Below are 54,730 nucleotides of genomic sequence, written 5' to 3' on the forward strand. Positions count from 1 at the left end.
TTCGGCGCGACACCGGCAATGACGGCCTTGGTCGCGAAATGGGTTTCGCCGGATGCCAGCCGCACGCCGTTTGCCTTGCCGCCGGAAACTATGATCTCGGCGACATCCGCGCCGGTCGTGATCTGGCCGCCGGCCGCCTTCACCATGCCGGCCAGGGCGCGGATGATGGTGTCGGCGCCGCCCTTGCCCAGCACCATGCCAAAACTCTGGTTGGCCATCGATTCCAGGTAGGGGAACACAGCACCGCCAGCGATGTCGGGCGAGAAGTCGAGATGCATGCCCCAGGCCGCGAGTGTGGTGCGCACATGGGGCGTCTCGAAATTTTCCTCCAGCCACGCGCGGGGCGAGGAGAGCAGCAGCCGTCCAGTGTCGAGCGCGCCGGCGATGCCCTTCTTGCGCCAGAGGTTCCAGCCCGTGCCGGCCAGCGCCTTTGCGCTCATCGGCGACCCCAGCAGGCGAAACAAATGTTCGGCCTCACCCGGAAAGGCGCCGACTAGGCGCCGCCAAGCGGCTGCGTCCGCGGTCGAGAAGGCGGCCAGCCGCGATGTGGTCTTTTCGAGGTCGTTGCTGACGCCGAACCATTTGCCGTCCGGGAAGGCGCTCGCGAAACAGTCTGCCACCGGCGCGAATTCCAGCCCGTGGCTTTTCAATTCATTTGCATATTTCCGGTGGAAGGCGGAGCCGGCGAAAAGACTCAAATTCATCGCGCCGAAATCGTGCCGGAAGCCGGGAAGCGTGTATTCGGCGGTCCGCACCGCACCGCCGATCGTCTCGCTGCGCTCGAAAACCGCTATTTTCCAGCCTTTGAGCGCCAAATGCACGGCGCATGCCAGACTGTTGTGGCCTGCTCCGACAAAGATGGCGTCGAACTCGCTCACGCCCCGCCCCAAAATGCTTTATGCTTAAAGATAATTGCAGATGCATATGTTTTCGTCTAGTAGGTATATTAAGGGCCGCAACGAGCCTTGATGATCACGGATAAGAGGGAACGAAAGACCATGGATACGCAGAAACTCCTTGGCGAGGTCGCCAGCCAGCTGCTTTCGGGAGGAATCAAGGTGGTCGACCTGACGGCGCCGCTCGGGCCGGACACGCCGCTGATCAAGCTGCCGCCGGAACTCGCCGTCGACACGCCGAAGGTCGAGATCCACGCGATCTCCAAATACGACAAGAACGGTCCGTGGTGGGCCTGGAACTGGCTGAAGCTCGGCGAGCATTCGGGCACGCATTTCGATGCGCCGCAGCACTGGATCACCGGCAAGGACTATCCGGACGGCGCCACCGACACCATTCCGGCGCAGAATTTCATCGGCCCGGTCAATGTCATCGACTGCTCGAAAGAAGCGGCCGCGGACCACGACTTCCTGCTCACCGTCGACCATATCAAGGCCTGGGAAGCCAAGCATGGCGCCATCAATCCCGGCGAGTGGGTGGTGATGCGCACCGACTGGTACAAGCGCAACGGCTCGGAAGCCGAGTTCCTCAACGCCAACGAGACCGGCCCGCACACGCCCGGCCCGACCGCCGAGGCCATCCAGTTCCTGATAGCCAAGGACATCAAGGGCTGGGGCTCGGAGACGATCGGCACCGATGCCGGCAAGGCCGGCGGCATGGAGCCGCCGTTCCCGGCGCACACGCTGATGCACAAGGCCAATCGCTACGGGCTGGCCAGCCTGTGCAATCTCGACCAACTGCCGCCGAAAGGCGCGATCCTGATCGCCGCCCCGCTCAAGATCGAGCGCGGCACCGGCAGTCCGATCCGCGCATTGGCGCTGGTGCCGGGCAAGTAAGACGAGGCGGCGGTCTTCGGGAGAAGATCATGCTCGAGGGCAATGGAGTGATGACGAGGTCGAGGCGACCGTCCTGGAGCGTCAGCGCTCTACGGCGCCCCCCTCTGTCCTGCCGGACATCTCCCCCTCAAGGGGGGAGATTGGCAGTTGAGGCGCCCCGCTCATTCTTGCGACTTTGGCGACTGGCGAAAGCCGTCGCGACATCCGATCTCCCCCCAAGAGGGGGAGATGTCCGGCAGGACAGAGGGGGGCGCCGTGGAGCGCCCACCTATGCGATTGAAGGTCACTTCGCGACGGCTGGGAGCACGCCCCAATGACCGCCCCCGATCACATCATCGTCGGCAGCGGCATCAACGCCCTGGTCTGCGCGGCGATGCTTGGCGCCAAGGGCGCCAAGGTGCTGGTGCTCGAGCGCAACGACCGCATCGGCGGCTGCATGCGCACCGAAGAGATCACCGCGCCGGGCTTCGTCCATGACGTGATGGCCACGACCTTCGTGCTGTTCATCACCTCGCCCGCCTTTGCCGCGCTCGGCAAGGACCTTGCGCGGCATGGGCTGGAGTTCTGCCACACCGCCACCCCGACTGGCGTGCTCACGCCCGACGGCAACCATGCCGTTATCACCACCGACCGCATCGCCAACATTGCGGCGCTGAACCGGATCGCGCCCAGTGACGGCGACCGCCATGGCGGCGATGTCGGCGACATCGAGCGCAATGCCGGGCTGCTCTTCGGCCTGCTCGGCGGCGCGCTCTGGTCCTATCCGACGACCAAGCTCATCGCCGGCGAGGCCTGGCGGCGCGGCCCGCGCAACCTGGCGGCTTTCATGGGCGAGGCGCTGGTGCCCGCGCGCGGCTGGCTGGAAACGACTTACACCTCCGATGTCGTCCGCGCGCTCTGGGCGCCGTGGGTGCTGCATGCCGGGCTGGGACCGGAAGACGCTTTTTCAGGCCAGATCGCCAAGGTCATCGCCTTCGCGCTTGAAGCCGCCGGCGCGCCGATCGTCAAGGGCGGCGCCAGGAACCTGCTCGCCGCCTTCGAGGCGCTGATCAAGGAACGTGGCGGCGAGATCCGCATCAACGCCGACGTCGCTTCGATCGTCCAGAGCGGCGGTCGCGCTTCCGGCGTGCAACTCGCTTCCGGCGAGACGTTGAACGCCACGAAAAGCGTCATCTGCTCGGTCACGCCGACGCAGCTCTATGGCCGCCTGCTCGGCGACGCGGCTCCAAAGCGCGACGTCGAAGCGACGCGCGTTTATCGCTACGGCAAGGGCAACTTCCAGATCCACTATGCGCTGAGCAAGCCGCCGGCCTGGCGCGGCGAAGGCCTCGACAAGGTGGCGCTGCTGCATCTGACGCCCGGCCTCGACGGCGTGTCGAAAGCCTGCAATGAGGCGGTGCGCGGCCTGCTGCCGGCAGTGCCGACCATCTGCGTCGGCCAGCCGCATGCGCTCGACCCGTCGCGCTGCCCGGACGGCAAGGCGATCCTCTGGCTGCAACTGCCCGAGGCGCCGCGCCACATCAAGGGCGATGCCGCCGGCAAGCTCGAAGCGCCGGCCGACGGCCGCTGGACCGGGGCGCTGCGCGAGGCCTATGCCGACCGGGTCGAGGCGATCCTCGCCAGCCACGTTGACGGCTTCCACGAGAGCGTGATCGCGCGCCGCGCCTACTCGCCGGCCGATCTCGAAGCGATGAACATCAACCTGGTCGGCGGCGATCCCTATGGCGGCTCATCGACCATCGACCAGTCCTTCCTGTGGCGGCCGTTCAAGGCCAGCCGCAACCACGAGACCGGCATCAAGGGCCTTTACCATATCGGCGCCTCGACCCATCCAGGCGCCGGCCTCGGCGGCGGTTCCGGCTTCCTGTTGGCGGGGAGGCTGTGATGGAACAGAAGCTCGCGGAAAGGCGACAGCGCATCTCGACCCTCGGCCAGATCGGCCTGCAGCAATTCGCGCCCTATCTGATGAACCGCATCATGGGCCGCTACAACGCCACTTTGCGCGACGACTTCCGCAAGCAGGGCCTGACCATACCGCAGGTGCGCACGCTGGCGGTGCTCTCGGTCACCGACGGCGTCACCGTCAACGACCTCTCGGTCTATACGGTGATCGAGCAGTCGACCTTGAGCCGCACGCTCGACACGCTGGAAGGGCAGGGCCTAGTGCGGCGCGAGCAGGGCGTCACCGACAGCCGCTTCCGCCATGTGTTCCTGACCGATGACGGCCGGGCGCTGTTCACCCGCGCCTGGCCGGCAATGCATGACGCTTTCGAGGCGATGTTCGACGGTGTCGACGATGCCGAATATGCCGCACTGATCGCGATCCTGCAGAAGATGCTGAACAACATCCGCAAGCACGACATCTGAGTTGACGTACGCGCCGCCTGATTGCGGCAACGGAAGGAGGCAGAGATGGCCGAACGGTCTTTTGCCAAGGAAGTCGAGAAGCTGAGGCTGGGGGCCGGCGAGGAATTCGCCGGCGAGGGCATCCTCGCCATCACCAAGGCGCTACTGCAATGCGGCGTCGGCTATGTCGGCGGCTACCAGGGCGCGCCGATCAGCCATCTGATGGACGTGCTGGCCGACGCGCAGGACATTCTGGGCGAGCTCGGCGTGCATTTCGAGGCGAGCGCTTCCGAAGCCACCGCCACCGCCATGCTGGCCGCCTCAGTGCATTATCCGATCCGCGGCGCGGCCACCTTCAAGTCGACCGTCGGCACCAATGTCGCTTCCGATGCTTTGGCCAATCTGGCGTCCGGCGGCGTCACCGGCGGCGCGTTGATCATCGTCGGCGAGGACTATGGCGAGGGCTCCTCCATCATGCAGGAGCGCAGCCACGCCTTTGCCATGAAGAGCCAGGTCTGGCTGCTCGATCCGCGCCCGAACCTGCCTTCGATCGTCAAGGCGGTCGAGGACGGCTTCGAACTGTCGGAGGTCTCCAACACGCCGGTCATGCTGCAGGTGCGCATCCGCTGCTGCCACGTGCACGGCCATTTCACCGCCAAGGACAACAAGCGCCCGCCAATGTCAGTGGCCGATGCGCTTGCCGCGCCGCGCCGCGACACCGGCCGCATCGTTTTGCCGCCAGCCTCGTTCCTGCATGAGAAGGAGAAGGTCGCCAAGCGCTGGCCGGCGGCGATCGATTTCATCAAGAGCCGCAAGATCAATGAGATCTTCGGGCCGGATCATGGCTCGGTCGGCATCGTCATGCAGGGCGGCATGTATAATTCCGTCATCCGCGCGCTGCAGCGGCTCGGCCTTGCCGACACCTATGGCGACACCGACGTGCCGCTTTATGTGCTGAACGCCGTCTACCCGCTGGTCGATGACGAGTTCCTGTCCTTCTGCGAAGGCAAGCAGGCGGTGCTGGTCGTCGAGGAAGGTCAGCCCAATTATATCGAGCAGGCCTTTGCCGCCATGCTGCACAAGGCAGGGCGCGGCACGAAGCTGGTCGGCAAGGAACATCTGCCGATGGCCGGCGAATATACTGGACAGGTCATGCTCGACGGCATCGGCTCCTTCCTGCGCGCCAACGCTCCGCATTTGCTGCCGGGCGAGGTGCGCGCTCCGAACAAGCTGGGCGAGGGCGTCGATACGGCCGACCTCATCAACGTCGTGCCTGGACGTCCGCCGGGCTTCTGCGTCGGCTGCCCGGAGCGGCCGATCTTCGCCGCGACGAAGCTGGTCGAGCAGGAGCTCGGCAAGCATCACATCGCCTCCGACATCGGCTGCCACCTGTTCTCGATCATGCCGCCCTTCGAGCTCGGTGCCACCACCATGGGCTATGGGCTCGGGCCGGCCTCCGCCTCCGCCTTCAACTCGCCCGAAGCAAAACGCCGCTCGATCTCCTTCGTCGGCGATGGCGGCTTCTGGCACAACGGCCTGACCTCCTCGATCGGCAACGCTGTCTTCAACAAGAATGACGGCGTCATCGTCATCGTCGACAATTTCTATTCCGCCGCCACCGGTGGGCAGGACATCCTGTCCTCGCGCGCCTCGAACCGCACCAAGTCGACCAAGCATCCGATCGACGAAGCGGTGAAGGGTATGGGCGTCAAATGGCTGCGCCACATCGACCGCACCTATGATGTCGGCAAGATGCGCGACACGCTGCGCGACGCGCTGACCACCGAGGAGAAGGGGCCGAAGGTCATTGTCGCCTCGTCGGAATGCATGCTTAACCGCCAGCGCCGCGAGAAGCCGCTGCTCGACAAGGCGATCAAGGGCGGCGAGCGCATCGTGAAGCCGAAATTCGGCGTCGACGAGGATATCTGCACCGGCGACCATGCCTGCATGCGGCTCTCCGGCTGCCCGTCGCTGTCGGTGAAGTCGCTCGACGATCCGCTGCGCGACGATCCGGTCGCCTCGATCGACCAGAACTGCGTCGGCTGCGGCAATTGCGGCGAGGTGGCGGATGCCGCCGTGCTCTGCCCGTCCTTCTACCGCGCCGATGTCGTCCACAATCCCAGTAGCTGGGACCGTTTCCTGGAGCGCGCGCGCCGCGCCGTGATCGGCCTGCTGCAGCGGCGCCGCGAGAGCCGCCGTTTGATGTTCGCCGATGCTTGACCATAGCGGACCGCTGCGCCCGAAGGCGGGCGCTTTAGATGACGAGCGGGTGATAAAACTCGCTGTGCTCGCCGTCGGCGGCCAGGGCGGCGGCGTGCTCGCCGACTGGATCACCGACGTCGCCGAGCGCAATGGTTACATCGCCCAGTCGACTTCGGTCGCCGGCGTCGCCCAGCGCACGGGCGCCACGATCTATTACATCGAGATGGCCCGCGACACCGGCCGGCTGCCGGTCTTCGCGCTGTCGCCCTCGCAGGGCGACGTCGATATCCTGATCGCCGCCGAGCTGATGGAAGCCGGCCGCGCCATCATCCGCGGTTTCGTCACGCCCGAGCGCACGACGCTGATCACGTCCTCGCATCGTATCGCCGCCGTTTCGGAAAAGATCCAGCCGGGCGACGGCCGCGCCTCATCGGAAAAGGTTCATGCGACCGCGCAGGCTGCGGCCAAGCGCTTCATTGCCTTCGACATGGAAAAGATCGCCGCCGACAACGGCACCATGATCTCGGCCAGCCTGCTCGGCGCGCTGGCCGGCTCGGATGCGCTGCCCTTCACCCGCGAAAGCTACGAGCAGGCGATCGGTGCCGGTGGCCGCGGCGTCAAGCCAAGCCTCGCCGCCTTCGGCGCCGCTTACGATCGCGCGCGCGGCATCGCAGCCGCGCCGGCCGGCGAGAGGGCGGCGGAACCTGCCGTTGCCGAGCCCAGGCCGACGGCGAAGGTCAGCGGCCCCGAAACGTTGTTGAAAGGCTGGCAGGAGCTTGCCGCCCGCGTCGCGGTGCTGCCGGAGCCGCTGCGCGACATGGCCGGACGCGGCCTGAAGAAGGTCGTCGACTACCAGGACATCGCCTATGGCGGCGAATATCTCGACCGGCTGGACAGGGCGGTCGAGCTCGACAACGTGGAGCATGGCTACGCGCTGTCGATCGCCGCGGCAAAGCATCTCGCCAACGCCATGTGCTATGACGACATGATCAGAGTCGCCGACCTGAAGACGCGCTCGACGCGAGACAGCCGCGTGCGCAAGGAGGTCGGCGTCAAGGAAGGCTCGGTCCTGCAGGTCACCGAATATTTCCATCCGCGCATCGAGGAATTTTGCGGCACGCTGCCGGCGGGCCTTGGCAGCTACATCGAGAGCCGGCCCAAGCTCGCGGCCTTCCTCGATCGCCGCATCAATCGCGGCCGCCACATCCGCACCGACAGTTTCACCGGCTTCGCCATGCTCTGGTTCATCGGCGGCCTGCGCCGCTGGCGCCGCCGCCTGCTGCGCCACAAGGTAGAACTCGAGCATCTGGAGCACTGGTACCAGCTGGCGCTCAGCCATGTGCCGCAGAACTACACGCTTGCCACGGAAATCCTCAACTGCCGCCGGCTGATCAAGGGCTACAGCGACACCCATGCCCGCGCCCAATCGAAATTCGACCGCGTGCTCTCGGCGTTGCCGGCGCTCGAGGGCCGCGACGACGCCGCAGACTGGATCCGCCGCCTGCGCGAGGCAGCGCTGAAGGACGAGAAAGGTGACATGCTGGACGGCGCGCTGAAGACGGTGGCGACGCTTGGCGATAGCCCGGCTCGATAACCGTCCGAGGTCGACTGCCCGCTAACGGTAGTGCTTAGCGTGCCGGGACGAGATGCATGCACCGAACGGTCGAACGCCTATTCAGCGGCTTCCCGTCCCGAGACCTGCTCGACAAGGATCCGGAAAAAGACATGCGGCAGGTCGTCCGACACGGGAGGCGTGACAGGCTTGAGCGCGCCGGGTTCCCACCAGTCCGTGTGCTTGCTCAACACCGCCCATGCATGATCGCGCTGGACCTTGTGGCCGAGCCGGTCCGGCAGTTCCTCATAGCGGCCCTCGACGATCACGCTTCGCCATCCGCGTCCCTGCGTGTGTTCCTGCACCTGGGCGCACACCAGGGGATTCTCCCGCATCCAGTCGATCTTCTTGCCCAGCAGGGAGAAGGCGTAGAGGTGGCTGTCGGCATAGGCGTAGTTGAAGCACACGACGTAAGGTTGTCCGTCCTTCGCGCATGCCAGATGTCCAGTCCGGTTGGCCGCCAGCATTTTCGTGCATTCCAGCGTAGAGAGCGTGCGGATCATCATCTGTGTGATCTCCTGTTTTCAGCCGGCTTCGGCCCTGAGAATCTCCGTCGATCGATTGTTCCAACGCTAGCGCAGGACAGGTCTCGGGTGATTGATATGGATCAATTTGCCGCGACGCGAAGGCAAGGCCTGCCCTATACGCCGCTGGTCGAAACGTCGGCCGGCCTGGCCAGATTGGTGCTAACGAAGATGTGATCCGCGCCGCTCCGACGGAATTCGGTCCTGTCCTCCGTTTCACGCAGGTAGGGACAAATTACGGAGACAACGCATGTTCGCAAAATACTTTCTACCCATCGCCTTGGCCGCCGGCACGTTGATGCTGTCCGTCGCCGGCTCGCAGGCCATGCCGCTTGTTAAGCCGAGTGCCGCGCCGGTGCCTATCGAGAGCGTCGGCTGGCGCTGCGGTCCCGGCTGGCACATGAACCGCTGGGGCAGATGCGTGCCGAACGGCCGGGTGATCATCCGCCCGATGCACGTGCGCCATTGGCACCCCGGCTTCTGGTATCACGGCCGCTGGCATCCCGGTTTTTGGAGCTGATGATCCATCGAGGGGATCGACGCCCGCGCCATTGCCGGCGCGGGCGTCTTTGTTGAGTTCCGGCGTGAGGATCCCGATAGGCCACAGAGATAGGTCGGCGGGACAGCGCCCCCCTCTGTCCTGCCGGACATCTCCCCCACAAGGGGGGAGATCAGGTGTCACGCCGGCTTTTGCCAATCGCCAGCGCCATACCATTCAACATCACAGAAGTTAGCGCGGCGCCGAAGCTGCCAATCTCCCCCCAAGTGGGGGAGATGTCCGGCAGGACAGAGGGGGGCGCGAAGGATCGCGGCCGATCTCACCTTGCGCTGCTGCGTTCCTTGCCGACGGGCGTCTGTGGCCGGTAGGCAATCCCAGGACTCACGCCACCAAACCCCGCATCGGCTTCACCGCCGCCGACTCCGGAAACACCTTGTCGCCAAGCACGGCCGCCGACAGCCCGAACTGGTCCGCCAGCAGTCCCTTCAGCACCGCGCGCACGTCGCTGGTGGGCGCGAGGTCGCGCTGTTCGTAGAGCTGCGCCGGCTTCAGTCCTGGCCAGTCGGCAATGACGCGGCCGCCCTTGATCGCCCCGCCGGCCAAAAGCACCACGGTGCCGGTGCCGTGGTCGGTGCCGACGGTGCCGTTTATGCGCGCCGTGCGGCCGAATTCGGTGATCGCGACGACCGCCGTGTCCTTCCAGCGCTCGCCGAGCCCCTTCTCGAATTCCTCGAAGGCGCCGTCGAGGCCGCCGAGCAGGTTGGCGAGACGTCCCGTCGCGCCGCCTTCGTTGACATGCGTGTCCCAGCCGTCGAAGGCCAAAGCCGCGATGCGCGGCCCGTCATCGGCCGCCATCAGCCTTGCCGCGCCCTGCGCCGACTGCCGCATGCCGGCGGCATTGTCGAGGCCGCCTTTCGGCTTCATCGTCTTGCCGTCGAGCGCGTCGCCCAGCGCCATGCGGTCGGCGTCGAGCCCTTTCTGCAGCGCTGCCGCCAATACCGGGTCGCGATGGTTGTAGAGATCGAGCACCCGCTCCGCCAAGGCGTCCCCCGGCGTCGGCAGCGCCTGCGGCGCCCAGCCCAGTACTGGTGCTGCGCCACGGATCACCAGCGGCGTCGAAGGTCCGACCGCCAGCCCGCCGAGCTTCGCCACGCGCTCGCCCGCCGGCAGGCTGGCCAAAGCCCGGTTGAGCCAGCCGGTCGTGGCGTTGCCGGGACCGGGCAGGCCGCTTTCCAGCACGTCCTGGCCGTCGAAATGCGAGCGGTCGCGGTAGCCTGTCGCCGCCGCATGCACGACCGCCGCCTGGCCCGCCTTGAACAGGCGCGCAAACACCGGCATTGCCGGGTTGACGGCGAAGAAACCGTCAAGCGGCAATGCCGGGTTGGCGCCTGAGAGCGAAAGCGCGATGTCGCCATGCAGGCCGGCATAGTCCGGATCGCCGACCGGCCCGACGGTCGACAGCCCGTCCAGCGCGCCGCGCAGCACGATGACGATCAGGCGCGGGTCGCGCTGGTCGGCGGCGCGGGCAAAGCGCGGCAGATAGGCCCAGGCAAACAGGGCGCCGCCGGTCATCAAGACGGCGCGGCGGGAGAGGTTTGGGGTTTCGCAAAGAAGGCTCATGGCCGTATCTCCGCACTGGATCACCGTCGCTGGAATTCAGGCGCCATCAAGAGCAGCGCCAGGCCCTGCTGCTTGGACTCCGCGCGCGAGATCGCCTGCCTCGTCTCGGCCGACACGGACGTGCCGACCAGCGACGCCAGCGCCTCGTCGGGATCGCCGATGTCGTCCGCCTGCTTCGCGGCCTGCCAGGCGATGTCGAGGCGCGTCTTGAGACCTTCGGCGGAGGCCCATGCATCCGTCCGGTCGGAAAAGCCGTTCGGCCCCGGCGGCTGCCATAGCGGCTCGCCGAGCACGCTCAGCCAGCGAAGCGACCGTTGCGGTTCGTTGCCGGCGGTGGCGCCGACAGCCCGCCGCAGCGCCACGACATAGTCCAATGGCGAGCGCAGCTTCGTGAGCGGCGTCGACCAGGCTTCGGGCATGTCGACCAGCGTCAATGCGATCGAGCGCAGGTCGCCGTCGGTCTTGGTGAAGGCCGTGGCCAGGCGGGCGACCGCCGCCGGCGGCGGATCGTCCGCGATGAAATGGCGGGCAAGCTTGGCGGCGATGTGCTGCGCCGTGGCCGGATGGCGGGCAATGTCGTTGAGCGCGGCTTCCGCCTGGCCCATGCCGCCGTCGGGATAGGTCTTGCCGAGCAGCACCGCCTTGCCCGGCTGGTGCGCATTGGCGTTGAAGACGAAGCTTCCCGGCTCGCCCAGTCGCCCCTCGCGGCCCGCCATGGTCCAGCCGGTCAGCATGCCGGCGAAACTCGTCACGTCCGCCTGACTGTAGCCGCTGCCGACGCCCAGCGTGTGCAATTCCAGGATCTCGCGGGCGAGATTCTCGTTGAGGCCGCGTCCGCGCCGCTTGCCGGCGCGGGAATCGGGGCCGATGGACTGCTGGTTGTCGAGATAGAACAGCATGGCCGGGTGATGCTCGACGGCCAAAAGCATATCGGCGAAGCGGCCGAGCACGAATGGGCGGATCGCCTCGCGTTCGAAGGCGCCGGCGCAGGCCCGCACGACTGGCGCCTTTGCGACGGAAACGCAGAAATGGTTCGACCAGAAGCCGACAAGGCGCTCCGCGAAGCCGGGTGCCGCGGCGAGCGCCTTGTCGAAGCGGGCCTGCGCCTCGTCGCGATAGATGTCGGCCTCGACACGTGGCACCGCGGGTTTGGCTTTTGTCGCGGCCGGGCCGGCCGGGTCCTCGGCGGCCATCGGCTGCATGGCAGCCGCCGCCTTCTCATCCCGCGCCGTCTTGCGCTCCATGGCTGCCGCCATGCTGGCCTGGATTGCCGCGGTGCTGTCCAGCAGCCCGGCATTCCGCGGGTCGTCGGTGGAAATAAGCGTGATGTCCTGCTGCTTGAGCTCGGCCTTGAGGTAGCCACGCGGATCGGCGGCGATCTTTCCGAAATCGTCGCCGAGCTTTGCGCCGAGGCCGAAGCGGTGCAGCGCCACCAGCGCCGGATCAGGCAGCACGGACTTTGAAACCGGTGTGGCCAACGAAGCCTCCGTCCGAGGCCGACGCAGATCGCGCCGGCCGACATGTTCCATGATCGCAAGAGCGTTCACGGCGCCGGCCGCAGCACCGGCGCCATGAGCGGGTCACCAGCGGCGCCAGTGGTGCCAGCGGTGGTAGGGATGCCAGACCGGGCCGATATAGACGCGCGGTCCGCCCCAGTAATAATAGCCGGGATAGACCACGCGGCGATTGGGCACGCAGCGGCCCCAATAGTTGGGATGCCAGCCCGGACCGCAGCCCCAGGCGACGTGCTCTATCATTGCCGGCGCCGGCGCGACCGGTGCGATCGGCATCGCCGATGCAGCGCTCGCGGCTGCCGTTCCGCCGATGGCGAGCGCGGCCGCGAGCGAATATCTTGTCAGACTGTTCATGGGTTACTCCCGAGAGTTTCGAGGTTGAAGAGAACCTACCCGCCGCCGAAGGCGGTCACAGGCCTGTCCCTCTTTCCCTTGAACGGGGCGCGCTTGCCCTTTCCGTCGCTGCCTATGGCGATTTTTTTGCCGGCGGCTGCCTGCCGGCCCGCCGCAGCAGGGCCTCGGCCAGCAGTTGGCGATCCTCGGGTGAGCTCGACGCGGCGAACTCGATGATGCGTTGCTCGAGCCGGGTGCGCACAGTGACATCGGCGTTGCGCGCCCGCTCGAGCGCCGCAGCAAGCGCGTTGCTGTCGAGGGTCGGTTGCTGCAGCAGGTTCGCCGCCTCGCGCCGCGCGGCCTGCCCGTCGAGAATCACGTCGCGGGACTCGCGACGCACCTCGCGCAGCGCCTGGCGGAAAATCTTGCGGTCGGCGGCGGGCAGCCGACCGCCTGCCGATTCCAGCGAAAAGCCCGGATTGGACTTGCCGATCAGCCAGCCCGCCCCGCCGGCGAGCGCGCCGATCAGAAAGACGTTGAGCACCAGGGATGCCGCGACGAGACGGGGGTTCATAGATCCTCCTCGGTTTGGTCGGCATCGGGGTCGGCATCGCCGAAAGACGTCGCATTGGCGTCCATCACATAATGATCGGGTTGGATATCCGGGTGGACGATGGTCACCAGCGCCAGCCCTGCCACGGCGCCGGCCAGCCCGACGCCCGCAAGCCCGAAGCCCAGCCACCAGAACCGCCGGCGGCGCTCCTGCCTGACCTCGGTCGCGGCGCGGGCAACGATCGCGCGATGAAGCGCCGGGCTGGGTGCTTCGACCCGATGCCGGTCGAGAATGGCGTCGAGCCTGCCGGCGCGCCCCAGGATGGCGCGGCCTTGCTCGGTCTGGGCAAACAGCATGGCAGCGGCCTGTTCGGCCGGCGGCCAGCGGTGCAAGGCACTGCCATAGGCATTCGCCAGCGCGGTAAAGCGCCCGACATCCATCGGTCCTTCCAGAGGTTTCTCAGCCATTTCTTTCCCCCTTCCACCATTTTGACGTGGCCCCCCACGCCGCTGTCCTCGGAATTCGCAGTCCCTTCCCACTCTCAGTCATCGCCATCCCCTATGAGCATGGCTTGCAACGAGCGACGACCCCGCGCGAGCAGGCTTTCCAGCGCGTCGACGCTGACCTGCATGGCGCCGGCGGCCTCGATGTTGGACAGCTCCTGATAATAGACCAGCACGATGGCCTCGCGCTGGCGCGGCGCGATGCGCTGCAGCGCCCGGTTGACCCTGCGCTCCTCGTCGCCCGGGATCGCATCGGGAAGCGGCGCCTCGTCCGCCACCTCCGGCAGCTCGTCCGTCGTCCATTCGCGCCGCCGCCGCAGCCGGTCGTAGCAGAGGTTGAGCGCCACCCGATGGATCCAGGTGTCGAAGCGTGCGTGCCCCTGGCGCCAGCCCGAGGCATGGCGCCAGATGCGCACGAAGGTCTCCTGGGCGACGTCCTCGGCCTCCGCCGCGTCGCCGAGCATCCTTGTGGCCAGGGCCAGGATGCGCGGCAGCTTGCGAGCCACCATCGCCTGCACGGCGGCGGGGTCGCCGGCGCCGATGCGGCGTACCAGTTCCTCGTCCGGATCGGCGCCCATCAATCGGGGCGCTCGCGACTGTCATTGTGCGGCATAACCTCTTGGTCATTGCTCCTGCTTGGGAGCGGATTTGTGGCCCGGCCTCTCGTCGGCGCTAAGCACGCCGTCGCTATTCTTGTCGAGCCTGGCGAAGCGCTTGGCGAGGAAGGCGTCGAGCTCGCCCTTGTCGACGAAGCCGTCCTTGTTGGTGTCCATGCGCGCGAAGGATTTGGCCGGATCGCCCTTGGCCTTGCGCGCGGTCTGGAAAGCGGTCCATTCGGCGAGGCTGACCTTGCCGTCATTGTCGGTGTCGGCCCGCATGAACGCCTTTTCCCGGCGCGCCTCGAACTGCTCCAGCGTGATGCCGGACTTGGCGGCGGGGGCCGAGGTGCTCGGCGCCGTCTGGGCCTGCGCGGGGGCGGGGGTCGGTGTCGTTGTCTGGGCGACCGCGACCGCGGTCTGCAAGCCAAGGGCAACGACGAATATCGTTTGGCGGATCATGCTCTCGTCTCCGGTGGGGCGCGGCCATTGGCGGCCGCGCTTCAGCCGTTGAACGCGGCGACGAGCAAAATCCGTCGGTCCTTTTTCGGTCGGACAAAACCCCCGGGGCCCGGCACTGCCGAACCGGAGGATTTCCGGGGACGGAAAGCGACGACTAATTCGGCTGTTCGACCGCCACCAGCTGGTCCGGCTTGAAGCCGGCATGCTGCGGCGTCCAGACGTCGCCCTCGCGGTTGAACCAATGGCACAGATACATACCCGAGGCGGCACCGTCGCTGATGGTCATTTCCGGGCCTCCGGATTTCAGCCTGACGACGTCTCCGGTCTTGAAACTATTGGGCATTTCGACCTCCCATGCTGACAAAGGGAGTTTCCCACCAACATCGATTCTCGACAATGGCCGAGATGCGCATGTGAAGTGGTGCAGGGCGGGAAGGCGTGGAAAACTCGTGCTGCTTGCACTATACGCCGGATAGCATTGAGTGCGCGGCCGGATCATGCCGAGGCTTCGGAGTCGAAGCGAGCGGCTCGGTCGCTCCTCGGGTTCAATCGGTGTCGTGTTGTAGAGCCGGCGGTTGCGCCGATTGGCTGTCTTCTCCGGCCGGGCGGACAGTCATGGACCTTTCATCGGGCCACAATGCTTGTGCCTTCGTCACCGCTGCCAAGAGATTGTCGGCTTCAACGCTTCCGATTTCAGTTAGAAGCGGGCTGTTGCCTCCTGCCTCGAAATCGACGTGATAAACCGTCCAACTCCTCATTGCATATCCGACAATTTGCGTCTCGGCATGGGGCACGCGGGTGGAAGCCCGGCTCGCTTTTGTGGTTAGGATTTTGAGATCCGCAAGCCGGGCATGCGCCGACCGATGGGCGGGGGGCTTGGGGTTATCAGCCGGCGCGATCGCGAGACTGGCTGATTTGCCCGCTCACCCACAATCGACCGAGGTCCGTCCTGCCGGACGCATTGGTCTGAAGGGACCAAAGATATAGCCCCTTATTCCGTTGGGGCAGATTGCGCCGCCGATGATCTTCTATCACCTGCCCCATTGCCCATGGTTCACGGAAAGGCCGCTCAACGCTCGGCCTCTGCTAATAGTTTGGTTCTCGTGGGGAATTTTTGGTGCCGCTTGCGGGCATCGAACTGTGCGTCTAAACAACTTGTTTTACTATATTATTTAAGTATGATTGACGACAAAAGCCCCCGAAAATACCCCCAACATTCTGACGAGCACGAAGCCGCGCGAATTGAGTGGACATTGGCAAGATATGAGGGTCAGTTTCCACCAGGCTTCTGACAAAGATCGTATCGCGCGCATGCCGAGTTTGCTCTAAGTTTTTCGGGGGAATCATGATGAGAAGGCCCGCAGCCAATCCAAGGCGCGACGATGAAGCTCGCGCCAAAGCGCTGCAGATATTCGAAGACAAGCAGCGCCAAGGTCTCAACGCAAAACAGGCGAGCGTGGAAGCTGGGGCTCCCTTGGCTTCCCTCTACCGCTGGAAGCGAAATCCCGACCTGTGGGATCAGCCGGCACCTGACCCAGAGGCGTCCATGGCTAGGATCGACACTGCGATCATGACGCTAATCGGAAGCGAGGCGAACACAGCTAGCAGGCTACACGCAGTTCTTGAAATCGGTGCTTGGTTAGTCTGGCCAGGAGAAATCCTGGGGCTGCCCATGGCCTCTATGAGCCTTCTGTTTATCTATTACGCTCGAAGTCGACGCGCTACAAAACTGGGCGACCTGTCAAGTCGTGATATTCAAGAGTTACTGCCGCTCATTTCACTGTCTGAGTTTGAGTTCATGTTCAAGCCAGATGCGAATTTCTTTCCCCATTTTCAGGAATTTGAAATTTACGAGCAGCCGTTTACGGAAAGGGACGTTGCTGCCAGCGTTGGAAGGTATTTTATTGAGGCTGACGGCTCAACGTTTGCATCAAGACCAAGCATCGAAAAGGCCCATAGGGCCGTGAACAACGGCGGCTTTCGCCACTTTTGGCCGATCACGATCAAGCCATTTCGCTCGTTCTTTCGCATCAGGGCTCCGACCATGCCAATCCTATACGTAGAGCAATTTCAATCCGATCTCCATTGGCACTTTGACCCTGAGGAGCCAACGTTTGTCGAAGACGTTGAAGCTATCCTGAACCAACCTGAAAAAATCGCTGAGTTCTTGGCGAAGGCGAAATGGGCTACCCTTCAAATGCAGGCAAAACTCGATAGACGAGCTCTAGCCCATATTCGGTTTCCGCGATTTCCGAGATGGCTGCGTGAGGAACCCTGCGAACTCCGTCCCCTTGAACCGGAGCTTCTGGACGCAGTCAGCGAACCCGCTGCTGACTGGGATTTCTAATCGACCCACAAGATTCTCATTTCGTATTGGATCGCCTGATACGCTGGCAAACCAAATAAGACAAACGAATCATGTATCTACAGGGTCGGCGACCTATGTGAGAGTCTGGTGACCGCTCCGGCTTATTCTCATTTTCTCGAGGCCGATTACATTTCCGTTGTCGCAAACGTTCAGCGGCGCAACGGAAAGGAATTCATCAATGGCTACGCCATATCGCGAACAGCCACCGGGCATCCCACCCGACAACTCGCTTCTTCGTATTAAGTCCATTGTCGCTCCTGGTGGGCCGATTCCTGTCAGCCGATCGACTTGGTGGGCAGGCGTTCGATCGGGCCGCTTTCCCAAGCCAGTCAAGCTCGGGCCAAGAACCACGGTTTGGCGTTCAGCCGATATCCGTGAGCTGATCGAAAGCCTTCCGCCGTCCCACCCCGACTGAGCAACGCCGCCAAGCCGGCGGACGCTACCCGCCTTCATTAACCCCATCGCTGCGACGTCCGACCTCGAGCCCGTAAAGGCTTGGGCGGATCCCCTGCGCCTTTTTGCTGCCGACGTCGCTGCTGAACCCAACGACCGGCGACCCGCAACCTCTCAACCAAGGAGCACGAACGATGACAATCTCCAGACCCCTGACCGTGGGAGGCGGAAAAATCATTTCCGGATTTCCCCGAGGTCCTAACGGGCTAGTCAGCCCTATGCAGCAGGAGCCTACCCCGGCTTATTCCGTCAGAACCGAAATAGCGGCTGCATCCACCTCTAACCTCGGCGCCGCTGAGGCTAGCACATCGAAGGTTCCGTTCGTCGCTTCATTGGAATTGGCGAAAGCGATCGACGAATGTCGTCATCAGCGCGACGAACAGCAGTTGCTTCCCTCGTGGAAATCGCGCCTGGCGTTCTTTGCCGCACCGTTCAGACTGTTTCTGGCGATGGAGGCAGGCGGCCGAGAAGCAGTCGAGCATGTGCTTAAGTTCCCGCCTTTCACATCGCGGAAACGAAAGCCGAGCCTGGAAAAGACCGCGCTGATTGCGATCACGTTTTTTGCGCTGCCGGAGGCCCCAGGCGAGAATTCACTTTGCTCGGATTATGCCTGCGTGATTGAAGCCGCGCATGACAAGGGGGTCACGCCTGAGCAGATCGAAACTTGGCTGGCGAGCACCACGCTCGCCGACTGTAAGAAAATGGTCAGGGCAAAGCGGGCAGCCAAGTCAGCAAAGCCGTCGACCGCCGCCGATGCCGACAATGCATCGGCGCGAACCTCGCTCGCCGCTGAGCGCGGAGCAACAGCATGGATCAGCCCAGAACGGTACGGCTACAGACTGCGAACCGTTATTACGGCGACCGGAAAGGGGACGGAACTTGCCCTCGACCTGGAGGGCCCTGAGAGCCGCCTTCGCTTGACAGTTCTTGATTTTGGAGGGGAGCCTTTGCCGGCTTTGCTCCACCGTTTGGCCGACGAATACCAAGCTTCGTCCGGCGACAGCGGGGAGGGCAACGATGCCTAAGCGGCCCGAGAAGTTCGATCGCCGCGCTCTTCGCGATGCTAAAGCGCTACGGCGGCTAGGAGTGCAGCGCGTCCAGTCAGAGGAGGAGCTGTCCACTGCCCATGATGCTCGTCTCGCACGGTTTGCACGAGCTGGCATCGACGAAAAGCAATGGAAGCACCTTCGCCGTTGTCGTGGGGCAGAGTGCCCCCATCCTACGTGCTCGGCCGCCTGCGTGTTCGGTGAGCGCAAGGAACTCAACCGCGTCGTGCGCCAGACAAGGAGGCTGTTGAAGGCCGAGCCAGGGACCTTGCACTTCGTCACCATCATCGATCCGAACTATTTCTTGGAACCCGGGCACATCAACGAACTGTCCATCAACGGATTGTTTCAGAGCGTGCGCCGGCGGCTGCGCGATGCGCCAGAGAATTGGAAGTCGGCTCGCATCGTCGGTGCGGTCGATATCGCCTATGATCGCAATGAAGATGGCCGGGAATGGTGGGCACCGCATCTGCATCTGGCGGTAGCCGTCGATGCCGATGCTAAAGAGGTCCGCCGGGTCTTGATGCCAAGGCGGCCACCGCCGCCGGATCTCGTGGGGCGGAAGTTCCGCCCCGTGAAGGTCAAGCCGGTTACCGAACTCGCCAACGCGATCGGCTACATCGTCAAGCCCACCGCCGATGGACGGGAAGAGACCTCAGATAAACGGGGCAACAAGAACCGTCGACCGTTCAAGCTGCCCGAAGCGGCGCAGCTAGAACATGACCTCTGGCTGCTGCAGTTGAAGCCAAGGGAGCGTGCGTTCTTAGGTGGAATGATGAAATCGCGCGGTGGCGTGGTTCCTCGGAACCGTCGCTAGGCGGAAGGTTTGAAGTGTTCACCGGGGATCTGAAAACGCGGACGGTAGGAAGGCAAGGGGGGTTAGCTTGCAGTACATAACCATACCCATCACCAACCAGCCCTTTGTACCCATCAACTCAGCCCCCTGCACCCTCAACCTGCCCATCGCCCCACTTTAATATGTTCACTGCCTAGGTCGCCATCTCCCCATTGATGACCACCCCATAATTTGATGAGGCCCTCGCCCATTTTCTGTTGGGCCTCATCGGAAATTCCTCATCACCGCCACCAACCGCACCCAGTCGGAATCCAATTCCTTCGGCCGGTAAAGCGACGTGCGCGCAATTTCCAACCCCAACGAGGAGAAGACCAATGCAGACCACGAAGATAATTAACACCCAGCAGGGGCTCATCGAATGGCTCGGTGAACAGGCCAAGAATTCGAAACGCCAGGGATTTGTGCCCAAGGCTGTGGTCGAGCAGTTCGATGAAATGATCAAGGCTTTTGCAGAGACAGGCTTCTGGCAGTTCGACGGTGCCGAAGACGAGTTTTTTGAACAGCTCCACGACCGCATTGATCGTGATGAAATGGGAGCCCATTGCCACAAGTCTGTGCCAGAGTTTGTTGCTGCGATGGGGGTACTCTTGGGCGAAGAACGTGAGGCCGGTGAGATTGGCGTCCCCTGCATCGCCGCTGTCATCCAGCTTCTCAAGTTTGTCGCCAAGCAAAAGAAAGTCCTGTTCTGCCTGGAGGGGGAAGACGCTGTACGCGTCAAGTCAAAACAGGGCTTCGAGCGTCATCACGGCGTGAGCATCGACGTGGTCATATCGCTGGCGGATGATTCCGTCCTGCACTGACAGAAGTCTGGAGAGAGCGCAGGCGAGCTTCGTCGGCGCTATCTGACGCCGTCCAACGTAGACAGTCCGAACTGTTTCACAGCACCGGTCTCGGTCGCGCTTTCCCGCTCATCTGAAGCCACGTGCGGCACAACGTCGGCCGGATCGTCCGGTGCTGACATCACCATCTCGATAGGCCCACCCGGCCGGCAAGAAAAACGGCGGATCGGCTGGTGACTCTGCCGGAGTCCAATTCCTTCGGCGCGTAAAGCGACGTGCGTTCAATTTCCAACCGCAACTAGGAGAAGACCAATGCCCACGACAACGAAAACCAAACCAGGAACCATCGTCACCGGCGATGTCATGATCGACTGGCTCATGGAGCAGGTGGGCCAGCGCTCGACGCTGGTCGATCTGCCGACCGACTACGTCCTGCAGTTCAACGACATGATTGCCGATTTCAGGAGGGGGCACGGATTCGGGTACATGGGTACGTACTGGGAGGCGGAACTCCATAGCACCTTCCGAACCCTCGCCGATCACCGGCAGCCTAAGACCGCCGCTCCTGTAATCCTCTTGCGCATCCATGCCGCCATTTGGGCCTACAGCTGCGAGACCAACGGCGACGTGCAGGCAGATTTTCTGATCACTTACCTGCTTGACCAACTCGGCTTCAAGAAGCTGTTCAAGATCTACCGCGACGTTGACACCGTTCAGTATAAGAGCAGTCGCCCCATGCGCCGTGCTCACGGGGTCGGCTTCGACGTTACCGTCAAGCGATCGCCTGCCCTCATGCTCCAGACGACCGGCCTTCTCCTCAAGGCTCTCCTCGACAAGGCCTATCCTGCCGCCGGCCCTCCTTCGGAGGAATTTGCCGGGGGCCGCCAGATGTCGAAACTCGAGTGGGCACGGCATCTCGGCCCGCCGCTTCGCAAGCCTTGAACGACCGGCGTCCGCCCATCGGGTGACGCCACCCCCCTTCTTCACATCGCGCACCTCAATCCGCCGCGCCGGAACCATTGTAGTGGCCGGTAAAGCACTCCGTCAAAACGTCCAACAGGAGACAACCATGAAAGTGATCAAAACTCAGCCCGGCCTTTTTGAATGGCTCGGCGATCAGGTCAAGAACGCGAAACCGCAGGTCTTGGTGTCGAAGCCTATAGTCGATCAGTTCGATGAGATGATCGCCGCGTTTGGAACAAGCGGGTGGTGGCATTTCGGTCATTCGCGCGACCATTTCTTTCAGACTTTCCTGGACCGTGTCGATCACGGAGCGTCCCAGATCCGCTGCAATGAGTTCGTGGTCAAGTTCGTTTCCGCGATGGCATCAATTGCGCGCGACGTTCGTCATTCAGATGAACTTCGTACCCATTACCTTTATGCCTTGGTCGAACTCTTCAAGCCGCTGGCCAAGAACACCAAGGTCTTGCTCTGGGAAGACGGGAACGTCACGCGAGTTCAGTCAAGGAAGGCCTTCGAGCGTCGCCATGGCGTCAACATCGACGTGCGCCTGTTTGCGAGGGAGGGCGATCCTCCCGTGGTCCGACCTGACATCGGGAAAGCTCGCTGACGCCCAGTAAAGCTTCGCAGGTTTTCCGACCTCCCTTCGCTTCCACCTGCACGGGTCACCCCGTCGCCACAATCGACGCACGACCCGTGCAGCGCCCAGTCCGGGGTTCCGGCTGTCAGACGGGCGTCAATGCAAAATCAGAAAGGCCAATCCATGCCACAGACGAGCAACCCAGAACCCGTTCGCACAATCACCGACCAGGTTGAATTCATTGATTGGCTGGTTGGACAGGTGAAGGCGAGCGACCCAGAACTCATCGGGGCAGGCGAAGTCAAGTTATTCGACTTTGTCGTGCAAGAGTTCAAATACGGTCGCTTCCGTACACCGATGGGGGCGGGAGAATTCTTGGCCGAAGCGTTCGACGATATCGCTGATCAAGACGAGAAAGTTGAATGCTCGATTGCAGTCCGCTGGCTTGCCGCCGAGGCCGTCGGACACGTTTTCGAATATGGTGACGCCGGGGCGGAAACCTTCATAGCGATGATGCTTGAGGAGCTCGAGCTGGACAAGCGCATACGAGCGACTGAAGGCAGCCGTCAGACCAGGTTCAAGAGCACCCGTCGCTTCCGCGAACAATTCGGCTTCCACTGCGACGTCACCGTGAAGCACGGCCAATACGTCGATTAAACCGGCGTGGCCAACCATCCCAGACCCTCTTGCCCGTGCAGCGCATGGTGTCTCCTTTGGAGGCGCTTCATCAACACGGAAGATCAAGGCGATGACGACGTAGCCGCAGCGTCCGACTGCACGCATTTCCGCGAAACCAATTCCGACGCTGTAAAGCACGAGGCCGTCTCACCGACGATGGCCAAGCTGCGAGCGCATTCAGCTTCAAGGAGAATGAAAATGATGCTCAACGACAAACCACAACTGATCTATCAACTTGACCCGTTCCTCGGCTGGCTAGAAAGCTACATGCTGCATCGCGGCCCTCGGATCACCGTGACCGAGCGTTCGGTTTCCTTTTTTCAGGCGCTGATGCGCTGCGCCCGGGCGAAGGGGCATATCCCAAGCTCAGGGCGATTCGAGATGATTGATACCGTAACGGATGGGTTCATGGTCCCCAGCAAAACGGCGAAGTGCAACGCCGGCATGAACATGTTGTTGATGACCGTTTTCAACGAGCTCCTCACGGATACTGAACCTCACATCGAGCTGCACGAATTTTGCCGTCACATGATCGAGGCCCTTGAGCTGGGGATGTTGGTAAGCAAGCGCGGCAAGAATTATCGTTTCACGTCATCCGCCGAGCTGACCAAAGCCGAGGGCGTAAGGATCGACGTGACGATGCCCGCTCAGATGAGAGAGGCAGTCGACCCTTTGTATTGATCGATTTCAGGAGGCTGTCAGCTTCGACCTGAGAGTCACGGCACCATTCGGCCACCGTCTGCTGCGGTCGCGACAAAAAGAGATAAAACAACCTCTGGTTGACAATAGGAAAGTAGTCCTGTATACTGGTTGTGGCGAGCTGCGTCGGTCGATGCGGCTAGGCCAGGACCTAACAGGAGTTGACACATGCCCATAACAGACCGACCCGGCAGCTCGTGCCGGCAGCCAGCGCAACGTGATCATGGGGGCTCTTCGGAGCCCCTCTTCTTTTTGGGGGCGGGCCGATGAGCCTCGCGTCCGAAACCACCCCGTCGCTGATCGTGTTCGGAAGGGACGACACGAGCAAACCCCACGCATCGATCTTCCTGCTGCCCGACGTCGAGGCGGCCGAAGGCGCTGCCAAGCTCATGGGGATGCACTCGCACCGGATCGAACCGGGCGAAGCGGCCGACGTCGTTATGCGCCTGCCGAAGGGCAAGCTGTTCGACAGCGGCAAGGCCTTCGTGCCGTTCGTCAAGGGCGAGTTGTACACCCGCATTGCCGCCCTGGCCGGGGTCGCTGACGAGCCGCGCCGGGCCTCAGTCGGTGCCGATGACCCCGGCGACCCCGAAAATGCTTCAGCGGGCTCGCCTGAGGCGCTGACGGGCCATGCCGACCCCGACCAAGGCGGCGGTTCGGGCGATGGTGGCGGCGAGGGCGGTTCGCCTGACCCGTGGGGCAAGCTGACGGTCGGCGACATAGTGCTGGCGTCGGAAGGCCCTGACGAGGGATTTTTCGAAGCCCGTATCACGAAAGCGAAAGCCAAAGGGATCTTCTCGCTGAAGTTCCGCGATTACCCCGAGGCACCAGCCATAGATCGCAGCTACTACCAGCTCGGCCTGATCCACCCCCGGCAGCTCGTCAAAAGGTAGAGCTTACCTCGGCGGGCTGGGCTTGGCTCGGCTCGCCACCCGTTCAGCCACCCTTCCAATCAAATCACAGGACCAAACCCATGACATGCTCAGCAGAGTGTGCCGCCCCGACGCCGGCCACCGACAAGAGAACCCGCATTCGACAACTCAACGACCAGCTGCGCCAGACCGGCGTTGGTGGGCGCATGGTGATGACCGCTGGCGTGGCCGCGCTGCCCGCCCATGACATCGCCACTATCCTGCTGGCCATCGCCAAGTTCGACGCCTTCGACCAGGACAACGACCCGTGGGGCGAGCACGACTGCGCCCTCCTGCACGTTGGTGAGCGGCAGCTGTTCTTCAAGATCGACTACTTCGACCGGTCGATAACCTACCTGTCACCGGATCCCACCGATCCGAACGTCACCGTGCGCGTCATGACCGTCATGCTGCCGGAGGAATACTGATGCCCCTCGCTGCAGAAGGCACAAGAGTGCTCCACCCGAATTCGTTCATTTATCGAGAGAACGCACTCCACTCGCTATTCGCGGGTGTCGTCAGATGGCGTCAACAATTCCAGATAGTTGACACCGATAGCCTCGGCCAACTCGTAGACGGTTATCACCGTCGGATTGCGTTTGCCGCGTTCGAGGCCACTCAGATACTGCTGGCTGAAGCCCGAACGCGCCTCAACCTCCTCTTGCGTAAGACCTTTCGCCTTCCGCAGCCGAGCGAAATTTTCCCCAACCAATGCGCGCATATCCATGCGCCCTTGCGTTGCGGATTCCGATCGGCTCCGTTATCAACTATAATATGTATTCTTGCTCGAAGGGGTTCGAGCGCTTCTTTCAGGGGGAAATGAAATGAAAATCGCAGTTGGAATAATTGGAATTTTGCTCGGCTTGGTTTCGATGCTGCAGTCGTGCGCCGTGGCGACCGGTGGGAGTCTCACATCAAACCACGATCTCGCCGGAGCTGGGTCAGTTGGGGTGTTTGTCGGGTTATTGTTCTTCGTTGGCGGTGCCTTTGCGTTCGGACTGCCGCTGGTCTCCGCCATCATTTTCGTCGTTGGCAGCCTGTTCGCCTTTATCGCCGCCACCAGCTTCACCGACATGAAGATTTGGGCCGTTGCCGACCTCATCCTCGCCGCCATGGCATTCTTCGCATGGAGAAGGGCACGAGCTGACCGCGTCAAGATCTCGAGCGGGGCGCCGCAATGAGGAGCGGCGTTCACAAAAGATCAAGGCATTCACAGTTCATTTTGACGGCAGTGGTCCTGTGCTTTGCGTCACTTGCCATTGGGCTCGATGCGCGTCCTGCTTTCACGCAGGAAACACAGGCAAGGTCGAGCTTTCGCGGCATTCAGCTCGATATGACTGAAGCGCAGATCGAGCAGTCGTTGGATCGATCGTTCTCCCTCGGCACCCAGCCGCCAGGACCGATGCCGGCTGAAGGAAGCATGAATTATCAGTGGAGGATCCAGAACGACAAAACGCGAGAATACCTCTACATCGCCAAAGGCGAGCAGCTTTGCGGCAAGGTGACGATGAGCGGCGGCGTGGCCGCTTTGTTACAGCTCGAGGGTTGCTATTTCGACATCGGTGCATGGCAAATGTCGATACAGGACTTCGCTCGCCAATTGGTCGAAAGTTATGGCCTTGAGGAAGGCATGGAGGGAAGGTCGGAAATTCGGGGCGAAGGGTCGTACCAGCACGAGTACGTCGAATATACCGGCGTCCGAGCGGCGACCTCCGAGCGCTTCACCGCGTCATACAGCCAGCTGTCCGGATCAATTAGCCTCACCGTCCAACCGGTGTCACGCGCCACGTTTAATTAAAGTGCCGACTCTCGTACGAAGTTCATATCCGACGTGATCGGAGCATCGCCCTCCGAAGGCAGGGTCACGAGTTTGAATCTTGCGGGTGCGCCAGTTAAATCAATAATTTAATGGAAAGTGGTCGACTATTGATCGACCTTCCCACGCCGTTTTCCCACATATAGGCGTTGAAGGTAGTCCTGGATGGTTGCGGGCCGAAGCTATCGCCTTCGACCTTATGTCGCTGTCGTGATTGGTCGACCAGCACTCACGGATTGCAGATGGTACAGGCGCGCATATCGGCGCGATTCAGTTGAGCGGCTTTTGCGAAAGCGTCGTCACGACTAAACGGTCCGTGCCAACGACCGTTTCTGTACCCGGCGACTGCGTGGGTCCCTCGACCGTCGTTACAGAACCCACAGTCAGCCCGATGGATCCGGCCACGATCACGGGTCCAGTTCTCATATACATAGCAGTCCATTTTATGCATGTCCCACGCTCGCCGCGGAAAGGTTCAATAGGCGTATTTCGCAGGCCATCGCCAATCGGTCTGTGCTTTGCCGTAGCAATTCACGTAGTCAACGAACTGTCCGGTGGCGATGTCGCGGCAGACCCAAACGAGTTGGCCGTACTGGTTGTAGAATTCATCCCAATCGGCGCCTTGGTAGTAGTTTGGGCGGGCATAGCCCCCGCCACCGCAGTTATTCTTCGAACACACCGCAACGGCAGCGCCAACAGCGGCTATTGCCACACCAGCGGCGATAGCTTGGTTTTGCTTCCTTATCATGTCCGCGCATTGCTCAACCGTCACCGAGCGGCGCGTGAGTTCAAGGTAGAGATTCTGCTGGAATTTGACGTCGTTTGTTGACGCGAGCGTTCTACAGAGAGCCGATGTGCTGACCGCACTCGGGTTCTTGTTGAACGCTTGCTGCGATGTCGTGCACGAGGCGCTTGCAAACGCCAAAGCTAGCGCAGCCGAAACTGCGGCTCGCCGACTGGTCCCCATTTCTACCCCTCCACCCGCTTAACTTCCGCCAGCCCCTTCGGCGGATCATCCTAAAATCAACACAGAGTCTCGCACGCAACGCCATCGCCGTCCCGGTCCAGCTTCCGACCCCACGAGCAATTGTGCAGATACCATTGGGCGTCTTCGCACGAACTTATTTGCGAGCAATACCGCCGCGGCTCGCAAGAAAGGCCTCCGCTCTGCGCGACCAGCTTGCGGCCGATGATGCCGAGCGGCTGGCCCGAGGGCGCCGCACCGTCACTATGCGATGCGCGCCAGTCCCAGGGCGGCTCAAATTTCCCGACCCACAGGCCGACCTTTGCGGCTTCTGCTTTCGCCTGCTGCGCAGCATAGGCGCCGTGGCTGTATCGAGGCCAATCCAGTGCCTGGCCGTGCTCGACCATCCACGTGGCCACCCTGGTGCCGTCGGCGCGCCGGCAGTCGCCGACGAAGCGGTGATAACGATCCCAGGTGACAAACGTGCACTGCACCGGCCTCGATGCAGCCAGGAAGCTATCCAGCGCTTCGGCCGATCGCCGGCCGCACGGGTATTCGAAGCCCTTGGCGTCGTCGCAGTATTGCCTGCTCTCGGGCGCGTCGATGCCGTTGAAGCGGACCCGCTGGCCGTGCACTTCGATCGTGTCGCCATCGATGATCGACGCAACGCCGGTGATCGGAGCCGGCTTGGTGCTGGCCAAGTTTTGCAGACTGATCTCGTGGAAGCTGTCGGCGTGCTTGATGGCAGTCAGGGCGGCCAGAGCGCCGGCCGCAGCGACGGTTGCGAAAACGACGCGCCGCGGCGGAGCATTACGCGGGCGCCGACGATGGGGGCTCAATCGGAACGCCATCGCTAATCGACCTCGTGCCCGGTTCGACCGCCTGGTTTCACTTCGGCAGCACGCCCACCGCAGGGTCGGCCCAGGCTGTCAACCTGAGTCTGGAGATCGCACGGATGATTACCTGTGTCTCCGCCTCCCCCACCGTTTGCATCAGATGCTTGACCCAGTGGTGCCAGCGGAATGCCGAGATATCGCTGCGCGACACCAGCGCTGCGCTGCCCGTCGCCTTCGATATGGGTGTTGTTACTGTTGGGGTTGAATGGATCGACCGTCTGCAAAAGGCGGTTCGTATTGTTGGCGTCGCCTGATGCCAACGTCATTGTGTCGTAATTGTTGAGATAGTCTGCTGCGCAGCCGGATACGGCGATCACCGCCGCAAGGCAAAATAGAGTTCGCCTATACATTGTCCCCACTCCCCGGCCAGAAAATGGCACGGAAAGCTATATCTTGCAAATCCGCTAATATGGCATTGACCCAAGATGAATGCAGACCGGCAACAAAGACTTGGGGAATAGCTCAGCCTAATGCTCGACACCCCAAAAACCTGACGGCATGATGCCTTCTTTCGGGAGGGGACATGCGCAGAATTATAGGAATTTCAACGACCATACTTTTGTCCGCCTGCACGACCACGCAGCAGGCAAATACAGCGTTATCGACAAAGTTTGCAGGCAAATCAGCAGATAGTTTCTTTATGCAGTACGGCCCCCCAGCATCGTCATACACTATGAATGACGGCAGACGCATGTATGTCTGGGCGGAGACGCAGCGAAATTTTCAGCTTCCAGGCAGTTCGACGTCGACGGTCAATGTGATCGGGAACACCGCCTATGTGAATACGACGACCACGCCAGGCGCCAACATTGCCATGCAATGCCAGGTCCGGCTGGTTGTCTCGCAAGCTGGGACCATCGAGCAGATACAGGCGCAGAGCGATTCAATGGGCGTTTGGCAAACCAGTCGCTGCAACGAGGTCTTTGGAAGTTGAAGCTGCGGCCACTGCGAACTTGTCGCGTGCGGCGCTATGCGCCTTCCGTGAACCCGATTTCCCGTTGCCGCAAACTACAGCGCCGCCGGGGGTCTTGAACTAAGGTATTGCTGTGCAGGGTTCCTGGGTTCCAGCGGACCATCTAGGAAAACGGGCGCGCAAGCAGTTTGAGGGAAGATGGCCCGTCGGCTTCGGTCGGCGGGTCTTTCTTCACCGGAACCTAAAGCCCGGGGCTCCATTGCTTCCGGACAGTCGACGTCGCGGTCCGGGTAAGCAGTCGCGCGTCTGGGCGGGCTGATCATAGGAACTTCTCTCCTTCGCCGCGGTGCTCAAAACAGAACCAGTGTGACGGTTGCGTTGGACGGGCGAAACCCCAACCGGCATCCTTCCTGCATCCGACGTGTTCGCAAACATGCCCGAGAGGTCCGTGGTCGCGTGGCTGCACGATTTCGCCGAGCCGGGTCGGTTCGTCGCTCACTGGTTTTGCCGCCGTTTGAGCGCGTCGATCTGGTCCTGCAGGTAGCCGTTGAGCACGATCATTTCCTTCAGCGCCTTCATGGTGTCGCCCTTGTGTAGGGAGACGAACCTATCGGCAACCTGCTGCAACGCCGCCTCTTGGCGGCTGTCCAGAGTGATGATCTGATCCATGGCGATTTCTCACTAGAACAAGGAGGCCTGCGCCGGCGGCGCAGCGGGGAACTTGATCTGCGTTGCCGGCTTGTCGACGATCACCAGCGCGTCGTCCGGCGCAGGCCGCTGCAGTTTCTTCGCCTCCGACCACGGCGCGGTGAGCCACAATTCGGTTTCCTCCGGCGTGGTCAGGATCACCGGCATCGCCTTCTCGTGGATGGGCGCGATCAGCGCATTGGGCTTGGTCGTTAGAAAGCCGTAGAGCTCGTGGTCGCCTGGACCCTCCTTCACCTTGCGCACGCCGTGCCATGGCGTCCACAGGCCGGCGAAAAAGAACAGCGGCCGCTCCTCGCCGAGCGCGAACCAGAAGTTCTTTTGGACGCCGGTTTCGGGATCCTTGTCGCCCGGTGTCGGCGACGGCTCGGCAAAGCTCGTCACCGGCACCACGCAGCGGTTCTCGACGCCGAGATAGGGCTGCCAATGGGCATACTGCGGATTGCGCACATTGGTGGTGCCGGAATCTGCATTGCCGCGCATCCGCTCGGGCGGCGTCGGCATTCCCCATCGCAGATTGGCGATTTCGCGGCTGCCGTCGGCAGCATTGCGAACCACCGGAGCAAATTGGTTGGGGTAGATGTCAATCGAAGGCTCGAGGTTGCCGGAGATGTCACGGAGCGCCCGCGTCCACTGGCGGATCGCCTCCTGGCTGGTGGTGATGTTGTAGAGGTTGCACATGCCTAGCTCCGAAGGGCTTCCGGGACGCTCAGCGGCCCCATTTCCAGAATTCGCTCGTAGGCGCCCTGACGGTGCCAGACGCCGCGAGCGCGCCCGTTCTCCCTGTCTCGCTTCGGAGCGAACACGACGCCGCCGAAGTGGTCAAGGAACGCCGCCGCGGCCTCGCGATCGGCGAAGCAGTGCAGCCGCCATTGCTCCTGTTTGCCGTCTTCCCAAATCGCGATCGCCGCCCTCGTCCGGCAGGACATGCCGCGTTCGTCAAGAAAGCGCCGGATGAGCGTGTAGTTGCGGCCCGTGCAGAGATCGTCGGGTAGCGCGACCTGATGCGGCATCTCGCGATCAATGATTGAAGGCGCCGGAATGCCGCGGCTGCGTTTGACCATCAGTGGGGCTGTTGCCGCTCTCGGTGTTCCCAGGTTTCCTTCAGGATGATGTCGGTCTGGTCGCGCATTGCATCGGAAAGCGAAATTGCCAGATCCAGATCATCCGGGTAGACTGCCATAATCCAGGCCGCCGACAGTTCCGCGATAGCCCGCTTCTGACTGACGTCGGACAGGCCGCGCAGCGGCTTGACCATCTTCGCAAGGGCACGGCGGATGCCAGGCATCTCGCGCTTCACCGTGGCGTATATCTCAGGCTGCTCGGCTTCGGTCGCACGCATCGGTTTCATGGTTCTGTCTCCATTTTGCCAACAGTGAACAAAATGAGAACACCAGAGTCAAGAGCCTCTTGACCAGAAAGGAATATGTTCCTCATTTTAGCATATGCCGGAGCAACCCGAAAAGTGGCCACGAGGCGCCGCCTGGACCCTGACGCACGCCCACGACGCGGGGCAGGCGTGCCGCATCCGCTGCAGCAAGTGCAACCTCAAACGCTTCTACAAACCGCTCGAGCTCCGCGAGGTCATCGGCAATGTCACGATCGACGAGGTTCGGGAGAAAGTCCGTTGCCAGCAATGCGGCAGCCGCGAATGGATGGATGCCGAGCTATTTCACCCCACCGCAGAGCAAGCGCACACGATCCGATATCGGCGCCTGGTGCAAATCCGATGGGAGAAACGGGTGATCTGGCGCGATGAGTAGCGACGCCCGGAGTTCCTATTGGTCGCTGTCCTCGTCACCGTTTTCATCGTCGGATTGGTTGTTCTGACTTGCGTCATCCGATTGCTCTTGGACGTACGCTTGGCAGCCTTCGTTGAATGACTGGCTATCGCCATCGCAATCCCGTTCGTCGGTGATGTCGTTCCTTGCCGCCCAATCGTACCCGGCTTCGTGGCCCGAGCAGTCATCCGTGCAATCGTAGCCATGGAAAGTCTCTTGCGCGCTTGCCGGGCCGGCAACAAAGCCGGCCAGCGCAAGGGCACCGGCCACGACAAGAATTCGGAACATCACAAAATACTCCTATCGGCGCCCCGACGGTCGGGTATTCTGTGACCTTGGCGAAGATGAGGCTGGCAGCGCCCGAAGCCCACTGCGGATCGGCGTCGCTAGTTCCCGCGCGGTCTGCGTCTTGGTCCTGGCAAACTTTCACACGGATTTGCGGCCAACCTGGCAGTTCGCGGATCTCTTAGCCACAGAGCTTTCTTTCTTCTTTCCAGAATCTCATAGCGATCGACATCAATGGCAGATCGGCCTTTCGCCGCGGCGATCGCATAGTCGGCTCGGTTCGTTCGATAGTCTTCTTTTTGGACGGACATCGCTTTCCTCTCGGTCCGCGGCCTTTCCCTCCACTTGGCCTGGACGGAGACACTAGCTGCCGATGCGTCGCGAGAGTCTACAAATTGAGGATTGTATTAAAATGGTACACTCCCATGCCCGCCGACCTTGTGCAGAACAGGCAAGGATGGGCAATCACCGGGTCGAGCGCTTTTTGCCGGCGCTCTTAGCTGGCTTGGCCCCAGGCTTGCGCCCGAGTCCGCTGGACTTCGCCAGAGCCGACCGCTGAGCCGCATAGTTCGGCGCCACCATCGGGTAGTCCGACTTCAGGCTCCACTTCTCGCGATATGCGTCGGGTGTCAGCCCATAGTGAACATTGATATGGCGCTTCAGCGATTTGAACTTCTTCCCATCCTCAAGGCAGATGATGTAGTCGGGGAACACCGACCTCTTCGGATTGACCGCAGGCGTAAGGGTCGGGCTCTCTGGTTCAGTCGGACCGCCGATCTTCGACAGCGATGCATTCACACTTTGAACCAGCTCGGGCAGTGATGCGACGGGCACAGCATTCTTGCTGACATAGGCAGAAACAATATCCGCCGTAAGTTCGATCAATAGGTTCCCGGAATTCGATGCTGGTTCAGTCACGCAATAGCTCCTTGTGATGGGGCACGAATGTCTAGCGAGTTTTCTCAGAAATGCCAGCGTACCGGGATCCTTTGGATTTAATAAACCCGACGGTCGATCAGTTCATACGCCGTTTGCCCGTACGTCGAACACCATTCTTTCGCCAACTCTTCCGCTTCGGCCGGAACTACACTGCGCGTGTCAGCGGATTTTGCAATGCACCAGCCGGTTTCACGTGCAGTGCTCCCGGAAGTCGTCTCTGCCGTGAGCCTACTCTCGCTCGCCTACCATCAGCAGCGCGCCCTTCATGAAGGGATCGGACCTAAGCCAGTTTGCCACAACATTCTCTAGCATTCATTCCGGGGCGATACGGCAGAAGTTGCGAATATTCGGTTGTGCAGACGCTGAAGAATTTATGGACCGCGTGAAATCGTAATGTGGCTTACAGCTTGGTCCTAGCCATCAAAGTCGCTGCCCGTCGTGCTCAGCCAGAATTCTATAGACCTGCATCCGTGAACAGCCCACTAGCTTTGCGATTTGCGAGGGGCCTTGGCCCTCGTCGCGGAGAGATGTCACTTTGCCTCGATCGATCCGCTGCTTGCCTCCCTTGTAGACGCCGTCTCGTTTGGCTTGCTCGATGCCGTCACGCTGCCGCTCTTTGATGAACCGGCGCTCCATTTGCGCGACCATTCCAAGGACCGTTAGCACGATGTGGCCCATTTCGCCGCGCGTTGATACGTGCGGGTCAAGCACGGTCACGAAGGCGCCCTTCTGTTCGCACTCATAGATCAAATTAAGCACGTCCCGGGTGTCGCGGCCGAGCCGGTCGAGGCGCGTCACCACCAGTTCATCACCGGGACGAAGGAAATCCAAAACCGTTGCCAGTTCGGTGCGGCCATCGCGGCTGCCGCCCGACACCTTCTCCGAACGAATGACCTCGCACCCCTCAGCTTTCAGCTTCGCCAGTTGCGTTTCGAGGTCTTGGTCAGTCGTGCTGACGCGAGCGTACCCAATGCGAGCCATAGCCTGTCACCCCAAGGTTTTGGGCTCGACGCTACCCTGTCACAAATAGTCGATGTCAAGCTGGATCGTGGCAACCACAAATGCGCGCGCCCGTCGCTGCGGGAACGAAGGCTTGCTCCCAAGTGGGACCGTCGAGTGTCCTTAAGCCGCGTCCACAGAAGCCGACACTCCAAGTGACGCTAGCGGTTTAGTGACGCGTCCAAGAATTCGCCTGACGCAATCGTCCTTGATCACGAGAACCGCTCAGAGCACCAGCCGTTGGCATCGTCGGAGAAACGTGGACGAGAATGTGATCGTCGGCTTCTTCCCCACACCCCCGATAGAGTAGAAGTGCACCTCGATTCTCTGAGCTTCGAGTGCAGCTGCCATCTGCGGCCTGAGCGACGGCCGATCCGGAACTAGGAGAATGGGCTTTAGGTCGTCAGGCAGCTTTATCAATGATGGGTAAAGGGCTAGTTGCCCCACTGCCTCGTAGATGTCATGAGCGGAAACTCCTGTCTTGATCTCGATGAGAGCCTTGGCCTTCTCGATCACCGCATCGACCGCATATCCGTAGCTTGTGGGCTTCTTCAGAGACCCCCCAACAAGCCTCTGCAGCTCGGCCCAAACATGCCCCTGCATGTCCTCGACCTCTTTGGTTCCACCCGAGATCGTCACCTTCTTGGTACGCCCCTTTTCGTCCAGCCCGTACCGATATGTCTCAGATTCGGTATATTTCGATGTCCCACCGCCTGCTTTGGACCGAGCTCTTGCGCAGGCATTCGCGAAGGCGGCAGTTTCTTGCGGAATGGTGCCCACAGATGAAATATCTGCAACGACATACCATTCACGAGGCGACAGCTGTCCTCGCGCCGTCACAGGGACGGAATCCAATCCGCTAAGTTCTGCGAAGTCCTCTCGGATCTCACGCGAGATTGGGTTTTTCTTTAGCCATCCTTGCCGAAGAAGGAACGGCCGCCCTTGCTCGTTAAGGCCAATTGCAGTCAGCTTGCCCATGTCCTGCTGCGCTGCATCGGGCCGAACGATCTTTACGACCCACGTATCAAGGCTTGAATCAAGGCCGAATATCACCTGATCCTCGATCTGCCCCATTCCACCACGTCGGTTGTTGGCGAAAACGAGCCCGGTGCCGTCGATCACTCGTCTGTTGCTGTTCTCGGCGCTGCCATCGATCAAAGCCTTGACCCATTGACGGAACAGGCGATCAGTCTTGGCTTGATTGGTCAGCAGTTCAATCATCTAACTCTCCGTTCCCAGACCAGCTTTGGGAAGCACCGGTATCAGGAAATGCCCCTTGTGGCACCTAGCTGGGGGACATCCACTGAGACCTTTATGCATCCCCGACCGGGCAAGCGCTCATGGACTGTCACATCAAGGTTTAAGTGCTTGATGCCTGCTTGTAACAAATGGCTGCCACTAGTCCTAAAGTTACGCTCAGTGGCGCCGCCGATGTCACGTCACGCAGGGGTATACCCTGACGTGAGCGATTGCCCATTGGCAGGCGATCGGGCCTGAAGTGAGTATCTTACCCGATGTGAAATGGCTTGTTTTGCCAATCGCACGGTCGATGTGAAGCCCGCGCATTTTCGGGGTGGGCGTTCTACCCGCTGCGGAGAAGGGGCCTGCGTACTGCCTGACGTAGTCCAAGCGTTGCCCTCCGCCGAATGGAATAACGAAAGATCCGGCGCAAGTGTTGCACTTCTCTGCACAAACCCAATAGACTAAAGCAGGGTTCAACAGGGGGATATGAAGTGGCCGAGTTTGAGCAGCAACCGTTTGCTGACGCTGGATTGATCGACAATCCGCAGCCGCGTTGCCCATGTGTCCTGATTCTTGACGTTTCAGGTTCGATGAGCGGTCGGCCGATCGAGCAATTGAACGAAGGGTTGCGACTCCTTCAAGAAGAAATCCAGAGCGACAGTCTCGCCGCCAAACGGGTCGAATTGGCCATCGTCACTTTCGGCCCCGTGAAGGTCGAAATGGACTTCACCAGTGCAACCAACTTCTTTGCGCCCCAGCTGGTATCTCAGGGCAACACACCTATGGGCGGAGCCATCGAAACGGGGCTTCAAATGTTGCGCCAGCGGAAAGACGTGATCCGGCAGAACGGCGTCTCGCTCTACAGGCCCTGGGTCTTCTTGATCACCGACGGCGCTCCAACCGATAGCTGGAAAGCCGCCGCCCAAAAGGTCAAGGAAGGCGAAGAGTCCAAGGCATTCATGTTCTACGCCATCGGTGTCGACAATGCCGATATGTCAACCCTGTCTCAGATTGCCGTGCGTCAGCCGTTGAAACTGAAAGGGTTACAGTTCCGAGAGTTCTTCCAGTGGCTGTCTAGCTCCTTAGGCGTCATGTCGCGATCCAACCCCGGAGAGCAGGTGCCTCTCCAGAATCCGACTGCGCCAGACGGTTGGGCTACTGCCGGCTGATCAATGCGATGGTCATATGCAACCGCGTCGGTTCGCGGAACTTCGCATGTTCGGGCAGGCACGCGTCTTCAAGACGCCAAGCGATGCTTTGTCGTAGGTGACACGTCTCTGTTGGTCGTGGTGGCCGATGGCGCGGGATCGGCCACGTTCGGCGGCGAAGGTGCGGCAATCGTCTGTCGCACGATCGCAACATCAGCGCACTCATTGCTCGCGACCAGTCCAGACATTCCGACAGATGATATGGTGTGGTCGTGGGTCGATGAGTGCCGAGATCGGATATCGGTTAGCGCGGCCAAGCGCGACTCCTCTCCTCGCCAGTTCGCTACGACCATGGTGCTTGTGCTTGCAACAAAGGCGGGGGTCCTTACTGCTCATGTTGGCGACGGTGCTGCGGTCGGTCGCCATTGTGACGACCGGCAATGGTCGGTCCTCAGCCGGCCCGCGCATGGGGAGTATGCGTCCACAACATTCTTCATCACGGACGATCCGGAGCCACAACTTCGGATATCTCGTTATCAACCAGACTATGACGCCATTGCGGTGTTCTCAGACGGAATCGAAAATCTGGTTATCGATCACAGGACGGGAGAGGCATCGCCCAGCTTTTTTGATCCCATGGCCAGACCCTTGGATAATTCTCCAGTCATCGGGAGGGACTTCGGTCTTTCACGGAATCTCGCCGCATTCCTTGACAGTGCCCGGGTCAACGATCTGACCGATGACGACAAGACCTTAGTTATAGCCGCCCGGAAATGAAGCTCGATAGGCTATTCGCAGATGGTCAGGAACTGACCATCAATAAGAAGATAGGCCATGGCGGAGAGGGTGAAGTCTTCTCTATCGCAAATGTTCCTGGGTACGCCGTCAAAGCTTACCTTCCGAAGGTAGTCAAAGAACGCGAAGGAAAAATTCGTGCGATGGTGAGTTCCAAACTCGCCGCAACCGCTTCGACAATCGCATTCCCCTATCAGATCGTGACGAACGCGAAAGGTGAGTTCGTCGGCTTCATGATGCGTCTCGTAGAGAAGCACAAGGAAATTCACGAACTTCAAACACCCTCGTCCCGACAGAAGCACTTTCCAAACGCCGATTACCGCTTCCTTGTCCGAACTGCCGTTAACATTGCCCGTGTCTTCGCACAGGTCCACGCGGCTGGGTGCATCGTCGGCGATATCAACCAGCGGGGCATTCTGGTCTCACAAACCGCGACCGTCGCCCTGATCGACGCCGATAGCTTTCAGGTAACACAAGGCGGGAACCGATATCTTTGTGTCGTGGGCGTGCCCGAATACACACCGCCTGAGCTACAGGAGAGATCTCTGGCGACGATTGTCCGAACACCGGATCATGACGCGTTTGGATTGGCAGTTTCGCTTTTTCAGGTTCTTTGCATGGACCGGCATCCTTTTTCCGGCCGGTACGCTGGCAACGGCGACATGCCGCTGGAAAAGGCAATCGCAGAATATCGCTTTGCATATTCCTCTCGCGCCACTGGGATGTCGCCACCTCCAGGTACTGTGCGTCTTAACGATTTCACTCCCGCGATCCGCGATTGTTTCGAGCAAGCTTTTTCACAGCAATACGTTGGACACCGACCCCTGCCCGCGCGATGGGTAGCCGCGCTTGAAGAGCTAGAAGCGTCTCTTCGGGTTTGTTCCCGCAACCGCCTGCATCACTACTCGCGGCTCGCACCAGATTGCCCGTGGTGCCGGATGGAGGCCGAATACGGACGGCCGCTGTTTATCAGCCATGAAATTTTCGCCGTTCATCTTCCCAATGGGCGGGTTGATGAGAAGCAGGGGCTTATCCTCGACGTTCAGGCACTACTTGCAGCAGTGAATGGCATCCCAATTCCGCCTGCCATCAGTGTGCCCGTCCCCATAACACCGTACATTGCGCAAGCCGGCCAGCCGGCGATTGATGCGAAACGCAGGCAGCGACTTGCACCTCTTCAAAGAGGTATAGGCGTTGCTGCCATCGTAGCGGCGGGCATCGCGTTTTTCGGCCTCCAGCTACCTTTCATTATTGCCGGTGCAATCGCTGCCTTCGGTGTGTGGCTCATCCTGCGGGAAGTTGATCCCGGCGTGAGCGTGACTCAAGCCCACAGGGCCGCAGTCGCCAACATCAAGAAACGGGTCGAAGACCTCCAATGTTCATCACCCATTGATCGTGTCCTAAGCAAGAAGGCGGAAGCCTTGGACGCGATCGATGAGTACAAGGCCCTGTCAAACTCGTACAGCCGAGTCGTGCCCGACTATGACCAGCGGCGGAGGCAGCAACAGCTTGACGTGCACTTGTCAAACCATCCGATCCGTGGCGCTCGGATCGGCAAAGTGTCGTCTATCGATGTCGCTTCGTTGACATCCTACGGCATCGCAAATGCCCTTGAAGCGAAGAAACGCGATGTGCAGCATGTGCATGGTATCGGCCCCGTAAAAGCCGCGAACATTGCGGCCTGGGTAAAGCGTGTCGAGGCTCATTTCCATTTCCGGCAGGAATACAGCCAAGACGACAAGAACAATATCAAGAAACTGCAATCGGATATCATCTCAAAGCAGCAGGGGGTTGACGACAAATTCAAGAGACTCGTCGAAGAGGCTCGCAAGGAGGCCGGTGCTTTCGAGGACTGGAAGAAGCGCAGCGACCCTGAGTTGGGAAGGCTGATGGGGCGCCTTGGGCAGACCGAAGCCGATCTTCGTTACCTTGGGCTTCCGGTGCCTACCATGGACAGCATCGCCCCGTTTGCAGTGCCGCCGATCGAGACATTCCGAAAAAACCGGCGATCAACGGCAACTAGATTCACGCCTAGCCAGCCCGCTTGGACGCCTACCGGCGTACGAAATACTTCGCCGAAGCCTTCACCTCGGCCAGCGGCGCAGTCTTGTCCTCGTTGCGGGAAACATATGGTCGTTCGAACTGCGAGACAGGGGCGCAATGCCGGAAATCAGTTTTGGGGATGCTCACGCTATCCGTCATGCACTGGAACTCGCCCGATCTAGGTGGGCTGTTTCGGTTGGATTTCGGCTGCCGCTCGGCATACCTCAACTATCAATATGATGCCTAAAATCGAGCTTCGCGCAGTCAAAGTGAGCAGCCTCGATGGTATGAGATAGCGGATTGGTAGCTGCGAAGCGGGAGAGCAGACATCATTTCTTGACGGTCAATGTCTATTCGATAAAGGACGTATCGTGCGCGACAGAATATGCCTAGGATAGGAAGATAGTGTCGATTCGGGCATCGTAATTGGACATAAGACAAGCTCTCCTGAACGAACCTCAGCGCGAGCAAGGTGGCAAGCTTGCGGTAGAACGATTTGAATACCAAGCAGCTTGGGGGCTTTCTCGGATACTCCAGCTTTACAAGAGTGGAGCCGACTTCGGGATCGCCTTCGAATTCCATGATGACGTCCTCGAACTCGACAGCATGAGCAGCCCGACGAAGGTCACCTTCTTCCAAGTGAAGACACAGAAGACCGGCACATGGACGCTCTCCAGCATCTCCGCCTCATCGGGAACCAAAGGGAAGAAAACTGCGGTCAAGCCAGGCGAGCCGCCGCCCGATAAGAAGTTGTCTTTCGCCGCGAAGATGTACGATAATTACAAGCGGTTTCCGGACCACACTGAGAGGCTGGTCTTCGTCACCAATCAGATGTGCTCTGATCTCGTAGCCGGCCATGGCGAGACGAAATTCGAAGCCGCCGCAGCGGCGAAGGTCGAATCCTTCCGAAAACGGCTGAAGGAGCAGGATCCTGAGTTCCAGGACGAGCATTCGAAGCTCTTCCATTTTTGCTGCTCCACTATGAATCTCGCCAGCTTCAGCGACACCATTATGGGCGCCGTCCAGAAGTTCGTGATCGAGCAGACCGGGATGACGGAAACCAGCACCTACGCCTTCGGTCTCATGCTTCTCGAAGAATGCCGCCAGCGGGAACGGATGGACGTCGACTTCAGCAGTTTTTCCGCGATGTCGGAATCCTTCGTAACACGAAAGCTGATCGATGATCGCCTTGAGGATTTCAAGAGGAGGCGCAAGGAGGCAGTGGAGTGGTCGGAGATTGCGCCATCCATTACGAACATCGTTCGTCGGCGCGACATCGGGGCTGCCTGGAGGCTCTACGTCAACGATCGTCGTTCCCGCTACGGGCCAGGACCGCAAAGATTTCGGAAGGCCGTCAAGGATGTTGCTGCCAAGCACATTGCCGGGGCCCGCGATCTACTAACGGAGGTGGACGCAGCTCTTCCGGAAGTCAGGGAACTTGCAGATATGTGGGACAAAACCGCGACCGACGACTATATCCGCGCCGTCATCCTCTACGAGTTCCACGATGTCTAGCAGCGAACGGTTTCAGCAACTGATAAGAAATCTCAGATTGAAGAACAATGAAAAACTTGCGCTTCGAGAAGTTAGAACTCCTGTCGACAACGGAGCGCAAGGGCAGGACGGTCAGGTTCCATCCTCGACTGACGGTGATCACCGGCGAGAATGACGTCGGGAAGTCGTCCGTCATCAAGAGCATCTACTGGGCTTTTGGCGCACCGGTCAGGATGCATCCGGAGTGGCTCAAAGCAAAGGTAAAGGCCCGCGTTTTGTTCGCCGTCGATGGCGAACGGTTCTCGATCGTCAGGGACGGCACCGCCTTCGGGGTGTTCGACGAGAAGGGCGATCTCCTGATCAAAACGAGGAGCGTCACCTCCGAGCTTGGCCCGTTCCTTGCGAAAATGCTCGATTTTGGCCTCGTGCTGCCGAACAAGTCCGGCGTGACGGAGACGCCGCCGCCAGCTTACATGTTCATGCCTTTTTATATCGACCAGGACAGTGGGTGGAAGCAGGCGCTCGAATCCTTCGACAACCGCGGGCAGTACAAGAACCCGCGGAAGGCCGTGGTGGAGTTTCATTCCGGCATCAGGCCGAACAGGTACTATGAACTCCAGGCGAGGAAGTCTGCCGTACAGCTGGAGATCGCCGAATTCGGCCGCGACCGCCAGGTGCTGGTTAAGGCCGTCGACAAGTTGAATTTGCAACCAGCCTTCACTGGAACCGAGTTCACCGAGCTTGAGCATCGGGAATCCGTAGATCGCCTTCTCCTGGAGCTTCGCGACCTTCGGGCTGCACGTTTGAAGAGCGCCACCGAGCTTGCCGACCTCGTCGACGAGCGCGAACTCGTGACCGAGCAGATGAAGATCGCCCGTCTAGCAATGGAGGAGCTAGGTAAGGACTACGCCTACGCTTCGAAAGCCGAGGCTGAGGTCTTCTGCCCGACCTGTGGAACGGTTCACCACAACGACTTCACGCATAAGTTCTCTATCCTCGATGATCGCGAAGCCTGCGCTCAGTTTCTTCGCGACCAATACGACCGCCTGGTCGATATCCACAAACGGGCGTACAAGATGGAAGCGCGCCTGAGCGATACCGACGTACTCATCGAGAAGGTGGCTGGAACTTTAGCCGAAAAAGAAGGCGACCTCACGCTCAAGGAGGTCATCGAAAACGCCAGCGCAAACATGGCCAGGGGCCTTTTCGACACGCAGCTCGACGACATACGGGCGGAGGTCGACAGACGGGCTGGGGAAATCGTCGAGATCGACGCCGAGGTGAAAAAGCTGGACGACAAGAAGCGGAGAAAGGAGATCGAGGCCTACTATGCTGAGCTTATGACCGGCTTCCTACGGACCCTTAACGTTCGAAGGATCGATTTAGACAGCGCGATCAAGATCGTCCGCAAGGTGAACGATACCGGAAGTGACCAACCGCGCGCGGTCCTGGCCTACCATCTCGCACTCATGAAGACCATCTTCCGGTTCTCCTCCGCCCTAACGGCGCCGATGATCATCGATAGCCCCAACCAGCAGGACCAGGACGCGACCAACGTGGCGGCGATGATCGCCCTCATCCTGAACAGTCGCCCGGACAACGGCCAGACGATTCTCGGGACGGTTAGCCTTCACGATCAGAAGGTTGAGGAGGGAGAGGTAATCGAGCTCGTTGACGAACTGTCGGCCTTGTCGTCTGCTCAATATTCTCAAATCCTTGATATCATGAACCCTTTCTTAGGGGTGCTGTAGTTCGGGAAGAATAAAGCGAAACACACCACCTCCGACATTGGGGTACCGCTGCCGCGCGTGGAGCGTCGGCCGTCGGCGCTGCTGAGGCCGGTTCCCAACCGAATGAAGCGCAAAAGCGGCTATAGTCTCGAACATCACGGTATACCCCCGAGTGACGTAACCCGGTGAGCACCGCACGGCGTAACATCTAGGTTGGCACCAACTATTTGTGACACCCTTAGCGACGGGCCTAAACCTTGAAGTGACACAACGGCATCGCGCCGGTGGACTGCCAGCATTAGCGAATGGCGGCTTTGCGCCGATTTCGGCCGCATACGCGGATGGTGCCTCCGCCTGAAACCAGCCGAAAACTGAGACGAGGCGCGGGGCCGTGCGACGCATCATCTGTTGCCCAGGTCGTGAATAACTGGTTGCATGTGGCTGGACGTGACATCGATCGTTCCCAACGTGATCGGCAGCTTGAAGCGCTGCCGGCCGGCGCTGCCGGGATTGAGATAGAGCACCCCATCGACGGTCTCGATCTTCGGCACGTGCGAGTGGCCAGAGATGACCAGGTCGATGCCAAGCGCCGTGGGCGGGATCTGCAGCGTCTTGAGGTCGTGAAGCACACAGATCGTTCGCCCCGCAAGCCGCACGCGCTCAGTGTCAGGGTACCGCGCAGCCCAGCTTCCGGTGTCCACGTTTCCTCTGATAGCGGTTACCGGCGCAATCCTGCTAAGCGCGTCGATGATCTCCGGCCTACCTATATCTCCGGCGTGAATGATATGATCGGCCCCGGTCAGGCAACGCTCTGCCTCAGGCCGCAACAAGCCGTGGGTGTCCGAAATGATGCCGATCCTGAATGTCATCGATTGAGGCCTGGGGTAGTGGGTCAGTTTGAAATTTAGGATCTGTAGTGACCGGGTGCGATGCCAGGTGTGTAAGCATGGCACTGATGAGCACAGGCACGGCCGAAGTCGGCTGCAAAAAATGTGGGGCACGATATTCCGTGCGCTAAAATGAAGCGGATTCCCGCTTAGTGCCTGTGCGCAGGATTGCCGTAAACAAGCAGCCGCAGACCCAGGCCGATCATGACAAAGCCGGTAAACCGTTCTTGCCATGGAAGCAGGCCCGGCCAGCTTTTCAACCACTGTCCGACCGTCCCCGACGCCATGGCAACGGAACCAAGGGAAACAACCCCGGCCAGCTTCTGGATTGATCCGAGGACAAGTAGCTGCACCCAAACCGGGCCGACATTCGGGTCAACGAACTGCGGCAGGAACGCGAACATGAATAGCAGGGACTTCGGATTGGTTAGGCTATTGATCGCGCCATCGCGGATGGCCGTCCAATCCGATATCTGAGTGACGGGAACGCGCTTGTTCTTGTGGCTGCCAAAGCTCGACCAGATCAGCCGCGCGCCAAGATAGAGCATATAGAGCGCGCCAGCCCACTGTAGCGCCACCAAGCCAGAAGGGTAAGCTTGCAGTAGCGACGTGACGCCGAGCACCAAAAGGCCGACTTGAAAGAGGCCGGCGAGAAAGACCATGCCGACTACGGTCAGGAACGCTATCCGTCGTCCCTGTCCGATGCCGCGCGCGATCACAAGCATCATGTCCGGGCCGGGGGTAATTTCCAACACGACCAGCGCCGCAAGGAATGTGAGTAACGTCGATATGTTGGGCATAGCCGCTTCCTAAACGGATACGTCGGCTATAACCTATTCCGTAAGCTCTGTCTGGTGCGCGTTCATTGAAAGCCACAATTTGAAACTGACCACTATCAGGCCTGGGACGGGCGGCGAGCACGCGATCGAAGCGCGCATGCGTGAGAAGCAGGTCGTCGAGGCGCCTGAAGCCGGCATTGACACGTAGCAGCTGTCGCTGTGTGGCCTTCGCCGCAGTCAACCAGGATCCCTCTGGCCTCCGGTTTCAACGAGGAGGCTTGGCTGATTGCGTTCGGCCGAGTGGCACACTCGCAGAGGTGCCAAGGAATGTCAGCTTGAAGTTCATGAGATCACTTGCAACCTCATGAACCACGAAGCAAAGGGCTCGCAGGAAACACCCCTCGGTTTGAATGAATCAAATTCGCCCATGTGCCCTAAACAAGGGATCTATCTTATTGACGATGTCCAGATAGTTGGGCGGGGCCACCTGAAAGGGCGGGTTTGCGCCCCATCCCGTCATTCATTCTGCTTTGCCGTTTCCCGATAGCTGACGTTGCAGCCTCCAGCGGATTTATGTTCTCGCTGCGCACAAAGAGTTCAGTCACGACCTCTCCCTGAGCACATCGACGAGCAACTGGAATGCCGGCGAGGCCTGCCGGCGCGACGGGTAATACAAGTGGTATCCCGTGAATCGTGGGCACCACTGGGTCAAGACACGTTGCAATGTGCCCTCCCGAAGATGCGGCTCCGCCATATCTTCCGGAATACACGCTACGCCGTGCCCCCGTAGCGCAGCCACCAGGATCGGAACGCTGGAGTTGAAGGCCAGTTGCCCGTCGACACGAACGCTGATCTTTTGACTGTCGCGCTCGAACTCCCAGGCGTAGAAGCCACCGTGAGTGGGCAACCGCAGGTTCATGCAATTGTGCCTGGTCAGGTCATGGGGTTTGCGCGGTTCACCCTTAGCTCGCCAGTAAGCGGGCGTGGCAACCACGGCCATGCGCCAATCAGGCCCGATCCGAACTGCGATCATATCGCCCGCAACCTCACCTCCGAGCCGTACGCCCGCATCGTACCGACCAGCGACGATGTCCACATACCCGTTGTCAATATGAACCTCGACCTTGATCTCAGGGTATTCCGTCAAAAACAAATCGAGCTTCGGCCAGATCACCGTCCGGACCGCATGCTCACCCGCATTGATCCTTAGGGTGCCGGAAGGCTTGTCGCGGAGGATCGTCAAGTTATCCAGTTCGCGGTCGATATCTTCGAAATGATGGCCGAGACCGTTGACCAGGCGCTCGCCTGCCTCGGTTAGCGCGACACTCCGCGTTGTGCGGGCCAGAAGCCGCAAACCCAAAGCGGTTTCCACTCTACGAATTGTATGGCTCAAGGCTGACTGCGAGACACCAAGCTGGGCCGCTGCACGTGTAAAACTGCGTTCGCGTGCGACGGCCATGAAGGCAAGAAGGTCGTTGATGTCGGGCTTCGGCATATATGAACGGCATTCATGAGGTCATGCCGATCTTACTATCTAATCACTGCGGCGCCAGGGACCTATTTTGATTTCCGTTAGTTTGGCCACGAGCCGACAGGAGATCTCCATGCAAATCGCACGCGCAGGATCGCAGCCCTCGGGAAAAGGCCCCTCCGAGTGGTTCACAGGGATTGTGCGGATCGACCCGTTGTTCCCGGTTGCCGAACCCTCACGGGCAGCCGCCAACGCAGTCACCTTCGAGCCAGGTGCACGCACCGCATGGCATACCCATCCCCTTGGGCAGATGCTCATCGTCACCGCAGGACGCGGCCTAGTGCAGCGCGAAGGCGGGCCGGTTGAGGAAATCCTTCCCGGCGATGTTGTGCGCTTCGCGCCCGATGAAAAGCACTGGCATGGGGCCACACCAACCACTGCATTGACCCACATAGCCATTCAGGAATCGCTCGACGGCAAGGCCGTCACCTGGCTGGAGCACGTGAGCGATGCCCAATATCTCGACACGAAGGGAGAGCGTCGTCATGACTGAGGTTGTTGTCGTTATCGGTGCAGGTTCCATTGGGCAGGCAATCGCCCGGCGCGTCAGTTCGGGCAAGCATGTACTGCTCGCCGATCTCAGGCGCGAGAACGCCGAAGCTGCCGCCAAGCTGCTTGCGGATGCGGGTTTCGATGTCAGCACGGCCGCCGTAGACGTGTCGAAGCGCGAATCGGTCCACGCCCTGGTCGAGACCGCGACAAAGCTTGGCGAAGTCGTGCACCTTATTCATGCCGCGGGCGTCTCGCCGTCGCAGGCGTCACCCCAGACGATCCTGCATGTCGACCTCTACGGGACTGCCCTGGTCCTAGAGGAGTTTGGCAACGTGATCGCCAAGGGTGGGTCGGGTGTCGTTATAGCGTCGCAATCCGGTCACCGTCTCGGTGCTCTGACCGATGAGCAGAACAAGGCGTTGGCAACCACGGTCCCCGAGGAATTGCTCACGTTGCCGTGGCTGCAGCCCGATAAAGTTACTGATCCACTCAACGCCTATCAAATCTCCAAGCGGGGCAATTCCCTGCGTGTGATGTCCGAGGCGGTGCGTTGGGGCAAGCGAGGCGCGCGCATCAACACAATCAGCCCAGGCATCGTCATTACACCGCTCGCGCGTGATGAACTGACCGGCCCGCGTGGAGAAGGTTACCGCCGCATGATCGAGCTGTCTCCCGTCGGTCGTGCCGCGACACCCGATGAAGTCGGCAATGTCGGCGCGCTGCTGATGGGTGCGGAAGGCGCTTTCATCACCGGCAGCGACTTCCTGGTGGATGGCGGTGTCACCGCTTCGTATTGGTATGGCGAGCTTGCGCCGAAAGCCTCTTGAACAAAAGGTTCAAGGCCATGAAAAAGCGCATTATCGGCGAGAGCAGGCTGGAGGTATCGGCTATCGGTCTCGGCTGCATGGGGATGAGCGCCAACTACGGCACGCCCCCTGATCGAAGCGAGATGATCGGACTGCTGCGCAAGGCAGTCGAGCGCGGCGTAACCTTCTTTGATACTGCGGAGGCTTATGGGCCGTTCACGAATGAGGAACTGGTTGGCGAAGGCCTCGCGCCGGTTCGCGACCAAGTCGTCATCGCCACCAAGTTCGGCTTCGATATCGACCCGCAAACAAGGGAGCGGCGCGGGTTTAACAGCCGGCCCGACCATATCAGGGCCGTATGTGAGGCTTCGCTCAAACGACTGCGCACGGACCGTATCGATCTTTTCTACCAGCACCGGGTCGATCCCAACGTCCCCATGGAAGACGTGGCAGGGACGGTCAAGGAGCTTACTGCAGAGGGCAAGGTTCGGCACTTCGGACTCTCGGAGGTTAGCGCCTCAACGATACGCCGTGCGCATGCCGTTCAGCCTGTTACCGCCGTCCAGAATGAATATTCGCTGTGGGCGCGGGACGTGGAGGCCCAAGTGCTTCCCGCCTGCGAGGAACTCGGCATCGGCTTGGTGCCGTGGAGCCCGCTGGGTCAAGGATTCCTGACCGGAAAGGTGGCCCCGGACGCCACATTCGAGAAGTCGGATGTGAGATCCTGGTTCCCCCGCTTCAAGCCGGAAGCGATGAAGGCCAACCAGGCGCTGGTCGTCCTGCTGCAGCGGGTGGCTGCCGACAAGGGAGCGACGCCGGCTCAAATTGCGCTCGCATGGCTGCTCGCGAAGAAGCCGTGGATCGTTCCCATCCCCGGCACGCGAAAGCTGCACCGCCTCGAAGAAAATCTCGCATCAGCCGAGATCGAACTCACCGCGCAGGACTTGCGCGCAATTGGGGCAGCCGCTTCGCAAATTCCTGTCGAAGGGGCGCGCGGCACGGGCCGCGAAATTCACGCCTGAGCGCTCACCACAATAGGATCTCGACAATGAAAAAGCGCACACTCGGAAAAAGCGGCCTTGAAGTCTCGGCGATCGGCCTTGGCTGTATGGGCATCAGCCAATCATACGGCGCGCCCATGCCGCTGCCCGACGCGATCGCTCTCATTCGCGGCGCGTTTGATCGCGGCATCACCTTCTTCGACACGGCCGAGGTATACGGCCCGTACAAGAACGAAGAGGTCGTCGGCGAGGCGCTCCAGCCTATCCGCGACCGCGTCGTCATCGCGACCAAGTTCGGGTTCAATATCGAAGGCGGGGGCGCGATGGACAGCTCCGCGCAGCGCATCCGCGCGGCGGTCGAAGGTTCGCTCAAGCGTCTTCGCACGGACCGCATTGATCTTCTGTACCAGCACCGGGTCGATCCCAACGTCCCCATGGAAGACGTGGCGGGGACGGTCAAGGAGCTTATCGCCGAGGGCAAGGTCCTGCATTTCGGGCTCTCGGAGGCGGGTGTCAAGAACATCCGCCGCGCCCATGCCGTGCTGCCAGTGACGGCAGTGCAAAGCGAGTATTCCTTGTGGTGGCGCGAGCCAGAAGAGCAGATCCTGCCCGTGCTCGAAGAGCTCGGCATCGGATTCGTGCCGTTCAGCCCGCTCGGCAAGGGTTTCCTGACGGGCACGGTGAGCAAGGACGCCTCCTTCGGGAAGGATGACTACCGCAGCACTGTCCCGCGCTTCTCGCAGGACAACCTCGCAGCCAATCAGGCGCTGGTCGATGCTGTAAGCCGCATCGCCGGTGAAAAGAAGGTAACGCCCGCCCAACTGGCGCTCGCCTGGGTGCTGTCGCAGAAGCCTTGGATTGTCCCCATCCCCGGCACCACGAAACTCCACCGGATTGAGGAAAATATCGGAGCAGCCAGGGTCGATCTATCCGGCGATGATCTGGCGACCATCGACCAGGCCCTATCGAGCATCGCGATTGCGGGCGAGCGGTATTCTCCCCAGCATCAGGCGCGGATTGACCGATGACCGCAAATCATCAAAACCCGCTGAGAGTGCTGGTCTTGGGCGCCAACGGCCAGCTCGCCCGCAACACCACGCGCATGTTGCTGGACCAGAGCGACGCAAAGCTGACGCTCTACCTGCGCCGTGCAAGTCGCCTTCATAACCCTGATCCTTCGCGCGTGACAATCGTCGAAGGGGATGTGCTCGACGCGGCCGCGTTACGCGGCGCCATGGAGGGCCAGGACGTCGTCTATGCGAATCTTGCAGGGGATATGGCCCGGCAGGCGCGCAGCATCATCAAGGCGATGGATGCAACGGGCCTGAAGCGCCTGATCTTCATCAGCTCGATGGGCATCTATGGTGAGGTTCCGGGCGAGACTTACCGCAGGGTTCTCGATCCCTACCGGGATTCTGCCCTTGAAATCGAAGGTTCCGATCTCGACTACACCATTCTACGCCCTGGCTGGTTCACCAGCGAGGCTGAGGTGAATTACCGCCTGACCCGCAAGGGCGAGCCGTTCAGCGGCCACGATGTTTCGCTGAACAGCCTCTCCGACTTCATCGTCAAGCTCGCCACCACACCCGGGCTTCACTCCCGGGAAAGTCTTGGGGTCAGCAAGGGCTGATCCCGAATACAGCAGGAAAGGACAACCAATGACCTACGGCATCGAAGGAAAGGTGGTCGTCATCACCGGCGCCTCAAGCGGGCTTGGCGAAGCCGCCGCCCGCCGCCTTGCAAAAGACGGCGCGAAACTCATTCTTGGTGCACGCCGCGTCGAACGCCTCGAGGCGCTGGCCCGCGAGCTGTCGCTGCCCGATGGGTCCGTGCTGAAGACCGACGTAACGGATCCGAAACAGGTTCAGGCGCTTGTCGACCAGGCGTTGAATCTTCACGGCAAGCTCGACGTGATCATCAACAATGCGGGGCTCATGCCCCATTCGCCGCTCGAACGCGCCAAGATCGCGGAGTGGAACCAGATGATCGACGTGAACATCAAAGGCGTGCTTTATGGTATTGCTGCCGCGTTACCGCCAATGCAGGCGCAAAAGAGCGGGCAGATCATCAACGTTGCATCCGTTGCGGGTCACAAGGTCGGCAAGAACAATGCCGTCTACTCGGCAACGAAGCACGCGGTGCGCGCAATTTCTGAGGGACTGCGGCAGGAAGTGAAGCCTTACAACATCCGTACCACGATCATCTCACCCGGCGCGGTCGACACGGAACTGCCCAACAGCATCACCGAGTCTGACGTCTCGCAAGGCATCCACGACTTCTACGCAAAGTTCGCCATTCCCGCAGATTCCTTCGGCAGCATGGTAGCGTTCGCCATCGCCCAGCCCGAGGAGGTCGACGTAAACGAAATATTGTACAGGCCCACTGCGCAGGAACTATAGATCGAATTGGAAACAGCAGTACGACGTGGGCGCGTCAGGCATTGCGTACGGAACCAAAGTGGATGGGTGGGACGTTGAACGGCGCCGGCGCGAAAGAAACCTCGCCTTAAATGTTCTCCGGGGTGACAATTTCAAATGGGATGGAGCGCTGAAGGGTTGCTAGCGGCGCGTGGGGACCAATCACGTCAATCATCGTCTGCACAAGAAGGGCGGACGTGGCTTCGAGCGGATGGCAGAGAGCTGCCGTTATCAACCCTTCCGACAATCCCTTGCGTGTCTCGGGCCCAATGTCGCGGCATACCACCTTGATACCCGATCGCCTCTCGGGAGACACTTCCCTCAAGGCACGAAGCACGCCGGTGATACCGCCGCCGACGATCAGAATCCCCACAAGATCGTCCGTCGCTTGCAGGAGCTCAGCCACCATTCTGTAAGCCTCGCTCGATTCCTCATGCGTAGGGCGACTTTCCTCGACGGTGAGCCGTGGAGCGTGCTCGCGCAGATAGGAACGGAAGCTGGCGTCAGAGACGTCCTGGCATTGATAGCGATGATTGCCGATGAAGACAGCAATTCGACCAGGGCCTTGCGTCGTTTGCGTGATCAGGAAGGCCGCGGTCCGGCCCAGCTTCCAATTGTCGGTGCCCACGTAAGCCGCCCTTTCCGGCGCGGACTGATCCGTGATGTAGGAGACGACCGGCTTCCCCATCTCCCTCAGGGAATGGATGGCCTGGCCGACGATCGGGTGATCCGCTGCAACCACCGCGACAGCGTCGCATTCCTCGCCGAGCGCGATAAGACGGTCCGAAATGGTCTCCGGCGTCAAAATATCGACAAAGTCGACGACAGGGTCGATGACGTCGTCCCGACGCTCGCGACAGGCGGCGACGATCTTCTTACCGAACAGTTGGTAGAGGTCGCGGGTTGACTGCTGAAGCAAGAAACCCAATCGGTAATGCGGCGATATCTTACGAGCCCTGTCGTCGATCGCCCCGATGCCGTAGAAGCCAATTTCTTCCGCCGCGCTCTGCACGCGTTGGACCGTTTTCGGCCGCACCGAAACGGTGCCGCCCAAAATTCTGTTCACCGTCGCAACCGATACGCCTGCCGCGGTCGCAAGATCGTGGATCGTCGGCCGTTTCATAACAGCCATCCCTGTATCATCATGATTGAGACGAAATGATATAAATGCAACTTTGATATTATTTCTGCCTTCTCCGAATATCAACCCTCCGATATGAATTGCGCCAAGTTAAGGGCTCGGACCGGGCCCGAACCCGGAAACACCGGACCGATATGGGCGAGGAGGCGCTGTCGCGATGGATGACCTTCAGTATGGAACACGCGACAAGCGCGGCAATTGGGCGCCGCACCGCCGCGCCGAGCCAGCGCCGATTTGGCATCGCCCGTTCAATGCAAAGAAGGTGGTGGCGTGGGTCCCGGAGTTCTTCTGGCCGTGGAACACGTTCCATCTCGCCACGGCGCTCATTTGGGTAAATCTGCTTATCCCGAGTTGGCAGAGCCTCGCCAGTTTCTCGTTGCTCAACTACCTTTGGCTATACGGCCTCAACGCCGCCGGGATTTTTCTGTTCTACGGCTTCTTTGAGTTGCGCTACTACATCCAGCGCAAGCAACAAAATCGCTTCAAGTACAATTCGAAATTTCCGTCGGACGCGCCGTCCGACGTGTTTTGGTTCCAAAGCCAGAACATCGACAATTTCACCCGCTCGTTTTTCGTTACGATACCGCTCTGGACCGTGGTCGAGATCGTGATGCTGTGGGTTTATGCGAACAGCTGGGCGGTGTGGCTGCCCTGGACGACGAACTGGCTGTACCTGTCGTTCCTGGTGCTTATCGCGCCGGCCGTGCACGAGGTCTATTTCTTCTTCCTGCACCGGGCGATCCATTGGCCACCGCTCTACAAATGGGTGCATTCGGTCCATCACAATTCGATCAATCCGAGCCCGTGGTCGTCGCTGTCGATGCACCCGGTCGAGGGTTTCCTCTATCATGCCGAAGCCTGGCTGCACCTGCTGATCCCTTCCAACCCGGTCTGCGCCTACTTCACGCTGCACGGCGCGGGATTCGGCGCGGTCAACGGCCATCTCGGTTTCGAGATCTTCGAAATCACCAACAAGGTAAACCTCGATAGCCATTCCTACGTGCATTACCTGCACCACAAATACTTCGAGGTGAATTACGGCGGCGACGGGCTGGTGCCCCTCGATAAGCTGTTCGGCACCTGGCACGACGGCAGCAAGGAAGCCGACGAGGCCATGAAAGCGCGCTTCCGCAAGAAAAAAGAAAGGATCAGGGGCCGCCAGGAAGGCCACGGCGATCCGGCATCGGGAATGCCGGCGGAATGACGAACCAAACGCTGTTTCGACTGTGCCCGTGAGGAGCGGGTCCGGGATAGCGGGACTCTTTGTTCAAAAACCCCACGGGGTAAATCTGGGAGGAAGACTATGAAGCTTTTCAAGACACTCGTGTCGACCGCTGTGCTGATCGGGTTCAGCACTGGCGCGACGCTTGCCGCGAACATCTTCGTCGTCGGCGGCAAGCCGGACGATCCGTTCTGGTCCATCGTCAAGCGTGGCGCCGAAGACGCCGGCAAGGTGGTCGAGGCTCAGGGCGGCAAGGTCACCTGGCTCGGCCCGCAGAACTACGACAATCTGGGTGTGGACGCCGCCGAGCTGATCCGCCAGGCCATCGACCAGAAGGCGGACGCCATTGTCGGCCCGGACTGGGTGCCGGAAGCGATGGACCCCGCGTTTAAGGCGGTCAAGGATGCGGGCATTCCGCTACTTATCTACAATGCGGGCGGGCTGAAAGCGGCCGATCGTCTCGGCGCCATGAACTATGTCGGGTCGGACGACTATAAGGGCGGTGTCGCCGGAGGCGAGTATCTCGCCAAGGCCGGCAACAAGAAGGGCGTCTGCATCAACACGTTACCCGGCGCAGCCAATATCGAAGCTTATTGCGGCGGCTTCAAAGAGGGGATGAAGAATGGGGGCGGCGAGGCCGACGTGCTGCCGTTGCCGGCCACTTCCTTCGGCTCGGCAACGGCCGTTGCCCAGGCGGTGAAAGCCTATCTGCTGCAACATCAGGACGTGAACGCGGTCTTTACGATCGGCAACGTCGACGCCAACTCGGCCATGAACGGTATCACTCAGGCCGGCAAGTCTGGAAAGGTGCATCTCTGCGGCATCAACTTCGACGAAACCATTCTCAACAACATCAAGGGCGGCCAGCAGGACTGTGCGATCGACCAGCAAGGCTATCTGCAAGGATACCTGGCGGTAGCGATCCTCAACGGCAAGGTGAACTACGGTCTCACCGTGCCGACCCGTGAGATACTCACCGGTCCGGGCATCATCGACAAGGCCAGCGTCGATGCTACCATCGCTGGCGTGAAAGCAGGGACGCGATAATCCTCCCCTGGGCCGCCCTGCCTTGCGGTAGGCGGCCCCTTTTACCTCTACGGCAGGCCACATCGAGGCCGGCCGCCGGCTCGCGGATTACCCCAATGGCACATCCCGTCGCATCCCCAGCAACTCCGGCACCCGACTACATGCGGTCCCGACTGGCCCTTGGCCGGCTGGCGCGGCGACCGGAGTCGGGCTCGTTCCTCGGCATGGTCGCCGTTCTGCTGTTCTTCGGACTCTTCGGCGGAAGCGGCTTTCTGTCGGCGGCGGGCACGGCCAGCTGGCTGAACATCGCTTCCGAGATCGGGATCATCGCGCTGCCGATAGGACTGCTGATGATCGCCGGCGAATTGGACATCTCTGTCGGCGCGGTGATCCCTGCGACATCGCTCACCGCTGCCATCGTCTCGGGCCACTATGGTCTCCCCGATTGGCTCGGCATAACAGCAGCGCTTGGACTGGGTCTCGCGGTCGGCTTCCTCAACGGGCTGCTCGTGACCAGGACGACGATCCCGTCGCTCATCATCACCATCGGCACTATGTTCGGCACGATGGGATTGACGCTGGGTCTCACCGTCAAGATCGCCGGGAGCACTGGTGTATCGCTGGTGCCTGATCCGTTCATCAAGCAAATCCTCGGTGATTATCTCGGTGGCATGTTCCAGGTGACGATCCTGTGGTGGGTGGTGTTCGTCATTGGCCTGTTCTGGCTCCTGCACATCTCGCCGATCGGCAACTGGATCTACGCGCTCGGGGGCGACAAGGAGAGTGCGCGCAATGTCGGCATTCCAACCAAGCGGCTCACCATCGGCCTGTTCATGCTCTCCGGCTTCAGCGCCGCTTTCGTCGGCGTCAGCGAGGTGATGGTCTATCAGAGCGCGCAGGTTCTCGCCGGCCAGTCCTTCATCTTTAATTCCATCATGTGCGTGGTGATCGGCGGGGTTCTGCTTACAGGCGGATTCGGCTCGATCGTCGGCATTGTGTTCGGCACGCTGACCTTCTCGATCGTGAACCAGGGCATCTACTTCACCAGCCTGGATCCGAACGTTGGCAGCGTCATCATCGGCGCGCTTCTTTTGATTGCGGTGCTGACCAACGACACTTTCCGCCAGTTGGCGCTCAGCTATTCGTCCAAGAAGGGAGGACAGTCATGATGGACGCGATCAAATCCCTGCTGCGCCGCCCCGAAGCCGGCTCTATCCTCAGCCTCATTGGCGTGGTGCTGTTCTTCGTTGTGTTCGGTGGCGCCAATCTGGGCACGCTGGTCGGCGCGGCGAGCTGGGTCAACTTCGCGGCCAATCTTGGCATCGTCGCCATTCCGGTCGGGCTGCTGATGATCGCCGGCGAACTCGATATCTCCATCGGCGCCTTGATCCCGGCGGGTTCGATGACCACGGCCATCCTGTCGGGCTATTACGGGCTGCCCATAACGGTGGGGATCGCCGGAGCGCTGGCGGTCGGCGTTGCGGTCGGCCTCGTCAACGGTCTGCTGACGATCCGCACTTCGGTGCCCTCGCTGATCATCACGCTTGCCACGCTCGTCGCCATGCAAGGCGTGGTGCTCAGCGCTTCGGTGCTTTTGACCGGCAACGCCAGCGTGGCGCTCACCGCCCCGGACTGGGCAAAATTTCTGTTCGGACAGCTCATCGGCGGCAGCCACCAGGTGATCATTGTCTGGTGGGTAGCGTTCGCCGCCGTCATGGGTTTCGTTCTGCACAAGACCCGCTACGGCAATTGGCTTTTTGCAATGGGCGGCGACAAGGTCAGCGCCCGCAACGC

Annotated in this window: 62 protein-coding genes and 1 pseudogene (2 of these 63 only partly in view); 36 read left to right on the plus strand and 27 right to left on the minus strand. The window is 60.8% G+C overall.

Annotation, left to right across the window (positions count from 1 at the left end):
- Positions 1–878 carry the 5' portion of a phytoene desaturase family protein gene (locus RFM41_RS13030; protein ID WP_320249141.1) on the minus strand. 697 nt of this gene lie to the left of the window's left edge, so 878 of the gene's 1,575 nt are visible here — the first part of the coding sequence; its start codon is at positions 876–878; its stop codon lies off the left edge, out of view.
- Positions 879–998: 120 nt separating this feature from the next.
- On the opposite strand from RFM41_RS13030, the gene RFM41_RS13035 reads away from it, so the two are divergent.
- From RFM41_RS13035 to RFM41_RS13055, 5 genes are all read left to right on the plus strand, one after another.
- Complete coding sequence (locus tag RFM41_RS13035) at positions 999–1,790, plus strand: cyclase family protein (protein ID WP_320249139.1); 792 nt, start codon at positions 999–1,001, stop codon at positions 1,788–1,790.
- Between the two features lie 313 nt (positions 1,791–2,103).
- Entirely contained in the window at positions 2,104–3,675 is a 1,572-nt protein-coding gene (locus RFM41_RS13040) for a phytoene desaturase family protein (RefSeq protein ID WP_320249137.1), read from the plus strand.
- Entirely contained in the window at positions 3,675–4,157 is a 483-nt protein-coding gene (locus RFM41_RS13045) for a MarR family winged helix-turn-helix transcriptional regulator (RefSeq protein WP_320249135.1), read from the plus strand. The genes RFM41_RS13040 and RFM41_RS13045 overlap by 1 nt, the downstream gene beginning before the upstream one ends.
- A gap of 45 nt (positions 4,158–4,202) precedes the next feature.
- A complete protein-coding gene (locus RFM41_RS13050) occupies positions 4,203–6,356 on the plus strand; it encodes a thiamine pyrophosphate-dependent enzyme (RefSeq protein ID WP_320249133.1) in 2,154 nt (717 codons plus the stop codon).
- Positions 6,349–7,932, plus strand: coding sequence for an indolepyruvate oxidoreductase subunit beta family protein (locus tag RFM41_RS13055; RefSeq protein WP_320249131.1), 1,584 nt, complete (start codon positions 6,349–6,351; stop codon positions 7,930–7,932). The genes RFM41_RS13050 and RFM41_RS13055 overlap by 8 nt, the downstream gene beginning before the upstream one ends.
- A 77-nt stretch (positions 7,933–8,009) precedes the next feature.
- On the opposite strand, the gene RFM41_RS13060 is transcribed toward RFM41_RS13055, so the two are convergent.
- Positions 8,010–8,456 (minus strand): pyridoxamine 5'-phosphate oxidase family protein, encoded by a 447-nt coding sequence (locus tag RFM41_RS13060; protein ID WP_320249130.1) that lies wholly within the window; start codon positions 8,454–8,456, stop codon positions 8,010–8,012.
- Positions 8,457–8,724: 268 nt separating this feature from the next.
- Between RFM41_RS13060 and RFM41_RS13065 the strand changes: the two genes are divergently transcribed.
- The gene (locus tag RFM41_RS13065) at positions 8,725–8,994 is read left to right on the plus strand and encodes a GCG_CRPN prefix-to-repeats domain-containing protein (protein WP_320249129.1); all 270 of its coding nucleotides are present in this window, start codon (positions 8,725–8,727) and stop codon (positions 8,992–8,994) included.
- Positions 8,995–9,354: 360 nt separating this feature from the next.
- Here RFM41_RS13065 and RFM41_RS13070 read toward each other — a convergent pair whose 3' ends face one another.
- From RFM41_RS13070 to RFM41_RS13105, 8 genes are all read right to left on the minus strand, one after another.
- On the minus strand, positions 9,355–10,593 hold the full coding sequence (locus RFM41_RS13070) for a DUF1501 domain-containing protein (RefSeq protein ID WP_320249127.1): 1,239 nt from the start codon (positions 10,591–10,593) through the stop codon (positions 9,355–9,357).
- Between the two features lie 20 nt (positions 10,594–10,613).
- On the minus strand, positions 10,614–12,122 hold the full coding sequence (locus RFM41_RS13075; RefSeq protein WP_430691538.1) for a DUF1800 domain-containing protein: 1,509 nt from the start codon (positions 12,120–12,122) through the stop codon (positions 10,614–10,616).
- 51 nt (positions 12,123–12,173) lie between these two features.
- Positions 12,174–12,461 (minus strand): GCG_CRPN prefix-to-repeats domain-containing protein, encoded by a 288-nt coding sequence (locus RFM41_RS13080; RefSeq protein ID WP_320249126.1) that lies wholly within the window; start codon positions 12,459–12,461, stop codon positions 12,174–12,176.
- A 112-nt stretch (positions 12,462–12,573) separates the two neighbouring features.
- Positions 12,574–13,014, minus strand: coding sequence for a periplasmic heavy metal sensor (locus RFM41_RS13085; protein ID WP_320249124.1), 441 nt, complete (start codon positions 13,012–13,014; stop codon positions 12,574–12,576).
- Entirely contained in the window at positions 13,011–13,460 is a 450-nt protein-coding gene (locus RFM41_RS13090) for a hypothetical protein (RefSeq protein WP_320249122.1), read from the minus strand. The genes RFM41_RS13085 and RFM41_RS13090 overlap by 4 nt, the downstream gene beginning before the upstream one ends.
- Before the next feature lie 74 nt (positions 13,461–13,534).
- Positions 13,535–14,074 (minus strand): RNA polymerase sigma factor, encoded by a 540-nt coding sequence (locus tag RFM41_RS13095; RefSeq protein WP_320249120.1) that lies wholly within the window; start codon positions 14,072–14,074, stop codon positions 13,535–13,537.
- A gap of 45 nt (positions 14,075–14,119) precedes the next feature.
- Positions 14,120–14,554 carry an EF-hand domain-containing protein gene (locus RFM41_RS13100; RefSeq protein ID WP_320249118.1) on the minus strand — a complete coding sequence of 145 codons (435 nt, stop codon included), beginning with the start codon at positions 14,552–14,554 and terminating at the stop codon, positions 14,120–14,122.
- A 154-nt stretch (positions 14,555–14,708) separates the two neighbouring features.
- Positions 14,709–14,897 (minus strand): YodC family protein, encoded by a 189-nt coding sequence (locus tag RFM41_RS13105; protein ID WP_320249116.1) that lies wholly within the window; start codon positions 14,895–14,897, stop codon positions 14,709–14,711.
- Between the two features lie 1,002 nt (positions 14,898–15,899).
- On the opposite strand from RFM41_RS13105, the gene RFM41_RS13110 reads away from it, so the two are divergent.
- From RFM41_RS13110 to RFM41_RS13160, 11 genes are all read left to right on the plus strand, one after another.
- Positions 15,900–16,901 (plus strand): hypothetical protein, encoded by a 1,002-nt coding sequence (locus RFM41_RS13110; RefSeq protein WP_320319265.1) that lies wholly within the window; start codon positions 15,900–15,902, stop codon positions 16,899–16,901.
- 199 nt (positions 16,902–17,100) lie between these two features.
- Positions 17,101–17,337: a helix-turn-helix transcriptional regulator gene (locus RFM41_RS13115; protein ID WP_320249113.1), complete on the plus strand. Its 237-nt coding sequence runs from the start codon at positions 17,101–17,103 to the stop codon at positions 17,335–17,337.
- 172 nt (positions 17,338–17,509) lie between these two features.
- A complete protein-coding gene (locus tag RFM41_RS13120; RefSeq protein ID WP_320249111.1) occupies positions 17,510–18,400 on the plus strand; it encodes a hypothetical protein in 891 nt (296 codons plus the stop codon).
- Positions 18,393–19,238 carry a hypothetical protein gene (locus tag RFM41_RS13125; RefSeq protein ID WP_320249109.1) on the plus strand — a complete coding sequence of 282 codons (846 nt, stop codon included), beginning with the start codon at positions 18,393–18,395 and terminating at the stop codon, positions 19,236–19,238. Before RFM41_RS13120 ends, RFM41_RS13125 begins: the two co-directional genes overlap by 8 nt.
- A gap of 353 nt (positions 19,239–19,591) precedes the next feature.
- On the plus strand, positions 19,592–20,077 hold the full coding sequence (locus RFM41_RS13130) for a hypothetical protein (protein WP_320249108.1): 486 nt from the start codon (positions 19,592–19,594) through the stop codon (positions 20,075–20,077).
- A 291-nt stretch (positions 20,078–20,368) separates the two neighbouring features.
- Positions 20,369–20,998: a hypothetical protein gene (locus tag RFM41_RS13135; RefSeq protein ID WP_320249106.1), complete on the plus strand. Its 630-nt coding sequence runs from the start codon at positions 20,369–20,371 to the stop codon at positions 20,996–20,998.
- 127 nt (positions 20,999–21,125) lie between these two features.
- Positions 21,126–21,626, plus strand: a complete 501-nt coding sequence (locus RFM41_RS13140) for a hypothetical protein (RefSeq protein ID WP_320249105.1) — start codon at positions 21,126–21,128, stop codon at positions 21,624–21,626.
- A gap of 129 nt (positions 21,627–21,755) precedes the next feature.
- On the plus strand, positions 21,756–22,253 hold the full coding sequence (locus RFM41_RS13145) for a hypothetical protein (RefSeq protein WP_320249104.1): 498 nt from the start codon (positions 21,756–21,758) through the stop codon (positions 22,251–22,253).
- A gap of 219 nt (positions 22,254–22,472) precedes the next feature.
- Positions 22,473–22,955, plus strand: coding sequence for a hypothetical protein (locus tag RFM41_RS13150; RefSeq protein WP_320249102.1), 483 nt, complete (start codon positions 22,473–22,475; stop codon positions 22,953–22,955).
- Positions 22,956–23,239: 284 nt separating this feature from the next.
- Positions 23,240–23,866, plus strand: coding sequence for a hypothetical protein (locus RFM41_RS13155; protein WP_320249100.1), 627 nt, complete (start codon positions 23,240–23,242; stop codon positions 23,864–23,866).
- Positions 23,867–23,946: 80 nt separating this feature from the next.
- Positions 23,947–24,312: a DUF3768 domain-containing protein gene (locus RFM41_RS13160; protein WP_320249098.1), complete on the plus strand. Its 366-nt coding sequence runs from the start codon at positions 23,947–23,949 to the stop codon at positions 24,310–24,312.
- Between the two features lie 74 nt (positions 24,313–24,386).
- Here the strand turns inward: RFM41_RS13160 and RFM41_RS13165 are convergent, their stop codons facing one another.
- Entirely contained in the window at positions 24,387–24,611 is a 225-nt protein-coding gene (locus RFM41_RS13165) for a helix-turn-helix domain-containing protein (RefSeq protein ID WP_320249097.1), read from the minus strand.
- Between the two features lie 97 nt (positions 24,612–24,708).
- Between RFM41_RS13165 and RFM41_RS13170 the strand changes: the two genes are divergently transcribed.
- Both RFM41_RS13170 and RFM41_RS13175 read left to right on the plus strand, forming a co-directional pair.
- Entirely contained in the window at positions 24,709–25,065 is a 357-nt protein-coding gene (locus RFM41_RS13170) for a hypothetical protein (protein WP_320249096.1), read from the plus strand.
- Complete coding sequence (locus RFM41_RS13175) at positions 25,062–25,682, plus strand: hypothetical protein (RefSeq protein ID WP_320319266.1); 621 nt, start codon at positions 25,062–25,064, stop codon at positions 25,680–25,682. Before RFM41_RS13170 ends, RFM41_RS13175 begins: the two co-directional genes overlap by 4 nt.
- 493 nt (positions 25,683–26,175) lie before the next feature.
- On the opposite strand, the gene RFM41_RS13180 is transcribed toward RFM41_RS13175, so the two are convergent.
- Genes RFM41_RS13180 through RFM41_RS13190 form a run of 3 tightly spaced genes read right to left on the minus strand, consistent with a single transcriptional unit; the run spans position 26,176 to position 27,910 of the window.
- Complete coding sequence (locus RFM41_RS13180) at positions 26,176–26,667, minus strand: hypothetical protein (protein WP_320319267.1); 492 nt, start codon at positions 26,665–26,667, stop codon at positions 26,176–26,178.
- Positions 26,668–26,723: 56 nt separating this feature from the next.
- Positions 26,724–27,515, minus strand: coding sequence for a thermonuclease family protein (locus RFM41_RS13185; protein WP_320319268.1), 792 nt, complete (start codon positions 27,513–27,515; stop codon positions 26,724–26,726).
- Positions 27,516–27,517: 2 nt separating this feature from the next.
- On the minus strand, positions 27,518–27,910 hold the full coding sequence (locus tag RFM41_RS13190) for a hypothetical protein (protein WP_320249090.1): 393 nt from the start codon (positions 27,908–27,910) through the stop codon (positions 27,518–27,520).
- Between the two features lie 173 nt (positions 27,911–28,083).
- Between RFM41_RS13190 and RFM41_RS13195 the strand changes: the two genes are divergently transcribed.
- Complete coding sequence (locus RFM41_RS13195; RefSeq protein ID WP_320249089.1) at positions 28,084–28,494, plus strand: hypothetical protein; 411 nt, start codon at positions 28,084–28,086, stop codon at positions 28,492–28,494.
- A 474-nt stretch (positions 28,495–28,968) separates the two neighbouring features.
- On the opposite strand, the gene RFM41_RS13200 is transcribed toward RFM41_RS13195, so the two are convergent.
- From RFM41_RS13200 to RFM41_RS13215, 4 genes are read right to left on the minus strand one after another with little or no spacing between them, the layout of a single operon-like run.
- On the minus strand, positions 28,969–29,142 hold the full coding sequence (locus RFM41_RS13200; protein ID WP_320249087.1) for a hypothetical protein: 174 nt from the start codon (positions 29,140–29,142) through the stop codon (positions 28,969–28,971).
- A 12-nt stretch (positions 29,143–29,154) separates the two neighbouring features.
- On the minus strand, positions 29,155–29,859 hold the full coding sequence (locus RFM41_RS13205) for an SOS response-associated peptidase (protein ID WP_320249085.1): 705 nt from the start codon (positions 29,857–29,859) through the stop codon (positions 29,155–29,157).
- 2 nt (positions 29,860–29,861) lie between these two features.
- Positions 29,862–30,242: a hypothetical protein gene (locus tag RFM41_RS13210; RefSeq protein ID WP_320249084.1), complete on the minus strand. Its 381-nt coding sequence runs from the start codon at positions 30,240–30,242 to the stop codon at positions 29,862–29,864.
- A complete protein-coding gene (locus tag RFM41_RS13215) occupies positions 30,242–30,529 on the minus strand; it encodes a hypothetical protein (RefSeq protein ID WP_320249083.1) in 288 nt (95 codons plus the stop codon). Before RFM41_RS13215 ends, RFM41_RS13210 begins: the two co-directional genes overlap by 1 nt.
- A gap of 94 nt (positions 30,530–30,623) precedes the next feature.
- Here RFM41_RS13215 and RFM41_RS13220 point away from each other — a divergent pair, with 94 nt between their 5' ends.
- Complete coding sequence (locus tag RFM41_RS13220; RefSeq protein WP_320249082.1) at positions 30,624–30,941, plus strand: hypothetical protein; 318 nt, start codon at positions 30,624–30,626, stop codon at positions 30,939–30,941.
- Between the two features lie 15 nt (positions 30,942–30,956).
- On the opposite strand, the gene RFM41_RS13225 is transcribed toward RFM41_RS13220, so the two are convergent.
- The 4 genes from RFM41_RS13225 to RFM41_RS13240 all read right to left on the minus strand — a co-directional run bounded on the left by RFM41_RS13225 (position 30,957) and on the right by RFM41_RS13240 (position 34,403).
- Positions 30,957–31,247: a hypothetical protein gene (locus RFM41_RS13225; RefSeq protein WP_320249080.1), complete on the minus strand. Its 291-nt coding sequence runs from the start codon at positions 31,245–31,247 to the stop codon at positions 30,957–30,959.
- Between the two features lie 462 nt (positions 31,248–31,709).
- The gene (locus RFM41_RS13230) at positions 31,710–32,162 is read right to left on the minus strand and encodes a Ros/MucR family transcriptional regulator (RefSeq protein ID WP_320249078.1); all 453 of its coding nucleotides are present in this window, start codon (positions 32,160–32,162) and stop codon (positions 31,710–31,712) included.
- Positions 32,163–32,603: 441 nt separating this feature from the next.
- Positions 32,604–33,164 (minus strand): recombinase family protein, encoded by a 561-nt coding sequence (locus RFM41_RS13235; RefSeq protein ID WP_320249077.1) that lies wholly within the window; start codon positions 33,162–33,164, stop codon positions 32,604–32,606.
- A gap of 243 nt (positions 33,165–33,407) precedes the next feature.
- A complete protein-coding gene (locus RFM41_RS13240) occupies positions 33,408–34,403 on the minus strand; it encodes a hypothetical protein (protein ID WP_320249076.1) in 996 nt (331 codons plus the stop codon).
- A 512-nt stretch (positions 34,404–34,915) separates the two neighbouring features.
- On the opposite strand from RFM41_RS13240, the gene RFM41_RS13245 reads away from it, so the two are divergent.
- The 5 genes from RFM41_RS13245 to RFM41_RS13265 all read left to right on the plus strand — a co-directional run bounded on the left by RFM41_RS13245 (position 34,916) and on the right by RFM41_RS13265 (position 41,655).
- The gene (locus RFM41_RS13245) at positions 34,916–35,593 is read left to right on the plus strand and encodes a vWA domain-containing protein (protein ID WP_320249075.1); all 678 of its coding nucleotides are present in this window, start codon (positions 34,916–34,918) and stop codon (positions 35,591–35,593) included.
- Between the two features lie 3 nt (positions 35,594–35,596).
- Positions 35,597–36,349 carry a PP2C family serine/threonine-protein phosphatase gene (locus RFM41_RS13250; protein ID WP_320249074.1) on the plus strand — a complete coding sequence of 251 codons (753 nt, stop codon included), beginning with the start codon at positions 35,597–35,599 and terminating at the stop codon, positions 36,347–36,349.
- Positions 36,346–38,592, plus strand: a complete 2,247-nt coding sequence (locus RFM41_RS13255; RefSeq protein WP_320249073.1) for a helix-hairpin-helix domain-containing protein — start codon at positions 36,346–36,348, stop codon at positions 38,590–38,592. The genes RFM41_RS13250 and RFM41_RS13255 overlap by 4 nt, the downstream gene beginning before the upstream one ends.
- Positions 38,593–38,836: 244 nt before the next feature.
- Complete coding sequence (locus tag RFM41_RS13260) at positions 38,837–39,925, plus strand: dsDNA nuclease domain-containing protein (RefSeq protein WP_320249072.1); 1,089 nt, start codon at positions 38,837–38,839, stop codon at positions 39,923–39,925.
- Between the two features lie 56 nt (positions 39,926–39,981).
- The gene (locus RFM41_RS13265; protein WP_320319269.1) at positions 39,982–41,655 is read left to right on the plus strand and encodes an AAA family ATPase; all 1,674 of its coding nucleotides are present in this window, start codon (positions 39,982–39,984) and stop codon (positions 41,653–41,655) included.
- 380 nt (positions 41,656–42,035) lie between these two features.
- Here the strand turns inward: RFM41_RS13265 and RFM41_RS13270 are convergent, their stop codons facing one another.
- The 4 genes and pseudogenes from RFM41_RS13270 to RFM41_RS13285 all read right to left on the minus strand — a co-directional run bounded on the left by RFM41_RS13270 (position 42,036) and on the right by RFM41_RS13285 (position 44,795).
- Positions 42,036–42,503, minus strand: coding sequence for a metallophosphoesterase family protein (locus tag RFM41_RS13270; RefSeq protein WP_320249070.1), 468 nt, complete (start codon positions 42,501–42,503; stop codon positions 42,036–42,038).
- 167 nt (positions 42,504–42,670) lie between these two features.
- The gene (locus tag RFM41_RS13275) at positions 42,671–43,321 is read right to left on the minus strand and encodes a LysE family translocator (protein ID WP_320249069.1); all 651 of its coding nucleotides are present in this window, start codon (positions 43,319–43,321) and stop codon (positions 42,671–42,673) included.
- 115 nt (positions 43,322–43,436) lie between these two features.
- Positions 43,437–43,646 (minus strand): annotated as a pseudogene (locus tag RFM41_RS13280) (MBL fold metallo-hydrolase); the annotation flags it as partial.
- Between the two features lie 255 nt (positions 43,647–43,901).
- Positions 43,902–44,795, minus strand: a complete 894-nt coding sequence (locus RFM41_RS13285; RefSeq protein ID WP_320249068.1) for a LysR family transcriptional regulator — start codon at positions 44,793–44,795, stop codon at positions 43,902–43,904.
- 109 nt (positions 44,796–44,904) lie between these two features.
- Here RFM41_RS13285 and RFM41_RS13290 point away from each other — a divergent pair, with 109 nt between their 5' ends.
- From RFM41_RS13290 to RFM41_RS13315, 6 genes are read left to right on the plus strand one after another with little or no spacing between them, the layout of a single operon-like run.
- Entirely contained in the window at positions 44,905–45,324 is a 420-nt protein-coding gene (locus tag RFM41_RS13290) for a (R)-mandelonitrile lyase (protein WP_320249067.1), read from the plus strand.
- Entirely contained in the window at positions 45,317–46,150 is an 834-nt protein-coding gene (locus RFM41_RS13295) for an SDR family oxidoreductase (RefSeq protein WP_320249066.1), read from the plus strand. The genes RFM41_RS13290 and RFM41_RS13295 overlap by 8 nt, the downstream gene beginning before the upstream one ends.
- Before the next feature lie 17 nt (positions 46,151–46,167).
- On the plus strand, positions 46,168–47,151 hold the full coding sequence (locus RFM41_RS13300; RefSeq protein ID WP_320249065.1) for an aldo/keto reductase: 984 nt from the start codon (positions 46,168–46,170) through the stop codon (positions 47,149–47,151).
- 26 nt (positions 47,152–47,177) lie between these two features.
- Positions 47,178–48,158 carry an aldo/keto reductase gene (locus RFM41_RS13305; protein WP_320249064.1) on the plus strand — a complete coding sequence of 327 codons (981 nt, stop codon included), beginning with the start codon at positions 47,178–47,180 and terminating at the stop codon, positions 48,156–48,158.
- The gene (locus tag RFM41_RS13310) at positions 48,155–48,760 is read left to right on the plus strand and encodes an NAD(P)H-binding protein (RefSeq protein ID WP_320249063.1); all 606 of its coding nucleotides are present in this window, start codon (positions 48,155–48,157) and stop codon (positions 48,758–48,760) included. The genes RFM41_RS13305 and RFM41_RS13310 overlap by 4 nt, the downstream gene beginning before the upstream one ends.
- Positions 48,761–48,788: 28 nt before the next feature.
- Positions 48,789–49,529 carry an SDR family oxidoreductase gene (locus RFM41_RS13315; protein ID WP_320249062.1) on the plus strand — a complete coding sequence of 247 codons (741 nt, stop codon included), beginning with the start codon at positions 48,789–48,791 and terminating at the stop codon, positions 49,527–49,529.
- A gap of 106 nt (positions 49,530–49,635) precedes the next feature.
- On the opposite strand, the gene RFM41_RS13320 is transcribed toward RFM41_RS13315, so the two are convergent.
- On the minus strand, positions 49,636–50,670 hold the full coding sequence (locus RFM41_RS13320) for a LacI family DNA-binding transcriptional regulator (protein WP_320249061.1): 1,035 nt from the start codon (positions 50,668–50,670) through the stop codon (positions 49,636–49,638).
- 175 nt (positions 50,671–50,845) lie between these two features.
- Between RFM41_RS13320 and RFM41_RS13325 the strand changes: the two genes are divergently transcribed.
- From RFM41_RS13325 to RFM41_RS13340, 4 genes are all read left to right on the plus strand, one after another.
- Positions 50,846–51,892, plus strand: a complete 1,047-nt coding sequence (locus tag RFM41_RS13325) for a sterol desaturase family protein (RefSeq protein WP_320249060.1) — start codon at positions 50,846–50,848, stop codon at positions 51,890–51,892.
- A 99-nt stretch (positions 51,893–51,991) separates the two neighbouring features.
- Positions 51,992–52,957 carry a sugar ABC transporter substrate-binding protein gene (locus RFM41_RS13330; protein WP_320249059.1) on the plus strand — a complete coding sequence of 322 codons (966 nt, stop codon included), beginning with the start codon at positions 51,992–51,994 and terminating at the stop codon, positions 52,955–52,957.
- 140 nt (positions 52,958–53,097) lie between these two features.
- Positions 53,098–54,105: an ABC transporter permease gene (locus tag RFM41_RS13335; protein WP_320249511.1), complete on the plus strand. Its 1,008-nt coding sequence runs from the start codon at positions 53,098–53,100 to the stop codon at positions 54,103–54,105.
- Positions 54,102–54,730 carry the 5' portion of an ABC transporter permease gene (locus RFM41_RS13340; protein WP_430691535.1) on the plus strand. The gene runs 394 nt beyond the window's last position, so 629 of the gene's 1,023 nt are visible here — the first part of the coding sequence; it begins with the start codon at positions 54,102–54,104; its stop codon lies off the right edge, out of view. Before RFM41_RS13335 ends, RFM41_RS13340 begins: the two co-directional genes overlap by 4 nt.

Source organism: Mesorhizobium vachelliae (assembly GCF_033977325.1).
Classification (GTDB): Bacteria; Pseudomonadota; Alphaproteobacteria; order Rhizobiales; family Rhizobiaceae; genus Mesorhizobium; species Mesorhizobium vachelliae.

Coding starts and splice junctions, on each gene's coding strand:
- RFM41_RS13035 (WP_320249139.1), top strand. CDS start 999: ATGGATACGCAGAAACTCCTTGGCGAGGTCGCCAGCCAGCTGCTTTCG.
- RFM41_RS13040 (WP_320249137.1), top strand. CDS start 2,104: ATGACCGCCCCCGATCACATCATCGTCGGCAGCGGCATCAACGCCCTG.
- RFM41_RS13045 (WP_320249135.1), top strand. CDS start 3,675: ATGGAACAGAAGCTCGCGGAAAGGCGACAGCGCATCTCGACCCTCGGC.
- RFM41_RS13050 (WP_320249133.1), top strand. CDS start 4,203: ATGGCCGAACGGTCTTTTGCCAAGGAAGTCGAGAAGCTGAGGCTGGGG.
- RFM41_RS13055 (WP_320249131.1), top strand. CDS start 6,349: ATGCTTGACCATAGCGGACCGCTGCGCCCGAAGGCGGGCGCTTTAGAT.
- RFM41_RS13060 (WP_320249130.1), bottom strand. CDS start 8,456: ATGATGATCCGCACGCTCTCTACGCTGGAATGCACGAAAATGCTGGCG.
- RFM41_RS13065 (WP_320249129.1), top strand. CDS start 8,725: ATGTTCGCAAAATACTTTCTACCCATCGCCTTGGCCGCCGGCACGTTG.
- RFM41_RS13070 (WP_320249127.1), bottom strand. CDS start 10,593: ATGAGCCTTCTTTGCGAAACCCCAAACCTCTCCCGCCGCGCCGTCTTG.
- RFM41_RS13075 (WP_430691538.1), bottom strand. CDS start 12,122: ATGGAACATGTCGGCCGGCGCGATCTGCGTCGGCCTCGGACGGAGGCT.
- RFM41_RS13080 (WP_320249126.1), bottom strand. CDS start 12,461: ATGAACAGTCTGACAAGATATTCGCTCGCGGCCGCGCTCGCCATCGGC.
- RFM41_RS13085 (WP_320249124.1), bottom strand. CDS start 13,014: ATGAACCCCCGTCTCGTCGCGGCATCCCTGGTGCTCAACGTCTTTCTG.
- RFM41_RS13090 (WP_320249122.1), bottom strand. CDS start 13,460: ATGGCTGAGAAACCTCTGGAAGGACCGATGGATGTCGGGCGCTTTACC.
- RFM41_RS13095 (WP_320249120.1), bottom strand. CDS start 14,074: ATGGGCGCCGATCCGGACGAGGAACTGGTACGCCGCATCGGCGCCGGC.
- RFM41_RS13100 (WP_320249118.1), bottom strand. CDS start 14,554: ATGATCCGCCAAACGATATTCGTCGTTGCCCTTGGCTTGCAGACCGCG.
- RFM41_RS13105 (WP_320249116.1), bottom strand. CDS start 14,897: ATGCCCAATAGTTTCAAGACCGGAGACGTCGTCAGGCTGAAATCCGGA.
- RFM41_RS13110 (WP_320319265.1), top strand. CDS start 15,900: ATGATGAGAAGGCCCGCAGCCAATCCAAGGCGCGACGATGAAGCTCGC.
- RFM41_RS13115 (WP_320249113.1), top strand. CDS start 17,101: ATGGCTACGCCATATCGCGAACAGCCACCGGGCATCCCACCCGACAAC.
- RFM41_RS13120 (WP_320249111.1), top strand. CDS start 17,510: ATGACAATCTCCAGACCCCTGACCGTGGGAGGCGGAAAAATCATTTCC.
- RFM41_RS13125 (WP_320249109.1), top strand. CDS start 18,393: ATGCCTAAGCGGCCCGAGAAGTTCGATCGCCGCGCTCTTCGCGATGCT.
- RFM41_RS13130 (WP_320249108.1), top strand. CDS start 19,592: ATGCAGACCACGAAGATAATTAACACCCAGCAGGGGCTCATCGAATGG.
- RFM41_RS13135 (WP_320249106.1), top strand. CDS start 20,369: ATGCCCACGACAACGAAAACCAAACCAGGAACCATCGTCACCGGCGAT.
- RFM41_RS13140 (WP_320249105.1), top strand. CDS start 21,126: ATGAAAGTGATCAAAACTCAGCCCGGCCTTTTTGAATGGCTCGGCGAT.
- RFM41_RS13145 (WP_320249104.1), top strand. CDS start 21,756: ATGCAAAATCAGAAAGGCCAATCCATGCCACAGACGAGCAACCCAGAA.
- RFM41_RS13150 (WP_320249102.1), top strand. CDS start 22,473: ATGATGCTCAACGACAAACCACAACTGATCTATCAACTTGACCCGTTC.
- RFM41_RS13155 (WP_320249100.1), top strand. CDS start 23,240: ATGAGCCTCGCGTCCGAAACCACCCCGTCGCTGATCGTGTTCGGAAGG.
- RFM41_RS13160 (WP_320249098.1), top strand. CDS start 23,947: ATGACATGCTCAGCAGAGTGTGCCGCCCCGACGCCGGCCACCGACAAG.
- RFM41_RS13165 (WP_320249097.1), bottom strand. CDS start 24,611: ATGGATATGCGCGCATTGGTTGGGGAAAATTTCGCTCGGCTGCGGAAG.
- RFM41_RS13170 (WP_320249096.1), top strand. CDS start 24,709: ATGAAAATCGCAGTTGGAATAATTGGAATTTTGCTCGGCTTGGTTTCG.
- RFM41_RS13175 (WP_320319266.1), top strand. CDS start 25,062: ATGAGGAGCGGCGTTCACAAAAGATCAAGGCATTCACAGTTCATTTTG.
- RFM41_RS13180 (WP_320319267.1), bottom strand. CDS start 26,667: ATGGGGACCAGTCGGCGAGCCGCAGTTTCGGCTGCGCTAGCTTTGGCG.
- RFM41_RS13185 (WP_320319268.1), bottom strand. CDS start 27,515: ATGGCGTTCCGATTGAGCCCCCATCGTCGGCGCCCGCGTAATGCTCCG.
- RFM41_RS13190 (WP_320249090.1), bottom strand. CDS start 27,910: ATGTATAGGCGAACTCTATTTTGCCTTGCGGCGGTGATCGCCGTATCC.
- RFM41_RS13195 (WP_320249089.1), top strand. CDS start 28,084: ATGCGCAGAATTATAGGAATTTCAACGACCATACTTTTGTCCGCCTGC.
- RFM41_RS13200 (WP_320249087.1), bottom strand. CDS start 29,142: ATGGATCAGATCATCACTCTGGACAGCCGCCAAGAGGCGGCGTTGCAG.
- RFM41_RS13205 (WP_320249085.1), bottom strand. CDS start 29,859: ATGTGCAACCTCTACAACATCACCACCAGCCAGGAGGCGATCCGCCAG.
- RFM41_RS13210 (WP_320249084.1), bottom strand. CDS start 30,242: ATGGTCAAACGCAGCCGCGGCATTCCGGCGCCTTCAATCATTGATCGC.
- RFM41_RS13215 (WP_320249083.1), bottom strand. CDS start 30,529: ATGAAACCGATGCGTGCGACCGAAGCCGAGCAGCCTGAGATATACGCC.
- RFM41_RS13220 (WP_320249082.1), top strand. CDS start 30,624: ATGCCGGAGCAACCCGAAAAGTGGCCACGAGGCGCCGCCTGGACCCTG.
- RFM41_RS13225 (WP_320249080.1), bottom strand. CDS start 31,247: ATGTTCCGAATTCTTGTCGTGGCCGGTGCCCTTGCGCTGGCCGGCTTT.
- RFM41_RS13235 (WP_320249077.1), bottom strand. CDS start 33,164: ATGGCTCGCATTGGGTACGCTCGCGTCAGCACGACTGACCAAGACCTC.
- RFM41_RS13240 (WP_320249076.1), bottom strand. CDS start 34,403: ATGATTGAACTGCTGACCAATCAAGCCAAGACTGATCGCCTGTTCCGT.
- RFM41_RS13250 (WP_320249074.1), top strand. CDS start 35,597: ATGCGATGGTCATATGCAACCGCGTCGGTTCGCGGAACTTCGCATGTT.
- RFM41_RS13255 (WP_320249073.1), top strand. CDS start 36,346: ATGAAGCTCGATAGGCTATTCGCAGATGGTCAGGAACTGACCATCAAT.
- RFM41_RS13270 (WP_320249070.1), bottom strand. CDS start 42,503: ATGACATTCAGGATCGGCATCATTTCGGACACCCACGGCTTGTTGCGG.
- RFM41_RS13275 (WP_320249069.1), bottom strand. CDS start 43,321: ATGCCCAACATATCGACGTTACTCACATTCCTTGCGGCGCTGGTCGTG.
- RFM41_RS13285 (WP_320249068.1), bottom strand. CDS start 44,795: ATGCCGAAGCCCGACATCAACGACCTTCTTGCCTTCATGGCCGTCGCA.
- RFM41_RS13290 (WP_320249067.1), top strand. CDS start 44,905: ATGCAAATCGCACGCGCAGGATCGCAGCCCTCGGGAAAAGGCCCCTCC.
- RFM41_RS13295 (WP_320249066.1), top strand. CDS start 45,317: ATGACTGAGGTTGTTGTCGTTATCGGTGCAGGTTCCATTGGGCAGGCA.
- RFM41_RS13300 (WP_320249065.1), top strand. CDS start 46,168: ATGAAAAAGCGCATTATCGGCGAGAGCAGGCTGGAGGTATCGGCTATC.
- RFM41_RS13305 (WP_320249064.1), top strand. CDS start 47,178: ATGAAAAAGCGCACACTCGGAAAAAGCGGCCTTGAAGTCTCGGCGATC.
- RFM41_RS13310 (WP_320249063.1), top strand. CDS start 48,155: ATGACCGCAAATCATCAAAACCCGCTGAGAGTGCTGGTCTTGGGCGCC.
- RFM41_RS13315 (WP_320249062.1), top strand. CDS start 48,789: ATGACCTACGGCATCGAAGGAAAGGTGGTCGTCATCACCGGCGCCTCA.
- RFM41_RS13320 (WP_320249061.1), bottom strand. CDS start 50,670: ATGAAACGGCCGACGATCCACGATCTTGCGACCGCGGCAGGCGTATCG.
- RFM41_RS13325 (WP_320249060.1), top strand. CDS start 50,846: ATGGATGACCTTCAGTATGGAACACGCGACAAGCGCGGCAATTGGGCG.
- RFM41_RS13330 (WP_320249059.1), top strand. CDS start 51,992: ATGAAGCTTTTCAAGACACTCGTGTCGACCGCTGTGCTGATCGGGTTC.
- RFM41_RS13335 (WP_320249511.1), top strand. CDS start 53,098: ATGCGGTCCCGACTGGCCCTTGGCCGGCTGGCGCGGCGACCGGAGTCG.